The 56,219-nt window shown below is 70.8% G+C and carries 51 protein-coding genes, 2 pseudogenes and 1 riboswitch (1 of these 54 running past the window's edge); of the genes and pseudogenes, 20 read left to right on the top strand and 33 right to left on the bottom strand.

What is annotated here, in order from left to right; all coding sequences use genetic code 11:
* Positions 1-38 carry the 5' portion of a hypothetical protein gene (locus AB0J02_RS39140; RefSeq protein WP_363198664.1) on the bottom strand. It extends 1,105 nt beyond the left edge of the window, so the window shows 38 of its 1,143 coding nt (coding positions 1-38); the start codon lies at positions 36-38; its stop codon lies off the left edge, out of view.
* Positions 39-151: 113 nt separating this feature from the next.
* Positions 152-1,369, bottom strand: a complete 1,218-nt coding sequence (locus AB0J02_RS39135; RefSeq protein WP_363198663.1) for an MFS transporter — start codon at positions 1,367-1,369, stop codon at positions 152-154.
* 222 nt (positions 1,370-1,591) lie between these two features.
* On the opposite strand from AB0J02_RS39135, the gene AB0J02_RS39130 reads away from it, so the two are divergent.
* Positions 1,592-1,849 (top strand): DUF6479 family protein, encoded by a 258-nt coding sequence (locus AB0J02_RS39130; RefSeq protein ID WP_363198662.1) that lies wholly within the window; start codon positions 1,592-1,594, stop codon positions 1,847-1,849.
* A gap of 45 nt (positions 1,850-1,894) precedes the next feature.
* On the opposite strand, the gene AB0J02_RS39125 is transcribed toward AB0J02_RS39130, so the two are convergent.
* The 5 genes from AB0J02_RS39125 to AB0J02_RS39105 form a co-directional block, all read right to left on the bottom strand.
* Positions 1,895-2,521, bottom strand: coding sequence for an endonuclease (locus AB0J02_RS39125; RefSeq protein ID WP_363198682.1), 627 nt, complete (start codon positions 2,519-2,521; stop codon positions 1,895-1,897).
* A gap of 89 nt (positions 2,522-2,610) precedes the next feature.
* The gene (gene ligD, locus AB0J02_RS39120) at positions 2,611-3,630 is read right to left on the bottom strand and encodes a non-homologous end-joining DNA ligase (RefSeq protein ID WP_363198661.1); all 1,020 of its coding nucleotides are present in this window, start codon (positions 3,628-3,630) and stop codon (positions 2,611-2,613) included.
* Positions 3,627-4,316, bottom strand: a complete 690-nt coding sequence (locus AB0J02_RS39115; RefSeq protein ID WP_363198660.1) for a DNA polymerase ligase N-terminal domain-containing protein — start codon at positions 4,314-4,316, stop codon at positions 3,627-3,629. Before AB0J02_RS39115 ends, ligD begins: the two co-directional genes overlap by 4 nt.
* A 27-nt stretch (positions 4,317-4,343) precedes the next feature.
* Positions 4,344-5,129 carry a SigB/SigF/SigG family RNA polymerase sigma factor gene (locus AB0J02_RS39110; protein WP_363198659.1) on the bottom strand — a complete coding sequence of 262 codons (786 nt, stop codon included), beginning with the start codon at positions 5,127-5,129 and terminating at the stop codon, positions 4,344-4,346.
* A 233-nt stretch (positions 5,130-5,362) separates the two neighbouring features.
* Positions 5,363-5,569, bottom strand: coding sequence for a hypothetical protein (locus AB0J02_RS39105; RefSeq protein ID WP_363198658.1), 207 nt, complete (start codon positions 5,567-5,569; stop codon positions 5,363-5,365).
* 116 nt (positions 5,570-5,685) lie between these two features.
* Between AB0J02_RS39105 and AB0J02_RS39100 the strand changes: the two genes are divergently transcribed.
* From AB0J02_RS39100 to AB0J02_RS39090, 3 genes are all read left to right on the top strand, one after another.
* On the top strand, positions 5,686-7,479 hold the full coding sequence (locus tag AB0J02_RS39100) for a thiamine pyrophosphate-requiring protein (RefSeq protein ID WP_363198657.1): 1,794 nt from the start codon (positions 5,686-5,688) through the stop codon (positions 7,477-7,479).
* Between the two features lie 155 nt (positions 7,480-7,634).
* Positions 7,635-8,933 carry an ATP-grasp domain-containing protein gene (locus AB0J02_RS39095; RefSeq protein ID WP_363198656.1) on the top strand — a complete coding sequence of 433 codons (1,299 nt, stop codon included), beginning with the start codon at positions 7,635-7,637 and terminating at the stop codon, positions 8,931-8,933.
* Positions 8,934-8,940: 7 nt separating this feature from the next.
* Positions 8,941-10,968 (top strand): CocE/NonD family hydrolase, encoded by a 2,028-nt coding sequence (locus AB0J02_RS39090; protein WP_363198655.1) that lies wholly within the window; start codon positions 8,941-8,943, stop codon positions 10,966-10,968.
* An 85-nt stretch (positions 10,969-11,053) separates the two neighbouring features.
* Here AB0J02_RS39090 and AB0J02_RS39085 read toward each other — a convergent pair whose 3' ends face one another.
* From AB0J02_RS39085 to AB0J02_RS39040, 10 genes are all read right to left on the bottom strand, one after another.
* Positions 11,054-12,577, bottom strand: a complete 1,524-nt coding sequence (locus AB0J02_RS39085; RefSeq protein WP_363198654.1) for a catalase — start codon at positions 12,575-12,577, stop codon at positions 11,054-11,056.
* Between the two features lie 255 nt (positions 12,578-12,832).
* Positions 12,833-14,419 carry an FMN-binding glutamate synthase family protein gene (locus AB0J02_RS39080; RefSeq protein ID WP_363198653.1) on the bottom strand — a complete coding sequence of 529 codons (1,587 nt, stop codon included), beginning with the start codon at positions 14,417-14,419 and terminating at the stop codon, positions 12,833-12,835.
* A gap of 100 nt (positions 14,420-14,519) precedes the next feature.
* A complete protein-coding gene (locus tag AB0J02_RS39075) occupies positions 14,520-14,945 on the bottom strand; it encodes a PRC-barrel domain-containing protein (protein ID WP_363198652.1) in 426 nt (141 codons plus the stop codon).
* A gap of 169 nt (positions 14,946-15,114) precedes the next feature.
* Positions 15,115-16,350 (bottom strand): Gfo/Idh/MocA family oxidoreductase, encoded by a 1,236-nt coding sequence (locus AB0J02_RS39070; RefSeq protein WP_363198651.1) that lies wholly within the window; start codon positions 16,348-16,350, stop codon positions 15,115-15,117.
* Between the two features lie 6 nt (positions 16,351-16,356).
* Positions 16,357-17,214, bottom strand: a complete 858-nt coding sequence (locus AB0J02_RS39065; protein WP_363198650.1) for a carbohydrate ABC transporter permease — start codon at positions 17,212-17,214, stop codon at positions 16,357-16,359.
* On the bottom strand, positions 17,207-18,196 hold the full coding sequence (locus AB0J02_RS39060; protein WP_363198649.1) for a sugar ABC transporter permease: 990 nt from the start codon (positions 18,194-18,196) through the stop codon (positions 17,207-17,209). Before AB0J02_RS39060 ends, AB0J02_RS39065 begins: the two co-directional genes overlap by 8 nt.
* The gene (locus AB0J02_RS39055) at positions 18,196-19,479 is read right to left on the bottom strand and encodes a sugar ABC transporter substrate-binding protein (protein WP_363198648.1); all 1,284 of its coding nucleotides are present in this window, start codon (positions 19,477-19,479) and stop codon (positions 18,196-18,198) included. Before AB0J02_RS39055 ends, AB0J02_RS39060 begins: the two co-directional genes overlap by 1 nt.
* Positions 19,480-19,691: 212 nt before the next feature.
* On the bottom strand, positions 19,692-20,540 hold the full coding sequence (locus AB0J02_RS39050) for a carbohydrate ABC transporter permease (protein WP_363198647.1): 849 nt from the start codon (positions 20,538-20,540) through the stop codon (positions 19,692-19,694).
* Entirely contained in the window at positions 20,540-21,475 is a 936-nt protein-coding gene (locus AB0J02_RS39045; RefSeq protein ID WP_363198646.1) for a sugar ABC transporter permease, read from the bottom strand. The genes AB0J02_RS39050 and AB0J02_RS39045 overlap by 1 nt, the downstream gene beginning before the upstream one ends.
* Positions 21,472-22,725: a sugar ABC transporter substrate-binding protein gene (locus tag AB0J02_RS39040; protein ID WP_363198645.1), complete on the bottom strand. Its 1,254-nt coding sequence runs from the start codon at positions 22,723-22,725 to the stop codon at positions 21,472-21,474. The genes AB0J02_RS39045 and AB0J02_RS39040 overlap by 4 nt, the downstream gene beginning before the upstream one ends.
* Positions 22,726-23,038: 313 nt before the next feature.
* Here AB0J02_RS39040 and AB0J02_RS39035 point away from each other — a divergent pair, with 313 nt between their 5' ends.
* Positions 23,039-23,650 carry an SUKH-4 family immunity protein gene (locus AB0J02_RS39035; protein WP_363198644.1) on the top strand — a complete coding sequence of 204 codons (612 nt, stop codon included), beginning with the start codon at positions 23,039-23,041 and terminating at the stop codon, positions 23,648-23,650.
* Positions 23,651-23,688: 38 nt separating this feature from the next.
* Here AB0J02_RS39035 and AB0J02_RS39030 read toward each other — a convergent pair whose 3' ends face one another.
* Complete coding sequence (locus AB0J02_RS39030) at positions 23,689-24,051, bottom strand: hypothetical protein (protein ID WP_363198643.1); 363 nt, start codon at positions 24,049-24,051, stop codon at positions 23,689-23,691.
* Between the two features lie 76 nt (positions 24,052-24,127).
* Between AB0J02_RS39030 and AB0J02_RS39025 the strand changes: the two genes are divergently transcribed.
* From AB0J02_RS39025 to AB0J02_RS39010, 4 genes are all read left to right on the top strand, one after another.
* On the top strand, positions 24,128-24,679 hold the full coding sequence (locus AB0J02_RS39025) for a flavin reductase family protein (protein ID WP_363198642.1): 552 nt from the start codon (positions 24,128-24,130) through the stop codon (positions 24,677-24,679).
* Positions 24,680-24,790: 111 nt separating this feature from the next.
* A complete protein-coding gene (locus tag AB0J02_RS39020; protein WP_363198641.1) occupies positions 24,791-25,324 on the top strand; it encodes a 2Fe-2S iron-sulfur cluster-binding protein in 534 nt (177 codons plus the stop codon).
* Entirely contained in the window at positions 25,321-26,316 is a 996-nt protein-coding gene (locus AB0J02_RS39015) for a xanthine dehydrogenase family protein subunit M (protein WP_363198640.1), read from the top strand. The genes AB0J02_RS39020 and AB0J02_RS39015 overlap by 4 nt, the downstream gene beginning before the upstream one ends.
* Positions 26,317-26,347: 31 nt before the next feature.
* A complete protein-coding gene (locus AB0J02_RS39010) occupies positions 26,348-28,444 on the top strand; it encodes a xanthine dehydrogenase family protein molybdopterin-binding subunit (protein WP_363198639.1) in 2,097 nt (698 codons plus the stop codon).
* A gap of 15 nt (positions 28,445-28,459) precedes the next feature.
* Here AB0J02_RS39010 and AB0J02_RS39005 read toward each other — a convergent pair whose 3' ends face one another.
* Both AB0J02_RS39005 and proP read right to left on the bottom strand, forming a co-directional pair.
* Entirely contained in the window at positions 28,460-28,870 is a 411-nt protein-coding gene (locus AB0J02_RS39005) for an ATP-binding protein (RefSeq protein ID WP_363198638.1), read from the bottom strand.
* A gap of 96 nt (positions 28,871-28,966) precedes the next feature.
* On the bottom strand, positions 28,967-30,505 hold the full coding sequence (gene proP, locus AB0J02_RS39000) for a glycine betaine/L-proline transporter ProP (RefSeq protein ID WP_363198637.1): 1,539 nt from the start codon (positions 30,503-30,505) through the stop codon (positions 28,967-28,969).
* A gap of 225 nt (positions 30,506-30,730) precedes the next feature.
* Between proP and AB0J02_RS38995 the strand changes: the two genes are divergently transcribed.
* Both AB0J02_RS38995 and AB0J02_RS38990 read left to right on the top strand, forming a co-directional pair.
* Complete coding sequence (locus tag AB0J02_RS38995) at positions 30,731-30,994, top strand: GlsB/YeaQ/YmgE family stress response membrane protein (protein WP_363198636.1); 264 nt, start codon at positions 30,731-30,733, stop codon at positions 30,992-30,994.
* A gap of 209 nt (positions 30,995-31,203) precedes the next feature.
* Positions 31,204-34,329 (top strand): discoidin domain-containing protein, encoded by a 3,126-nt coding sequence (locus AB0J02_RS38990; RefSeq protein WP_363198635.1) that lies wholly within the window; start codon positions 31,204-31,206, stop codon positions 34,327-34,329.
* Between the two features lie 237 nt (positions 34,330-34,566).
* Here AB0J02_RS38990 and AB0J02_RS38985 read toward each other — a convergent pair.
* Positions 34,567-35,028 (bottom strand): annotated as a pseudogene (locus AB0J02_RS38985) (chlorophyllase); the annotation flags it as partial.
* 5 nt (positions 35,029-35,033) lie between these two features.
* Between AB0J02_RS38985 and AB0J02_RS38980 the strand changes: the two are divergent.
* Positions 35,034-35,198: pseudogene (locus AB0J02_RS38980) on the top strand (TetR family transcriptional regulator); the annotation flags it as partial.
* Between the two features lie 21 nt (positions 35,199-35,219).
* Here AB0J02_RS38980 and AB0J02_RS38975 read toward each other — a convergent pair.
* The 7 genes from AB0J02_RS38975 to AB0J02_RS38945 all read right to left on the bottom strand — a co-directional run bounded on the left by AB0J02_RS38975 (position 35,220) and on the right by AB0J02_RS38945 (position 42,435).
* Positions 35,220-35,822: a class F sortase gene (locus AB0J02_RS38975; protein ID WP_363198634.1), complete on the bottom strand. Its 603-nt coding sequence runs from the start codon at positions 35,820-35,822 to the stop codon at positions 35,220-35,222.
* A gap of 75 nt (positions 35,823-35,897) precedes the next feature.
* A complete protein-coding gene (locus tag AB0J02_RS38970) occupies positions 35,898-36,266 on the bottom strand; it encodes an LPXTG cell wall anchor domain-containing protein (RefSeq protein ID WP_363198633.1) in 369 nt (122 codons plus the stop codon).
* A gap of 135 nt (positions 36,267-36,401) precedes the next feature.
* Entirely contained in the window at positions 36,402-38,366 is a 1,965-nt protein-coding gene (locus AB0J02_RS38965) for a HAMP domain-containing sensor histidine kinase (RefSeq protein ID WP_363198632.1), read from the bottom strand.
* Positions 38,353-39,075, bottom strand: a complete 723-nt coding sequence (locus tag AB0J02_RS38960) for a response regulator transcription factor (RefSeq protein ID WP_363198631.1) — start codon at positions 39,073-39,075, stop codon at positions 38,353-38,355. The genes AB0J02_RS38965 and AB0J02_RS38960 overlap by 14 nt, the downstream gene beginning before the upstream one ends.
* A gap of 51 nt (positions 39,076-39,126) precedes the next feature.
* On the bottom strand, positions 39,127-40,035 hold the full coding sequence (locus AB0J02_RS38955; protein WP_363198630.1) for a class I SAM-dependent methyltransferase: 909 nt from the start codon (positions 40,033-40,035) through the stop codon (positions 39,127-39,129).
* Between the two features lie 96 nt (positions 40,036-40,131).
* The gene (locus AB0J02_RS38950) at positions 40,132-40,827 is read right to left on the bottom strand and encodes an alpha/beta hydrolase (RefSeq protein WP_363198629.1); all 696 of its coding nucleotides are present in this window, start codon (positions 40,825-40,827) and stop codon (positions 40,132-40,134) included.
* 159 nt (positions 40,828-40,986) lie between these two features.
* On the bottom strand, positions 40,987-42,435 hold the full coding sequence (locus AB0J02_RS38945; RefSeq protein WP_363198628.1) for a cytosine permease: 1,449 nt from the start codon (positions 42,433-42,435) through the stop codon (positions 40,987-40,989).
* Positions 42,427-42,525, bottom strand: a riboswitch (TPP riboswitch). (Overlaps the previous gene by 9 nt.)
* Before the next feature lie 103 nt (positions 42,526-42,628).
* Between AB0J02_RS38945 and AB0J02_RS38940 the strand changes: the two genes are divergently transcribed.
* Positions 42,629-43,330, top strand: a complete 702-nt coding sequence (locus tag AB0J02_RS38940; protein ID WP_363198627.1) for an aspartate/glutamate racemase family protein — start codon at positions 42,629-42,631, stop codon at positions 43,328-43,330.
* 54 nt (positions 43,331-43,384) lie between these two features.
* Here the strand turns inward: AB0J02_RS38940 and AB0J02_RS38935 are convergent, their stop codons facing one another.
* Positions 43,385-43,786 carry a hypothetical protein gene (locus AB0J02_RS38935; protein ID WP_363198626.1) on the bottom strand — a complete coding sequence of 134 codons (402 nt, stop codon included), beginning with the start codon at positions 43,784-43,786 and terminating at the stop codon, positions 43,385-43,387.
* A 465-nt stretch (positions 43,787-44,251) separates the two neighbouring features.
* Here AB0J02_RS38935 and AB0J02_RS38930 point away from each other — a divergent pair, with 465 nt between their 5' ends.
* Positions 44,252-44,896, top strand: a complete 645-nt coding sequence (locus tag AB0J02_RS38930; RefSeq protein ID WP_363198625.1) for a DUF4097 family beta strand repeat-containing protein — start codon at positions 44,252-44,254, stop codon at positions 44,894-44,896.
* On the opposite strand, the gene AB0J02_RS38925 is transcribed toward AB0J02_RS38930, so the two are convergent.
* The 3 genes from AB0J02_RS38925 to AB0J02_RS38915 all read right to left on the bottom strand — a co-directional run bounded on the left by AB0J02_RS38925 (position 44,893) and on the right by AB0J02_RS38915 (position 47,344).
* A complete protein-coding gene (locus AB0J02_RS38925) occupies positions 44,893-46,080 on the bottom strand; it encodes an alanine--tRNA ligase-related protein (RefSeq protein WP_363198624.1) in 1,188 nt (395 codons plus the stop codon). The two genes, AB0J02_RS38930 and AB0J02_RS38925, sit on opposite strands and share 4 nt — an antisense overlap.
* 320 nt (positions 46,081-46,400) lie before the next feature.
* The gene (locus tag AB0J02_RS38920; RefSeq protein ID WP_363198623.1) at positions 46,401-46,664 is read right to left on the bottom strand and encodes a GlsB/YeaQ/YmgE family stress response membrane protein; all 264 of its coding nucleotides are present in this window, start codon (positions 46,662-46,664) and stop codon (positions 46,401-46,403) included.
* Positions 46,665-46,768: 104 nt separating this feature from the next.
* The gene (locus AB0J02_RS38915; RefSeq protein ID WP_363198622.1) at positions 46,769-47,344 is read right to left on the bottom strand and encodes a TerD family protein; all 576 of its coding nucleotides are present in this window, start codon (positions 47,342-47,344) and stop codon (positions 46,769-46,771) included.
* 348 nt (positions 47,345-47,692) lie between these two features.
* Between AB0J02_RS38915 and AB0J02_RS38910 the strand changes: the two genes are divergently transcribed.
* From AB0J02_RS38910 to AB0J02_RS38895, 4 genes are all read left to right on the top strand, one after another.
* Positions 47,693-49,402 (top strand): MFS transporter, encoded by a 1,710-nt coding sequence (locus AB0J02_RS38910; RefSeq protein WP_363198621.1) that lies wholly within the window; start codon positions 47,693-47,695, stop codon positions 49,400-49,402.
* Positions 49,399-50,832, top strand: a complete 1,434-nt coding sequence (locus AB0J02_RS38905; protein WP_363198620.1) for an amidase — start codon at positions 49,399-49,401, stop codon at positions 50,830-50,832. Before AB0J02_RS38910 ends, AB0J02_RS38905 begins: the two co-directional genes overlap by 4 nt.
* A gap of 183 nt (positions 50,833-51,015) precedes the next feature.
* Complete coding sequence (locus AB0J02_RS38900) at positions 51,016-51,618, top strand: hypothetical protein (protein ID WP_363198619.1); 603 nt, start codon at positions 51,016-51,018, stop codon at positions 51,616-51,618.
* Between the two features lie 404 nt (positions 51,619-52,022).
* Positions 52,023-52,523, top strand: a complete 501-nt coding sequence (locus AB0J02_RS38895; protein ID WP_363198618.1) for a hypothetical protein — start codon at positions 52,023-52,025, stop codon at positions 52,521-52,523.
* Positions 52,524-52,553: 30 nt separating this feature from the next.
* On the opposite strand, the gene AB0J02_RS38890 is transcribed toward AB0J02_RS38895, so the two are convergent.
* Complete coding sequence (locus AB0J02_RS38890; protein ID WP_363198617.1) at positions 52,554-54,599, bottom strand: SpoIIE family protein phosphatase; 2,046 nt, start codon at positions 54,597-54,599, stop codon at positions 52,554-52,556.
* Between the two features lie 212 nt (positions 54,600-54,811).
* On the opposite strand from AB0J02_RS38890, the gene AB0J02_RS38885 reads away from it, so the two are divergent.
* On the top strand, positions 54,812-55,564 hold the full coding sequence (locus tag AB0J02_RS38885; protein ID WP_363198616.1) for a hypothetical protein: 753 nt from the start codon (positions 54,812-54,814) through the stop codon (positions 55,562-55,564).
* Between the two features lie 99 nt (positions 55,565-55,663).
* Positions 55,664-56,101 carry an SRPBCC family protein gene (locus tag AB0J02_RS38880; RefSeq protein ID WP_363198615.1) on the top strand — a complete coding sequence of 146 codons (438 nt, stop codon included), beginning with the start codon at positions 55,664-55,666 and terminating at the stop codon, positions 56,099-56,101.
* The last annotated feature ends 118 nt before the right edge of the window (positions 56,102-56,219 follow it).

The raw sequence follows: 56,219 nt of genomic DNA, 5'->3' as shown, positions 1-56,219 counted from the left end.
GCGGCGGCGACGGCGACTTGCGTTCTGAAGCGCCTCACGTACGACTCCTGAGCCTCGACGTCCCGTGCACCACACGCTCGGGCATGCCCACGCCAAGGTCAAGACTCGTGCGGCGGCGCCGCGATCCGGGGCCGGGTTCGGGCCGGGTCGCTCAGGAGGCCGAGCCGACCTGATCGGCTTCGGTCGAGTGGTCCGCGTGCGAGGAGGTGATCACCTCGGAGCGTCGCGTGCCCCGGTCCATGAGGCCTCCCGTGAAGGCGAGTCCGAGGCCCGCCACGGCGAGGGCCGCGCCGACGAGGTTCGGGGAGTTCCAGCCCCAGCCGGCCGAGATGGCCAGTCCGCCGAGCCAGGCGCCGCCCGCGTTGGCGAGGTTGAAGGCGGAGTGGTTGGAGGCGGCCGCCATGGTCGGGGCGTTCGACGCCTTGGCCATCAGCAGCATCTGGACCGGCGTGGTGATGAGGGATCCCATCGCCCCGATGAAGGTGATCGTGATGAGTGCGGGCACGGTGCTGTGGACGGTGAAGTAGAACGTCACCAGCGCCGCGGCCAGCAGGGCCATCCCCGCGTACAGCGTCGGTCGCAGGGCGCGGTCCGTGAGCGGGCCTGCGATCAGCGTGCCGAGGGTCATGCCGACGCCGTAGAGCGCGAGGACCAGCGTGGTCGAGGTGTCGGAGATGCCCGTCACGTTCGTCAGCATGGGCACCAGGTAGCTGTAGACGGCGAAGAACCCGCCGAATCCGACGACGGCCGTGGCCAGGCCGATCACCACCTGCTTGTTGCCCATCGCCCGTAGCTCGTGGCGGATTCCGGACTGCTTGCCGCGGGGCTGGTGAGGAACGAAGAAGGCCAGCGCGGCGAGGGCGACGACACCGATGACGGCGACGGCCCAGTAGGCGGAGCGCCAGCCCAGGTGCTGCCCGAGGGCGGTGCTCGCCGGTACACCGACGATGTTCGCGACGGTGAGCCCGAGGAACATCTTCGACACGGCGCGTGCGGCCCGTTCGGGGGCGACCAGCCGGGAGGCGACGACGGCGCCCACGCCGAACAGCGCTCCGTGCGGCAGGCCCGCCAGGAAGCGCGCGGCGAACAGGAGGCCGAAGTTGGGGGCGAGCGCGGAGGCGATGTTGCCGACCACGAAGAGGCCGGACAGAAGAAGCAGGAGTCGCTTGTGCGGGACACGCGCGCCGATGCCGGTCAGCACGGGAGCACCGACGACGACACCGAGGGCGTAGGCCGAGACGAGGTTGCCGGCGTGCGGCACGGAGACGTCGATGCCGTCGGCGATCTGGGGCAGCAGCCCCATCGTGGCGAATTCGGTCGTGCCGATGCCGAACGCGACAACAGCCAGGGCCAACAGGGCCAGCGGCATGGTGCGGGAGACCTTTCGAAGACAGCGCGTGGAATCGGGGTTCCGAGCCCCATTGCCCGGCGCCACCTCTTGGAGGGGCAGGCCCACAAGGATGCAGCAGCGCGGAGGGCACGCGCATTCCAAGATCGACCCTCGCGCAACAGTGACCTCGGTCACCCTTTCGCCGTCACTCTTGTCCCGCTGATCCGGGAGGTTTGCCGTCCAGGGGGTACACGACCGGACATGCACACTCACAGCCATTACGTACTGGCCGCCGCGGGCGGCTCCTCGCTGATCTTCGTCGTCGTCGGCATCGTCGTGGTCCTCGGCCTCATCGCCATGGTCGTCTTCGGGCGGCGTCGCACGGCCCGCCGTACCGAGACGACCGCTCCCGCCCCCGGTGAGCACCAGGTCCGCGCCGAGGCCCAGCGCGGTACCACCTGGCAGACCCCGGACGACGACCCCGACCAGGGCAACCCCCACCCTGAGCGCCGCCCCTGAGGGTGCGCTGCCACCGCGCGGGTCCGCCGTTCGAAAGCCCGGCTCTCAGGCGGCCCGCGTGAGGCAGTCCTCCACCACCTGCCTGTCCAGGGCGGCCCGGACCAGCGCCGCCGCCACTTCGGCGCGCGGGGCGTCACCCGCGAGGCGGGCCAGCGCGGCGGGGTCCTTCGGCAGTCCCAGGCGTTCGGCGCCCTGAATCGTCTTCGCGTCCAGGTACGGCGCGTACTCGGGCCAGACGTCCTGCACCTCGCGCAGGAAGATGTCCACTCCGGTCGGGCCGAGCCCCGGTGTCCTGCGCAGCAGGTCGCGCACCGTGTCCACGTCGCCGTCCGCCTGCTCGCGCACGGTCCGCAGGTCGCCGCCCCACTCGTCGAGCATCAGCCGGGCGCCGTCGCCGAGCTGCGTGGCGGTCCGCTCGTCGTAGCGCCGGTACCCGCCCTCCCCCAGCGCGTCGACGCGCCGCTGCCACGTGGCGTCGGCCATGCGCCGTGGATCGCGCAGGCCGGCGTCGTACAGCGCCCGCGTCGTCGACACCGCGACGGAGGCGCGGATCCGGGCGCTGAGCAGGCTGGCGAGGACCAGCGTCCGGTACAGCGGCTGAGGGGTGTCCTTGAGGTGGATGCCTGCCTCGGCAGCGTAGGTCTGCCCGTGTCCGCGCAGGAGTTCCCGCATCACGTTCCGGTTGTCGCTCGTGCCGCCGGACTTGTCGCCACTCTTGGTGTCGGACTTGTCATCGGTCTCTGGGTCGGACGTGTGGTCGGTCATGACTTCGCTTGCTCCCTGACGACGTCGGTCGGCTTCTTGTCGTCGCGTAGTCCCTGGTAGCGGGGGTGGCGCAGCATGCCGTCACGGGTCCACTCCGAGAAGTCGATCTGCACGACCAGCCGCGGCCGCGCCCAGTGCGCGCGGCTCTGCGTGACCCGGCCGGCGAACGGTGACGCGTCCACGTGGAGTTCGTCGAGCCGCTGCCGCAGGGCGAGCAGGGTACGCCGGTCGAACCCGGTACCGACCTTCCCCGCGTAGCGCAGCTGCCCGTCCTCGCCGTCCTCGTAGTACCCGATGAGGAGGGCGCCGAGGCCCTCGCGGCTGCCGGCGGGCTCGGTGAAGCCGCCCACCACGAACTCCTGGCCCTGGGCGCACTTCAGTTTGAGCCAGTCGTCCGAGCGGCGCGGCTGGTACGTGCTGTCGGCCCGTTTGGCGATGAGCCCCTCCCACCCGCGTCGGCACGCGTCGGCGAGGAGTTCGGGACCGCCCTCGTTGCGGTGCGCGGTGAACCGCAGCGGCGCCTGGAACGTCATCGCGCGTCGCAACAGGGACTTGCGGTTGCGCAACGGCAGCCGCCGCACGTCGACGCCGTCCAGCCGCAGCAGGTCGAAGACGTAGTACGTGACGGCGACCTTGCTCGCCTCGACATCGGCGCGCCGGGTCAGCCCCATGCGCTGCTGCAGCCGGCCGAAGTCCGTCCGCCCGTGCGCGTAGGCGACGATCTCGCCGTCGACGGTGAAGTCCGCGCAGTCCTGCGCGGCGAGCGCGTCGACGATCTCCGGGTAGGTGGCGTCGAGCCGGCGCCCCGACCGCGACCGGAGCGTGACCTCGCCGTTCTCCCGCACCGCGAGTACCCGGATGCCGTCCAGTTTCCGCTCGAAGACCCATCCCGCGGGGAAGTCACGGCGGTCGCTGAGGGGCGCCAGCATCGGGGACGCGGCGAGGTCGACGCCCGGCGCCGCCGTGCGCGTACGTCCGTCGAGCGCGGGCGGCAACGTGTCCAGCAGCCCGGTCATCCCTGTCCCCCGCCGTCCGGCTCCCAGGCCGGTGCGTCCGGTGCCTCGGAGACCTGGCGCAGCGTACGGCCGCTGCGTACCGAGCGGGCCCGGCGCGGGTCGGGGGTGCCACCGCCCGAGCCGCGCCCGGACGGGGCTCCGGATCCGGTCCGCACGAGGAGCCAGGTCGGCTTCTGGGCCGAGCCGCCGCTCTTCTCCTCCCGACCGTGGAACCGGGTGAGCGCGTACTGTCCGCGCAGTTTCTCTCCGTGGAGCTCGAACGTGACGTGTCCGTTCTCCAGAGCTTCCCCGAACGGCACCGGACGGTGCCGTTTGTCGTGACTGGTCGGCCGGTACGTGCCCCGGTCCCAGACGATCACCGTGCCACCGCCGTACTCGCCCCGCGGGATCACCCCCTCGAAATCCCGGTACGCCATAGGGTGGTCCTCGGTGGGGATGGCGAGCCGCTTGTCGTGCGGGTCGGTGGACGGGCCCTTGGGGACCGACCAGGACTTGAGTACGCCGTCGACCTCGAGGCGGAAGTCGAAGTGCATCGTGGTGGCATCGTGGATCTGCACCACGAACAGGGGTTCTCCGGACGCGGCCGGCACGGCTTCCTCTTGTGCCGCGTGCTCGCCGCTCGGCTCACCGGTCCTGTCGAAGTGCCGCTTCCCGCGGTAGGTCCGCAGTCCGTCCTTCTGGCTCACGACGCCTTCCTTTCATGATCAGGCGGCCTACCGCCCCGCGGCCTGGGTGGCGTGCTCACGGACCGAGGCGCAGCTGCGGGTGATGAGACGGGAGACGTGCATCTGGGAGATGCCGATCACCTCGGCGATGCGCGCCTGCGTCATGTCCTCGAAGTAGCGCAGGTAGAGGATGGTGCGTTCGCGTTCGGGCAGGTATTCGAGGCCGGCCTTGGCGGCTTCCCGGTCGGCGACGAGGTCGTAGCCGGGCTCGGCCGCGCCAAGAGTGTCGGCGAGGCTGAACCCGTCGTCCGCGGCGGCGGCCGTTTCGGCGTCCAGGGACAGCGCGCGGTAACTCTCCAGCGCCTCCAGGCCGTCGCGCACCTCGTCGCAGGTGAGCCCGGTGTGTTCGGCAAGGTCGGCGATGCCGGGTTCGCCGTCGCCGCCGGGACCGTTCATGAGGTCCCGGCGCGCGACGCGGACCTTGTTGCGCAGGTCCTGGACGCGGCGGGGCACCCGTACATCCCAGGTGTGGTCACGGAAGTACCGGCGCAGTTCCCCGGTGATCGTGGGGACCGCGTAGGGCTCGAAGGCGCCGCGCTCGGCGTCGTACCGGTCGACGGCCTTCACGAGTCCCATGGCCGCGACCTGCTCCAAGTCCTGCATGTTCTCGCCCTTGTTGCGGAACCGCCGGGCCAGTCGGTTGGCCATCGGCAGCCACGCCTCCACCAGCTCCTCGAAGAGCAGCTCGTGTTCCGGTCCTGCCGGGCTGTCGGCCATGCGCAGAAACGTCTGCTCGGTGTCGGGGGCGTCGTCGTGCGGGTGGTGAGTGACCATGGAGAACTCGCTCCTCAACGCTTGAAAACAAGACGCGAGGAGCAGCCAGACCTCATCCGGGTGCATCGCTCCCCGCGGACGCGCCTGTGATCCCAAGCACTCTCATCCGATTGCCCGTCGTACCAAGTGACAAACAACAGCTCACTGATCACGCTACGCGCGGCCGGTGCGCGGCGCACACGGAGGAAGTGCAGTCAGTGCAGTCAGTGCAGGCTGGGCTGTGAGGGCCCCGATCACGTGGCCGCCCGTTGGGCCTGACGCTGCGGGCCGCCGACGGCACCCTGCTCGTGTGCGACGCCGAACGCGGGCCGCCGCCGTTCGGCCTCCGCGCGGTGCACGTACTCCTTCTCGCCCGCACCCGCGGCCCACTGGTCGATCTGCTGCACCGGAGTCCGCCGGTACGCGCCCTCGCCCTCGGCCCGGCCCACCCTGCGGCCCACGAGGTGCGACGCCTTCCGCGGGCATGCGCGTCCGAATGCCGGTAACCCGGATCCCTGCGTCCCATCGGCACAACTCACCGGCGCACCTCACCGGCCCGGCACGAAAGGACTCCTCCATGACGAAGAAGGTCTCCGACCACATCCTCGAGCGCCTGCGCGAATGGGAGGTCGAGCATGTCTTCGCCTACGCGGGCGACGGCATCAACGGGCTTCTCGCCGCGTGGGGACGGGCCGACAACAAGCCCGAGTTCATCCAGTCCCGCCACGAGGAGATGTCCGCTTTCGAAGCGGTCGGCTACGCGAAGTTCTCCGGCAAGGTCGGCGTCTGCGCCGCCACCTCGGGACCGGGCGCCATCCATCTCCTGAACGGCCTGTACGACGCCAAGCTCGACCACGTGCCCGTGGTGGCGATCGTCGGGCAGACCAACCGCAGCGCCATGGGCGGCTCGTATCAGCAGGAGGTCGACCTGCTGAGCCTCTTCAAGGATGTGGCCTCCGACTTCTGCGAGATGGTCACCGTCCCCGAACAGCTCCCGGGCGTCATCGACCGCGCGTTCCGCACGGCGTACGCGCGCCGCACCGTCACGGCGATCATCGTCCCCGCCGACGTGCAGGAACTCGACTACACGCCGCCCACGCACGCCTTCAAGATGGTCCCCTCCAGCCTCGGCATGGCCTCCTACGCGCCCGTCCCCGCCGACGAGGACCTCCTCAAGGCCGCGGAGATCCTCAACGCGGGCGAGAAGGTCGCCGTACTCATCGGCCAGGGTGCCCGCGGCGCCCGCGCGGAGGTCGAACAGCTCGCCGATGTGCTGGGCGCGGGCGTCGCCAAGGCGCTCCTCGGCAAGGACGCGCTGCCCGACGACCTCCCCTACGTCACCGGGGCCATCGGTCTGCTCGGCACCCGTCCCTCGTACGAGCTGATGCAGGGCTGCGACACCCTCCTGGTCATCGGGTCCAGCTTCCCCTACGCCCAGTTCCTGCCCGAGTTCGGCCAGGCGCGCGCGGTCCAGATCGACATCGACCCGCACATGATCGGGCTGCGCTACCCCTTCGAACTCAACCTCGTCGGTGACGCCCGCGGCACCCTGACCCGGTTGCTGCCGCACTTGAAGAAGAAGCACGGGAAATGGCGCAAGAAGATCGAGAACGACACCGCCCGCTGGTGGGAGGTGATGGAGCGCCGCGCCGCCGTCGAGGCCGATCCCATCAACCCCGAGCACGTCGTGCACACCCTCGACGCCCTCCTCCCCGACGACGTGATCCTCGCCGCGGACTCCGGTTCCGCCGCCAACTGGTACGCCCGGCATCTGCGGTTGCGCGGCTCGATGCGCGGTTCGCTGTCGGGGACGCTCGCCACGATGGGCCCGGGTGTCCCGTACGTCATCGGGGCGAAGTTCGCGCACCCGGGGCGCCCCGCGATCGCGCTCGTCGGCGACGGGGCGATGCAGATGAACGGCATGGCCGAGCTGATCACCGCGGCCAAGTACTGGCAGGAATGGGAGAATCCGCAGCTCATCGTGGCCGTCCTGAACAACCAGGACCTCAACCAGGTCACCTGGGAGATGCGTGCCATGTCGGGGGCGCCGCAGTTCCTGCCCTCGCAGGCGCTGCCCGACGTGGCGTACGCGGACTTCGCCCGCTCGCTGGGGCTCGGCGGTGCGCGGGTGGAGAAGCCGGGTGACGTGGAGAGCGCCTGGCGTCAGGCGCTCGCTTCCGACCGGCCGTTCGTGCTCGACTTCCGCACGGACCCGGCGGTGCCGCCGATCCCGCCGCACGCCACTCCGGAGCAGATCGAGGCGGCGGCCACCGCGATCCTCAAGGGCGACAGCGACACGGCGGACGTGCTGAAGCAGGGGTTCAAGGCGAAGGTGCAGGAGATGCTGCCCGGCGGTCGACGGGACAAGTAGGGCTGGTGGTGCCCAGGCCGGCGGTGCCCGGCCCGGGCACCCGTCCGCCTGCGGGTGCCCGGTGTGTCGCCGCAGGTGACGGCGGGTGCGGCGCGGGTGTGCTCGGGCCGACGACGGGTACCCAGCCCCGCATCGCCAACTATGAGGAGCCGCTCGTGCCCCATCGCCCCCAGAACGTCTTCGTACTCGGTCTCGACGACGCCAATCTGCCCGCCCTGCAAACCGTCCCCAACGCTCACGACCTGCGCTTCCACCACCTCCTGTCCATCGAGGAGCTGCAGCAGGGCGAGGTCAGCGTTCCTGACCTGATCGACCGCGCCTGCAAGGTGCTCGATGGATTCGACGGCACGATCGACGCGATCGTCGGCTTCTGGGACTTCCCGGTCAGCACGCTGGTTGCCGTGCTCGGCGAGCGCTACGGCACCCGCGCCACGAGCCTGGAGTCGGTGGTCAAGTGCGAGCACAAGTACTGGAGCCGGCTGGTCCAGGCAGAGGTCGTCTCGGAGCATCCGAACTTCGGACGGGTCGACCTCGACGCGGACGATCCGCAGCCGCCGGAGGGCGTCTCCTTCCCGATGTGGCTCAAGCCCGCACTGGCGTACTCCTCCGAACTGGCCTACGGGGTCACGGACATGACCGAGTTCCGCGAGGCCGTCGAGAAGATACGCAACGGCATCCAGCGGGTCGGCCGGCCCTTCGAGTACATCCTGGACCAGCTCGAACTCCCGCCGGAGATGGCCGGTGTCGGCGCCCAGGTGTGCCTGGCCGAGGAGACGCTCGAAGGGCTCCAGGTCGCGGTCGAGGGGTATGTCCATGACGGTGAGGCCACCGTCTACGGCGTGCTCGACTCGATCAACTACCCGGATTCCACCAGCTTCCTGCGCCACCAGTACCCGTCGGCGCTGCCGGCGCCGGTGCAGCAGCGGCTGCGGGACGTCTCCGAGCGGGTGATGCGCCACATCGGCATGAACGAGGCGACCTTCAGCATCGAGTTCTTCTACAACCCGCGCACCGACTCGATCGCGATCCTGGAGATCAACCCGCGGCACTCCCAGTCGCACGCCGAGCTGTTCCAGTACGTCGACGGTGTGCCCAACCACCACTCCATGCTGGCGCTCGCCCTGGGCAACGACCCCGCGCTCCCGAACCGCGAGGGTCCCTACGCGCTGGCGGCCAAGTGGTACTTCCGCTGGTTCACCGACGGTGTGGTGCGCCAGATCCCGCCGGCCGACGAGGTGGCCAAGATCGCCGAGTCGGTCCCCGGCGTCCGGATCGACGTCGTGCCCGAGGAGGCGCAGCGCCTCTCCGACGTCGGCCAGCAGGACAGCTACAGCTATGAAGTGGCCCACATCTTCACCGGAGGTGACAGTGAGGAGGAGCTGCGCGAGAAGTACGACCACTGCGTGGCGGCCCTCCGCCTGAGCTTCGACAGCCCGACCGCCCACTCCGCCTGAGAGAGCCATGCGATACGTCGAGAACCTCCCGCACGCCACGACGGAAGAGGACAACGTCAGGATCCCGATGTCGGACGGCATCCACCTGTCGGCCCGCGTCTGGCGTCCCGTCTCCTCCGACGGCACCCCCGTTCCCGCCGTCCTGGAGTACATCCCCTACCGCAAGCGGGACCTGAGTTCGGTCCGCGACTCGATCCACCATCCGTACATCGCCGGCCACGGGTACGCGTGCGTCCGCGTCGACCTGCGGGGCACGGGCGACTCCGAGGGTGTGCTCACCGACGAGTACCTGGAGCGGGAGCAGGCCGACGCCGAGGAGGTGCTGGAGTGGCTTGCCGCGCAGCCCTGGTGCGACGGCAGCACCGGCATGATGGGCATCTCCTGGGGGGCGTTCGCCGCCCTCCAGGTGGCCGCCCGCCGGCCGCCGAGCCTGCGCGCCATCGTCATCTCCTCGTTCACGGACGACCGCTACTCCGACGACATGCACTACATGGGTGGTGCGCTGCTCTCCGACAATCTCGGGGAGGCGGGCACCATGTTCGCCTACTCCACCTGCCCGCCCGACCCCGCGACGGTCGGCGACCGGTGGCGGGAGATGTGGCACGAACGCATGGAGTCCGTCGAGCCGTGGGTGCTCAACTGGCTGCGTCACCAGCGGCGCGACGCCTACTGGCGGCACGCCTCGGTCTGTGAGGACTACTCGGCGGTCCGGACTCCCGTGCTCGCCTCCAGCGGCTGGGCGGACGGGTACTCCAACGCGGTGTCACGGTTGCTCGGCCGCCTGGACGTGCCCCGCAAGGGCCTGGTCGGCCCGTGGTCCCACAAGTACCCGCACCTGGGCGAGCCGGGGCCCGCGATCGGCTACCTCCAGGAGGTCGTGCGCTGGTGGGACCACTGGCTCAAGGGCGCGGACAACGGCGCCATGGACGGCCCGATGCTGCGCGCGTGGATGCAGGAGAGCGTCCCGCCGTCCACGTCGTACGAGGAACGCCCCGGCCGCTGGGTGGGCGAGACCTGGCCGTCCGAGCACATCGAGGAGACTCCCTACCAGCTCGGTTCGGGCCGGCTGTCGTCCCCGGCCGAGAAGGCCGGAACGCCGTCGAGCACGAGCATCCAATCCCCGCTGTCCGTCGGCCAGTTCGCCGGTAAGTGGGCCTCGTACAACGCGCCGCCGGACCTGCCCTACGACCAGCGCGAGGAGGACGGCGGCTCCCTGGTCTACGAGACGGAGCCGCTTCCGGAGCGTCTGGAGATCCTCGGGACTCCGCGCGTCGAACTGGAGGTGAGCGCGGACCAGCCCGTCACCATGGTCGCCGCCCGGCTCTCCGACGTGGCGCCCGACGGACGCGCCACCCGTGTCACGTACGGCATCCTCAACCTGACGCGCCGCGACAGCACCGACGAGCCCTCCCCGGTGGAGCCGGGACAGCGGTACCGGGCCGTGGTCGACCTCAACGGCGTGGCGCAGGCCTTCCCGCCCGGCCACCGCATCCGGCTCTCCCTGTCGACGTCCTACTGGCCGCTCGCCTGGCCTCCGCCGCGCCCCACGCTCCTGACGGTCCACGAGGCGACCTCCCAGGTGGTGCTGCCGGTCCGCCCCACGGAGAGCGACGACGACACGGCGCCGGCGCTTCCTTTCGAGGACCCGGAGGGTACGCGCCCCCTCACCACCCGGGCCGTCACTCCGCCCGAGGAACGCTGGGAGGTCACCCGTGACCTGGTGGACTACGGCTCCACCCTGGAGATCGTGAAGGACCGCGGCACCGTCCACTTCGACGCGATCGACCTCGACGTGGGCTGCCGTGCGGTGGAGCGGTACACCTCCACCGCCGACGACTTCACCTCTCCCGCGGGCGAGTCCACCTGGACCATGCGCTTCCAGCGCGACGACTGGGACGTAGAGATCCGCACCAGCACGACGCTGCGCTGCGACGCCACCTCGTTCCACGTGAACGCGACGCTGGACGCGTACGAGTCCGACCGCCGCGTCTTCTCCCGCACCTGGAACGAGACGCTCCCCCGGGACGCGCTGTAGGCAGCCCGCCCCGAGCCGGTCGGCTGCGCACGCACCTCTGCCGCTGTCCTGATCCAGGGCAGCGGCAGAGGCGTAGGTGTACGGGTCAGGCCTTGTGCTGCATGCTGCTGCGGGCCGGGTTGGCCTGCTCGGCGGCCTTCGGGTCCTTCTCGGCCGCCTTGGCGCGCACACCCTGCTGGATGCGCTCGCCGACGGACTTGTCGATGTTGGACCAGTACTCGAATGCGCGCAGGAGGACCGGTTCGCTCACGTCGTTGAGCAGGTGCCCGACGACGTTGTCCACGAGACGCTCGCGCGCGGCGTCGTCGAGGACCTCACGGACCATGGTGCCGGCCTGGCCCCAGTCGTCGTCCTCGGCGTGGTCGACGTAGGCGGCGCGGGTGATGTCACCGTCGGCGTACCAGCTGGGCGGGGTGCCGTGGCGGGCCGTGTCGGCCGCCGGACCGCCCTTGGAGTTCGGCGCGTACACCGGGTCCTCGGTCTTGCGGTACGCCATGGCCCCGTCTTTGGAGTAGGTGTGCACGGGCACGACGGGGGCGTTGACCGGCAGCTGCTGGTAGTTGGCTCCGATGCGGTACCGGTGCGCGTCGGCGTAGGAGAACAGCCTCGCGAGCAGCATCCGGTCGGGGCTCGGGCCGATGCCCGGGACCAGGTTGTTCGGCTGGAACGCCGCCTGCTCGATCTCGGCGTGGTTGTCCGTGGGGTTGCGGTCCAGGGTCATCGTGCCGACCTCGACCAGCGGGTAGTCCCCGTGCGGCCACACCTTGGTGAGGTCGAAGGGGTTGAAGCGGTAGGTGGCGGCGTCCTCGTACGGCATGATCTGCACGTACAGCGTCCAGCTGGGGTACTCGCCGTCACGGATGTGCTCGAAGAGATCCCGGGTGTGGTAGTCCGTGTCGGCCGCGGCCATCTGGTCACCCTCGTGCTGGGTGAAGTGCTCGACGCCCTGGTCGGTCTTGAAGTGGTACTTCACCCAGAACCGCTCGCCCTGGGCGTTGATCCACATGTACGTGTGCGACGTGTAGCCGTTCATGTGGCGCCAGGAACGCGGGATGCCCCGGTCCCCCATCAGCCAGGTGACCTGGTGTGCCGACTCGGGCGAGAGGGTCCAGAAGTCCCACTGCATGTCGTGGTCGCGGAGGTTGTTGTCCGCGCGGCGCTTCTGGGACCGGATGAAGTGCTGGAACTTCATCGGGTCCTTGACGAAGAAGACCGGGGTGTTGTTCCCGACCATGTCGTAGTTGCCCTCGGTGGTGTAGAACTTCACCGCGAAGCCGCGCGGGTCACGCCACGTGTCCGGGCTGCCGCGCTCGCCGGCGACGGTGGAGAACCGCGTCACCAGTTCCGTCCGGGTGCCCGGCTGGAACAGGGCGGCCTTCGTGTAGGCACTGACGTCCTGGGTGGCTTCGAAATGGCCGAAGGCACCACTGCCCTTCGCATGCGGCTGCCGCTCGGGAATCCGCTCCCGGTTGAACTGCGCCATCTGCTCGATCAGATACGAGTCCTGCAGCAGGATCGGGCCACCGGCGCCAACCGTGAGCGAGTGTTCATCGCTTTCGACCGGAGCACCGGAATCCGAGGTGGTCGCTTTACCTGTGACGTCACTCATGGGCTACGCATGCCTTTCGTTGCTGATGTTTCTCCACGCCTTGACGGGCCCTGTCTCCGGTTCGGCGCATACGGGGGCGCACCTACGTTGCGTCCATCCTGCGGCCTCTTCTGCGGTACGGCCATTTGTCGGTGTACGGGTCCATGCTCGACCTCCTCCGAGTCTTTCGTCGGGCAGCGTCCGAGTGCCCGGCTCCGCCCCGCGAATACGAGGAAACCGGTGACTTTTTCTTCACCGCGTACGCCGTCGCGTTTCTCATCGCATGGCGAAGCTGTCCGGGTTCGCCGCCGCCCAGTCGGCGGCCCAGCTCCCGGGCGGCTCGGCCAGCAGTTCGCCGGGGGCGAGCCACGCGTACAGCTCGGCGTAGGAGCGGAAAGTGCCGTGGTCCTCGCGGCGCCGCAGCAGGTGGGGGCCGAGCTCCCCGGTGTCGCGGACCCCCATCGCCGCCATGATCTGCAGCGCGCTGTGGACCGTGGCCTGCTGGTAGCGCGTGACCCGCGCGGACTTGTCGGCGACGTCGAGGGCACGGGCGCGCCGCGCGTCCTGGGTGGTGACGCCGGTCGGGCAGTGGTTGGTGTGGCAGCGCTGGGCCTGGATGCAGCCGACGGCGAACATCATGGCGCGGGCCGCGTTGGTGTAGTCGGCCCCCATGGCGAGGCGTTTGACGATGTCGGAGCCCGTGGCCACCTTGCCGCTGGCGCCGATCCGGATCCGGTCCCGCAGTCCCGCGCCGGTCAGGGCGCTGTGCACGGTGAAGAGGCCTTCGGTGAGCGGCATGCCGAGGTGGTCGGCGAATTCCAGCGGTGCCGCGCCCGTGCCGCCCTCCGCACCGTCGACCACGATGAAGTCCGGGGTGACCCCTTCCGCGGCCATGGCCTTGCACACGGCGAGGAACTGGGTCCGCGATCCGGGGCACAGCTTGAATCCCACAGGCTTGCCGTTGGCCAGCTCCCGCATCCGGGCGAGGAACCGGACGAGCTCGCGAGGGGTGGAGAAGACCCGGTGGTACGGCGGCGAGACGACGCTTTCGCCCTCGGGCACGCCGCGTACCGAGGCGATCTCCGCGTTGACCTTGCGGCCGGGCAGGACGCCTCCGATCCCGGGCTTGGCTCCCTGCGACAGTTTCAGCGATATGCAGCGCACGGAAGGGTGCGCGGCCTTCTCGGCGAACTGCCGCTCGTCGAAGTCCCCGTCTCGGGTGCGGCAGCCGAAGTAGCCGGTGCCGATCTCCCAGACGAGGTCGCCGCCGGGCCGTAGGTGATGGTCGGAGAGGCCGCCCTCACCGGTGTCGTGGGCGAAGCCGCCGCCCGCCGCACCCTTGTTCAGGGCCACGACGGCGTTGGAGGAGAGCGAGCCGAAACTCATCGCGGAGACGTTGAGGAGAGCCATGTCGTAGGGCTCGGTGCAGTCGGGGCCGCCGACGCGGACACGGGGTGGCGTGTCGGCCACGTCCACCGGCGCCATGGACGGCACGAGGAATTCGTAGCCGCGCTCCTGCATGTCACGCTCGCTGCCGAACGGTTCCTCGGCGTCGACACCCTTGGCCCGTTCGTAGACGATGCTGCGCGTGTCGCGGTCGTAGGGCCTGCCGTCGTAGTTGCGTTCCACGAAGTACTGCTGCAGCTCCGGGCGGACCGTTTCCATGAGGAAGCGCAGGTGGCCGAGGACGGGATAGTTCCGCAGCACGGAGTGCCGCCGCTGGGCGAGGTCGTGGGCGCCGGTCAGCGCCACCACCAGGCACGGGCCCGCGGCGATCCACCACCACGGGGAGGTCAGCAGGGCAAGGAGCACACTGCCCACTGCGCAGACCACCAGCAGACCCACTGTCGCGAAACGCTTCATGTTCCTCGTCTCACCTGAATCCGGCCGGACCTATGACGGAAAAGGGCCGGGCCGCACAGCGCGGCCCGGCCCTCTCCCCTGCCACACATGTGACCGTCCGTCAGATCATGGGACGGCCGGGCGTCGTCGGGCCCGTACCCGGCGTACCGGGCGTGCCATGCGTACCGGGTGCGCCCGAGGCGCCGGGCGTGCCGTAGTACGTGCCGAGCTGCTCGTGATAGCCGGCGTCGCCGAGGTGCTTCTCCTTGTCGAACTCCGGGGCGCTCTTGATCTCGTCCTTGGTGCGCGCCACCTGGATCGTCTTCGCCTCGGCGTCGATGCCCGTGATGGTTCCGGCGGGCAGCAGGACCTCCTTACCGAAGATCCACACCCCCGTGTCCACCACGATGTACTGCGAGCCGACATCGTTGGAGTGCTTGTCCACCTTGCCGATGCTGCCGTCGGTCGCTTCGACCTTGTAGCCCGTCAGATCGGCGTTCGGAGTGTGACCAGCACTGGCCGGGTAGTTCCAGATGTTCTCGGTCATGGTGGTGCCTCCGTACATCAGTCGCTGTCGGTCAGGCGATACAGGGATGCACCGTGCGTCCTGTCCGGCGACTCCACCCGACTATCCGAGCGACCCGGGTCTAAACGGGTCGGCTCGAACATGGCCGTAATGGCGAGAAACACAACAAAGTCGTGTTCTGGACCGTCGGCTACTTCTGGCCGTTCGCGAACCACTCCGCCAGGTCGGGGGCGACGCGCGGCACCGTGACGGGACGCCCGTCGGCCCGCAGCGACTCCGTCGCCGCGACGCCCGCGGCGACGGCCTCACGGGCCGCGACCGGACTGGTGTCCGTCGCCCCGCCACTGCGGACGAAGCGCAGGAACTCGGCGACCAGCATCGGGTCGGAGCCGCCGTGTCCGCCGTCGCCGGGCGGCGGCATCGGAACGACGAGGTCGGCGTCGGCCCGGTAGCCACTGCGCCGCTGCCAGACGCGGACCTCGGCGGTCTCCCCGTGGTCGCCGAAATTCTCGAGCCGGCCCTCGGTGCCGATGACCGTGTAATTGCGCCAGTAGTCGGGGGTGTAGTGGCACTGCTGGTAGCTGGCGTGCACGCCGCCTTCGAGGCGCATGACCATCATCGACAGGTCCTCGACGTCGACGACGGGGTTGAGCCCGGTCAGGGACAGCGGAGGCCAGTTGTTCTCCGGGTCGTACCAGTCGGGCATGACGGCTCCGGGCGCCTGTCCGGAGCGGTCGGTGATGTCGCCGTAGACGGTGAGCCCGCCGAGCGCGCTGACCCGCTCGGTGTAGGCGCCGGCCAGCCAGTGGATGACGTCCAGGTCGTGGGCGCCCTTCTGCAGGAGGAGGCCCGTGGTGTTGCGGCGGTCGGCGTGCCAGTCCTTGAAGTAGAAGTCGCCGCCGTGACCGACGAAGTGGCGGCACCACACGGCCTTCACCTCGCCGATCTCACCGCGCTTGATGAGGTCGCGCATCACGCGCACCACCGGCATGTGCCGCATGTTGTGGCCCACGTACAGGCGGGCACCGCCGGTGCGCGCGGCCTCCAGGACGCGGTCGCACCCCTCGGTGGTGATGGCCAGCGGCTTCTCCACGAAGACGGCGACCCCGGCCTCCAAGAGGTCGATCGCGAGGGCCTCGTGGGTGTGGTCGGGGGTGATGACGAAGACGGCGTCCAGCTCTTCGGCGGCCAGCATCTCCCGGTGCCCGGGGTAGGCGTGGACGTCGTCGCCGAACCATTGCCGGGCCCTGCCGAACATGTCGGGCGAGGTGTCGGCGACGGCCACCACCGCGGAACCCTCACCGGGGTGGTGGGCCTCCTGCGCGAGGGTGGCGCGCAGGCCGAGCCCGATGACGCCGAGGCGCAGGTCGCGCGTGGGCGTACTGCTGCCGGACGGTGTGGTGGAGACGGAGGAGGTGTCGGTCACGCGTGCTCAGCCCTTCATGCCGGAGAAAGCGATGCCCTGGATGAACTGGCGCTGCATGGCGACGAACACCACGATCACCGGGAGCGTCGCGAGGAGGGACCCGGCCATCAGCACCGGGTATTCGGTCAGGTGGGCGCCCTGGAGGGAGGCCAGACCGGCCGACAGCGGCATTTTCGCCGGGTCGGTGTTGACGATCAGTGGCCACATCAGGTCGTTCCACGACCACAGGAACGTGAGGATGCCGAGGGCGAGGAGCCCGGGGCGGGCCAGCGGCAGGGCGATCCGCCAGAAGACGGTGAAGGGGTTGGCGCCGTCGAGGCGCGCCGCCTCCTCCAGCTCCTCGGGCAGCCCCATGAAGAACTGCCGCAGCAGGAAGGTGCCGAAGGCGGAGAACATGCCGGGGACCACCAGAGCCTGCATGGAGTCCAGCCAGCCGAGGCTCTGCATGATCTGGTACTGCGGCAGCAGGAACAGCTGGCCGGGCACCATCAGTACGGCGAGGAAGCCGAGGAAGATCGCTCCGCGCCCGGGGAAGCGGATCCGGGCGAAGGCGTAGGCAGCCATCGAACAGAGCAGCAGCTGGGCGGCGGTGCGCAGCAGCGCCATCACGACGGTGTTGATGAACTGCTGTCCGAACGGAACGCCGTCGAAGACCTTCTTGTAGTTCGACCAGTCCCAGTGCGCGGGCAGGATCGTCGGCGGCACCTGGACGGACTCGCCGAAGCTCTTGAAAGAGGTGAGCAGCTCCCACACCAGAGGGAAGACGGTGATGACCGCGCCCAGGGCGAGCAGGACATGGGCGGGCCACATCCGGCCCTCGCGGCTCGCACGCCGCGTCGGCTTGCGCACAGTCGCCTCACGCATAGTGGACCCACCTCTTCTGCAACCGGAACTGAACGGCCGTCAGCGCCATGATCAGGACGAACAGCACACAGACGATCGCGGCGCCGTAGCCGCGCTGGTTGTCGAAGAACGCCTTCTGGAAGAAGAGCATCACGACGGTCTGGCCCTCGCCGTAGGCCGGGTTCTGGAGCGAGTTGTTGGTGTTGGCACCGATGATCAGATACACCAGGTCGAAGACCTGCAGCGACTGGATCACGGACAGCACGGTGGTGAAGAACAGGGTGGGGCTCAGCAGCGGCAGGGTGACGGAGAAGAACTGCCGTACCCGGCCCGCGCCGTCGAGCGCCGCCGCCTCGTAGTAGTCGCCGGGGATGCTCTGGAGTCCGGCGAGCAGCAGGATCATGTTGTAGCCGACGGTCATCCACACGCCGACGATCGCGACGGCGAAGCGGATGGTGTGCGGGTCGGAGACCCAGTAGGTGCCGTCGATGCCGATCGTGGACAGGGCGTGGTTGAGGATGCCGGCGTCGCCGTTGTAGAGCCAGCGCCAGACCACCGCGACGGCCGCGGGCATCGTGACCACGGGCAGGAAGTAGAACGTGCGGTACACGCCGGTGCCGCGCAGGCCCTTGATGTTGAGCAGCACGGCGAGCGCCATCGACAGCGGGATGCCGAGCAGTACGAGCCCGGTGTAGATGCCGGTGTTGCCCAGGGACTGCCAGAACTCCGGGTCGCCCACGAGGGTGCGGTAGTTGGACAGGCCGATCCAGGTGGTCCCGCCGAAGGCGCCCCACTCGGTGAAGCTGTAGTACAGCGTCTGCGCCACGGGCCACAGGTAGAACACGGCGAGGCCGAGTCCCGCCGGAGCGATCAGGGCGTAGCCCCACCACTTGTCCCGGTGGCGGAAGCGGCGCTCGCGCCGGCGCAGCTCGCGCTGGTCCAGCGTGGTGGGCCGGCTGCGCGGTGCCGGTACGGCGGTGTCCGTACGCACGTCGAGGCTCATCAGGACCGGTCCTTCCTCTCCTGCGCGAGCAGCAGGTCCATCGCGTCGGTCAGGGATCCGGTGGCACTCTTGACGCTCTCGTCGCCGCTCCACGCCTTGGCGAGCCACATCTGTTCCTTGTGCTGCCAGGCCGAGCTGTTGGCGGAGCCGGGGAACGGCACGGCGTAGTCGAGCGCGTCCAGGTGCACCTGGAGGTCGAAGCGCGGCATGCCGGCGGCCCAAGGCTGCGAGGTGCCGTTGCGGGCCGGGATGGCGGTGCCGTACTTGCCCTGGAGCAGCGAGGCGTGCTCGCCACCGAGGAATTGGACGAACTCGCGGGCCAGTTCGGGGTGGGGCGTGCGGGCGTAGACGACGTTGGCGAGGCCGTGCAGGACGGTGGCGCGCCGACGGCCCCTGGGCATCGGCGCGACGTCCACCTTGGCCCGCAGTTCGGGGTCGGCGTAGAACATCGCCGCGTTGTAGGACGCCTCGTAGGTCATGGCCAGCGTCCCGGACTGGAACATCTGGGTGGGGTCCGTGTCGGTCATCTGCTGCAGGGAGGGCGAGGCCCGGTAGCGGTGGATCAGGTCGATCCAGAACCGCAGCCCTTCGCGGGTGTGCTCGTCGGAGTACCCGGAGTGCCGCTTGTCCTCGGAGATGACCCAACCGCCCGCCTGCGGTATCGAGTTGTAGTAGTTCTCCTGCGCGCGGACCGGGGCTCCGACACCGTAGACGCCGCGTTTGCGGTCGGTGAGGCGCTGGGCGTTGGCGATCAGGTCCTGCCAGGTCCAGGTGGAGTCGGGGTAGTCGACCTTGGCCCGGTCGAAGAGTTCCTTGTTGAACCACAGGGCGACGGTGTCGAAGTCCTTCGGAACGCCGTACTGGACGCCGTTCCAGCGGTAGAGGGAGATCAGGTCCGCGGGGAAGTCGCCGGGCCGCAGCACGGCGTCGGCCCCTTCGGTCTCCAGGGGCAGGAGCTGTCCCGCGTCCGCGTAGAGGCCGAAGTTGGGGCCGTTCATCCAGAAGACGTCCGGTGCGGCGCCACCTGTGCACGCGGTGCGCAGTTTCGTCCAGTACGTCCCGTTGGGGGTGAGTTGGACGTCGACGCTCACCCCGGGCCGGGTGCGTTCGAACTCGCGGGCCGCCCTCTTCATGGCGGGCACTTGATAGACGTCCCAGACGCCGTACGTGAGGTGGCCGCGCCGGGCGTCGCCGCCGGACGAGGCCGAGGGAGACACGGAGGAGCTGCAGCCCGACGCGAGCGTCGTGGCGGCAGCCGCCGTGAGGAGGGAACGTCTGCGCACGCGGGGCCTTCCTGGGTCGGACCGGGAGCCACGGGCCCCGCCCGTGCGGGAGGGGCCGCGGAGCCACCGGTGGTCGATCCGGGGGGCGCCGCCCCACACCGGAATACCCAGACGCTATTTGCTCGAAGTTGACGCGTCAATGGCTGTTTGAATCAACTTTACGCATTCGATGTCCAGGTCACGGCGCGACATCCGCCCAGCCGAACAGCCGCTCAGTCGATTCCCGAGCGCTCCACCCCCGCCACGATCCACCGCTGGAACAGCAGGAACACCACCAGCAGCGGCACGATCGACACCGCGGCCGCGATGAACAGCTCGTGCAGGCGCACCACTTGAGACGTACTGAACGCGGACAGGGCCACCTGCACCGTCCACGCGTCGCGGTCCTGCCCGATGACCAGCGGCCACAGGAACGCGTTCCACGCCCCGATGAAGACGATGGTGCCGACCGCCGCGAAGACGGGCCGGGCGTTCGGCACGACCACGAGCCAGTACGTGCGCCAGTAGCCGAGCCCGTCGACCCGGGCCGCGTCCTCCAGTTCCCCGGGGAAGCCGAGGAAGTACTGCCGGAAGACGAAGCAGGCGAACGCGGAGAACAGCGTCGGGACGATGAGCCCGCGCAGGGTGGAGACCCAGCCCAGCGACGACACCAGGACGAACGTGGGAACGAACGTCACCGCCGCCGGAACCATGAGCGTGCCCAGGATTGCGTAGAAGACCTTGTTCGCGTGGCGGTACGGGATGCGGGCGAGGCCGTACCCGGCGAGCGAGGCGAGGAGCAGGGTGCCCAGCGTCGTCGCGACGGCGATGAGCGCCGAGTTGAGGAGGGAACGCGCGAAGGGAACGGAGGTGTCCCCGAACAGTTCGCGCAGATTGCCCCACTGCACGCGCGACGGGAAGAACGTCCAGTCGGGCGAGGTGATGTCCTGCTCGGTGGCGAGTCCATTGCGGACGAGCAGGTAGAACGGAATGAGGAACAGCGCCGCCAGGGCGATCAGCAGCACGAGTCGCAGGGCTCGCCCGGCGCGGACGAGGGCGTCGCCTTCTTGGACGGGCGGCATCAGTCCGCCTCCTTCCTGCCGAGTCCGAACCACCGCGCCTGCCCGGCCGTCACCACCGCGATGATCAGGGCGAGCAGCACCGCTCCGGCACTGCCGAGGCCGAGGTTCTGACCCTGGCCGAGGGCCGTGTAGTAGAGGTAGACGAGCGGCGGGCGCGCGTAGGGCGGGTAACCGCGGGCGTCGGACAGCAGGTTGTAGAACTCGTCGAAGGCCTGGAAGGCGTTGATGACGAGCAGCAGCACGACGGCCACGGAGGTGGCGCGCAGCTGGGGGAACGTGATGTGCCGGAACACCTGCCAGCCGGGCCGGGCCCCGTCGACGGCCGCCGCCTCGTAGAGGGTCGGGCTGATCCGCTGCAGGCCCGCCAGGAGGAGGATCATGTAGAAGCCCGCCTGGAGCCACAGCCGTACCGTGACGATGACCAGCCAGTACCAGGGCGGGTCCGTGGTGGACAGCCAGGCGACCGGGTCGGAACCGGCGTAGCCGAGCAGGGTGTTGGCGAGGCCGAACCGTACCCCGTTGAAGAGGGACATCTTCCAGATCAGCGCGGCGACCACGTAACTGCAGGCCGCGGGGAGGAAGAACACCGAGCGGAAGAACGCCTGGGCGCGCCGCAGCCGGTTGACCATCAGGGCGAGCGCGAGCGAGGCGGCGTAGGTCGTCGGGACGATGAACAGGGTGAAGACGCAGAAGGTCATGAGGCTGCTGCGGAACGCGTCGTCCCGCAGCAGCGCGAGGTAGTTGTCGAGGCCGACGAAACGGTCGGGAGTGACGGTGTTGTGGGCGTCGAAGAAGCTCAGCCAGACACTCCAGGCGAGCGGGACGTAGGTGAACAGGCCGAGGCCGAGGACGAAGGGGCCGACGAAGACCCAGAACCACCACGCGCGGTTGCGTTCGGCCCGCCGTCCCGGCGCGTGCGGCTGTGGGCCGCTCACTTGGACGTCACGCGGGCCAGCTCCGCCGACACCTTCCGTACGACGCTCTTCAGCTCGCTCTCCGGGTTCGCGCCGTCCTTGATGACACGGTTGAGCGCGTCCTGGTACGCGGTCTGGGCCGCCGGGGTCCACAGCAGCGGCTGCGCGAACCCGTGTTCGGTGGTGAAGCGGACGGCGTCCGCCGCCGCGCCGTCCTTGAGCTTGTCCGCCTTCTTCGCGAGCGAGATACGGGCCGGGATGTGGAAGCCGTACCCGAGCGCGAAGTCCTCCTGGTAATCGGTACGGTCGATCCACAGCCACTTCAGGAAGTCCTTGCCCGCCCGCTGGTGCGCGCTGCGTGTGGAGACCGCCGCGGCGTACGCGCCGACCGGCACGGACGGAGCGCCGTGCGTGCCGTCCTCGGGGAACGGCAGCACGCCGAAGTCGTCGCCGAGCGCCTTCTCGATCGCGGGCAGCGCCCACAGCCCCGACCACTGCATGGCCGTGAGTCCCTGGGTGAACGCCGACGGGTCCGACCAGTCGGTGGGCGCCCCGAGCAGCAGTGACTTGTCCGCGTACAGCTGGTGCAGCTTGGCGAGGGCGCGGGCGGCCGCCGGATCGTCGAACCCGACCTTGCCGTCGTCGGTGACGAGCGAGAGACCGGCGGCGTAGAGCGGGGTGCCGCCGAGGACGCCGGCGCCGGCGTCGTTGCCGAGGAAGAGCCCCTTGACCTTCTTGTCCGTCAACTCGGCCGCGGCTGCGACGAGTTCGTCCAGGGTCCGGGGCGGCCGCACCCCGGCATCGTCGAGCAGGCTCTTGCGGTAGAAGAGCATCTGCATGTCGATGACCTGTGGGATGCCCCAGATCTTGCCCTCGTGCGTCTTCGGGGCAAGCACCGCCGGATTGAAGTCGTCCTTGACGCCTTCGAAGAGGTCGGTGAGGTCCGCCACCTGCTTGCCCCGGATCTGGTCCAGGGTCGGGCCGTTGACCTCGAACACGTCGGGCCCCGACTTCGTCAGCAGGGCGGCCGCCGTCTGCTGATCGTAGTTGCCAGGCCGCCACTGGACGTCGACCCGCGCCTTCTTATAAGCGGCGGCGTACTTCTTCACGGCCTGCTCGGTGCCCTGCTCGCCGTACTGGTGGTACCACTGCGACAGTTCCGGTCCGCTGCCGGACCCACCCGCACCTTCACGGCCCGTGTTGGACCCGCAGGCGGTGAGCAGTCCGAAGGCGGCGCCGGTGGCGAGCAGTCCCCTGCGGCTGATGGTCATGTCGGTTGTCCCCAGTCTCCATCGGCCGGGCGCTCTTGATGTCGACCCGGCGGTCTCGGTGCGGTGCGAACCTCGTGTGTCTGTCCCGAGGGCCCAACGATCAACCCTGCACGTGGTTTTCGACAGGGGTGCTACGGGCGTGTGGCGGCGTCTTCCGGGGTATCGCCGCTCCGGCACGGAATACCCCGCCCTCGGACAACAAGTTCGTTCCGTAAAGCGTTCGTTCCGTAAAGTGGGCCGCGACAACGCTGTTGTCGCGGCCCATTCCCTGCACCAACGGCGCCCGTGCGCCGCCGAGTTCGGAGTCCCGGCAGTGCTTTTCGACGTCACCCGCGGTGAACTCGCCGACCTCTTCGGCGAGGACCGGCTCGCGACCCTGCCCGCCACCGCTTTCCCGCCCGCCACCGCGGACACCGAGGGCGCCCGCCTCCTGCGGACCGTCGGCGCCCCCACCGGGACGCTCTGGCTGCGTGGCGGCGACGAGGACTCCGGCCGGCTGCCCCTCGTCCGGGACGTCGTCGACGCCGAGGACTTCGAGGACGCCCCGCGGGACGCGGGCGACTGGCCCGTCATCGGCTGGCTGCTCAACGCCCATCTCGCCCTCGCCCCCGGTTCCGGCAAGGTGCATGCCTTCGACGCCGACGAGGAGACCGTGCGGGAACTCCACACGGACGTCTCCTCACTCGTCCAGGTCACCCTCCGCTTCCAGCGCCTGCTCGAGGAGTTCACCTTCAGCGGCGACGACCGCGACGAGGAAGCCGATTTCGAGCGCCTGGAGCGCGAGGTGGAGCGTGTCGTTCAGGAGACGAGCAGCATCGACCCGCTCCCCTTCCAGGACGACGAGACCGTCTGGTCGGTGGTCGGCGAGGAGATCGCCGCGGGCCAGCGCTTCCAGGGCGACAGCCCGGCGGCCCGCTCGCTCTGACCGACCGGTCCCGCCGCCCCGCCGGCAGAAACGAGGTCTCAGCCTCTCCCGCCGGGGAACCCGGAATCCTGTGGCCGCCCGAGCAGCACCTCCACCTCGTCCGCGACAGGACGGACCTCGCGCACGCCCCACACCCGTTCGGCCATCGGGGTGCCCGCGGCCGTGGTGTACGCCTCGACGGCCAGGGCGAGATCGCCCCGTTCCGACAGCAGGAGTTCTGCCCGCGCGGTGACGTCGTCGGAGAAGCGCAGCGTGACACCGACCGGTGCGGGAGCGGCGGCGAAGCCCACAGGATCGGGCAGCTCCCCGATCCGGCAGCGGGCTCCGGCGAAGAGGTGGGTGTGGGCGCACTCGGCCGGGAAGGAGCCGTCGGGTGCGGAGCCGGGGTGCGGAGCGGGCATGAGGGTCTCCGAGATGCGCCGGGGTAGGTGGCCACGGGCCCGGCGGACGTCCCACCAGCGCGGAAGGAGCAGGCACATGGCTGCGCGTCGCATCACGGCAATCGCATCACAGGACGGAGGACCCCGCCCGGGGCGGGAGGAGACCGTGGCCGGGTTCGGCGCCTTCACCGCTTTGGCCGACGCCCCCGTCCACGTGGTCACCATGGCCGCCCACGGTGAACGCGCGGGCTGCCTGGTCGGCTTCGCCGGGCAGTGCTCCATCGAACCGGTCCGGTTCGTCGTATGGCTGTCCAAGGTGAACCACACCTACCGTCTCGCCCGGACGGCGCAGACTCTGGTGGTCCACCTTCTCGACCGCCGGCAGCACCGTCTCGCCGAGCGGTTCGGGGCTCTCTGCGGCGCCCGGCACGACAAGTTCGCGGACCTGGACTGGTCCGAGGGCCCCGACGGGGCGCCGGTCCTGACGGACGCGCTCGCGTCGTTCGCGGGCCGCGTCCACGACCGGTTCGACGGCGGCGACCACGTCGCGTTCGTCCTGGACCCGGACCGCGTCCGGATCTCTCCGAAGGACCGGGGACCCGCGCTCTCGCTGCGGGACACGCTCGACATCGACGCCGGACACCCGTAGGGCACGAGCGCGAAGCGGCCCTCTCGGGGTGCCGCACCGTGCTGCCTGGCACAGGCTTGGTACGCGCCACGTCCATCGCAGCCGACGCGTCACCCGAGGGAGCAGTACACGATGCCCACCGATGCCTTCCATTCGGAAGTGTCTCTGACGGTCAATGGCAGCCCGTACTGCCTCCCTCTCAACCACCGCACGACGGTGCTGGACGTCCTGCGCGAACAGCTCGGTCTCATCGGCGCAAAGAAGGGCTGTGACCACGGCCAGTGCGGCGCCTGCACGGTGCTCGTCGACGGCCGGCGCGCGAACAGCTGCCTCATGCTGGCCGTCGCCCACGAAGGTGCCGACATCACCACGGTCGAGGGTCTGCGCGGTGCGGACGACGACTCCCTGCACCCTCTCCAGCAGGCCTTTCTGGAGCGCGACGCCTTTCAGTGCGGGTACTGCACGCCGGGGCAGCTCTGTTCGGCCGTCGGCGCCATCGCCGAGGCCGCCGCGGGAGACGCCTCCCATGTCACGCTCCCCGGCGCGGCCAACGGCGCGCCCGTGACGCTGACCAGGGACGAGATCCGTGAACGGCTCAGCGGCAATCTGTGCCGCTGCGGCGCCTACCCGCACATCGTCGAAGCCGTGGAGGACGTGGTCCGATGAAGCCCTTCACCTATGTCCGCGCCCGCACGGTCGACGAAGCGACCGCGGCCCACGCGGGCCAGGCAGATTCCCGATATTTGGGCGGCGGCACCAACCTCGTCGACCTGATGAAGCTCGGCGTGGAACAGCCGCGGACCCTCATCTCCGTCGATGATCTGCCCCTGAACTCCGTGGACGAACTTCCCGACGGCTCCCTTCGCGTGGGTGCCACGGTGAGCAACAGCGGCCTCGCCGCCCATCCCCTGGTCCGGGACCGCTACCCCGTACTGGCGCAGGCGCTGCTCGCCGGCGCGTCGGGCCAGTTGCGGAACATGGCCACGACCGGCGGCAACCTGCTCCAACGCACCCGCTGCCCCTACTTCCAGGACACGGCGAAGCCGTGCAACAAGCGGGAGCCCGGGTCCGGGTGCGGCGCGCGGGACGGCGTCCACCGTGATCACGCCGTCCTCGGCCACTCGGCGCAGTGCATCGCGACGCACCCCTCCGACCTCGCGGTCGCGCTCGCCGCGCTCGACGCCCAGGTCGAACTGCGCGGCGCCGCTGGCCCTCGCACCCTCCCCCTGACGGAGTTCCACCGGCTGCCCGGCGACCGGCCGGACCGCGACACCGAGATCGAGCACGGTGAGCTCATCACCGGTGTGCTCCTGCCGCCCGCGGCCGCCGGACTCCCCTCGGCGTACCGCAAGGCCCGCGACCGGGCGTCGTACGCCTTCGCGCTGGCCTCCGTGGCCGTGATCCTCGACGTGCGGGACGCCGCCGTCCACGATGTCCGTATCGCGTTCGGCGGCCTTGCGCACCGGCCCTGGCGGGCGCACCGTGCCGAGCGGGAACTGGTGGGCGGGCCCGCGACCGACGACGCGTTCGGGCGGGCCGTCGACGCCGAGCTCTCCGCCGCCGTGCCCCTGCGGGACAACGCCTTCAAGGTTCCTCTCGCCCGCAACCTCGCCTGCGACGTGCTGAGGCGCCTGGCCGGCGCCCCCGCCGCTTCCTGACTCGCCGCCTCCGCCCACAGGGAGAGACAACATGCCGGACACGGTCAGCGCACTCGGTTCGCCCGCGGGGCGCAGGGAAGGCCCCGCCAAGGTGACCGGGACCGCCCGCTACGCGGCGGAACACACGCCCCCAGGATGCGCCTACGCCTGGCCGGTCCCGGCCACTGTGGCGCGCGGCACGGTGACCGGCATCGCCGACGAGGAAGCCCTGGCGCTGCCCGGTGTCGTCGCCGTGCTCACCCACCAGAACGCGCCGCGCCTGACCGAGCCGGACGACGCGACCCTGGGCGTGCTGCAGGACGCGCGGGTCCCGCACCGGGGGTGGTACGTCGCTCTCGTCGTCGCCGACACCCTGGAAACGGCTCGTGAGGCGGCTGCCGCCGTGCGCATCGCCTACGCCGAGGAGCCTTTCGAGGTGACCCTGCGCGCCGACGACCCCGCCGCCTACGTGCCGGAGGACTCGGACGGCACCTCCGGTGAACACGTACGCGGCGACGCAGACGCCGCGTTCACCTCCGCTGCCGTCCATGTCGACGTCCAGTACCGGGTGCCGCCCTTGCACAACCACCCCATGGAGCCGCACGCGGCCACCGCCACCTGGCAGGACGGACGGCTGACCGTCCACGACTCCAGCCAGGGCAGCACCACGGTGCGCGACACCCTCGCCGACCTGTTCGCCCTGCCGAGGGAACAGATCACTGTCGTCTCCGAGCACGTCGGCGGCGGCTTCGGCTCCAAGGGAACGCCCCGCCCCCACGTGGTACTCGCCGCCATGGCGGCCAAGGTGACCGGACGGCCGGTCAAACTCGTCCTTCCGCGGGGGCAGTTGCCCGCTGTGGTCGGCCATCGCGCCCCCACCCTGCACCGCGTGCGGCTCGCCGCCGAGGCGGACGGCACGCTGACCTCCGTGGTGCACGAGGTCACCGCCCACACCTCACGCATCAAGGAGTTCATGGAGACGGGCGCCGCCGCCACGCGCGTCATGTACCCCTCCCCGCACGCCAGGACCACCCACCGCGTGGTGCCCCTCGACGTGCCCACCCCGTCCTGGATGCGGGCCCCCGGCGAGGCACCGGGCATGTACGCGCTGGAGTCCGCGATGGACGAACTCGCCGTCGCCCTGGACATCGACCCCGTCGAACTGCGCCTGCGCAACGACACCGACACCGAACCGGACAGCTCCCTGCCCTTCAGCAGCAGGCACCTCGCCGAGTGCCTGCGCGAGGGCGCCCGGCGCTTCGGCTGGTCCCGGCGCGACCCGCGCCCCCTCTCGCGCGCCGAAGGAACCGTGCTGATCGGCACCGGGATGGCCGCGGCGACCTACCCGACGCTCGTCTCCCCGAGCCGGGCGAGCGCCCACGCCCACCCGGACGGCAGCTTCGAGATCCGGGTCAACGCCACCGACATCGGCACGGGCGCCCGTACGGTGCTCGCCCAGGTCGCCGCCGACGCGCTCGGTGTGCCGCTGGACCGGGTGCGTACCGAGATCGGCGACAGCGACCTGCCGGCGGCGCCGCTCGCGGGCGGCTCGTCCGGTACGGCTTCCTGGGGGTGGGCCGTCCACGCGGCCAGTACGCGACTTGCCGAGAGCCTGGCAGAGCGGCAGGGGCAGCCGCTGCCGCCCGAGGGCCTGCACGCGAAGGCCGACACCAAGGGCACCGCCGACGCGGACAGCGACTATGCCCGTCATGCGTTCGGCGCACACTTCGCGGAGGTCGGCGTCGACAGCGTGTCCGGCGAGGTCCGGGTGCGCCGGCTCCTCGGTGTGTACGCGGCCGGGCGCATCCTCAACCCCCGTACCGCGCGCTCGCAGTTCATCGGCGCGATGACGATGGGGCTGGGGATGGCGCTGACGGAGGGCAGCACGATGGACGCCGCCTTCGGCGACTTCACCGAACGCGACCTCGCCGCGTACCACGTGCCCGCCCACGCGGACGTGCCCGACATCGAGGCGTACTGGGTCGACGAGGACGATCCCCATCTCAACCCCATGGGCAGCAAGGGGATCGGGGAGATCGGCATCGTCGGCACGGCCGCCGCCATCGGCAACGCCGTTCACCACGCCACCGGGGTCCGGCTGCGCGAACTGCCCCTCACACCCGACCGGATCCTGAACGGCGAGGCGTGAAGAACCCGGGCGACGTCAGGTGACGTAGTCCGGGCGGAAGCATGCGGTGACGTCCTTGCCGCGCGGGCACGGGTAGGCCCGCCAGGTCTCCGCCAGCGCGTCGATGAGGAGCATGCCGCGGCCGCCGAGCGCCTCGTCGTCCGGTTGCCGCGGTTCGGGCGGGCTCGGCGAGGAGTCGTGCACGGTGACGTGCAGGCAGTCGCCGTCCCAGGTCAGCACGAGCTGGGCGGCGCTGCGCGCGTGCACGTGCGCGTTGGTGACCAGCTCCGACACGGCCAGCAGCACCGAGTCCACCGTGTCCGGCGCGCTGCTCAGCCACCCGAGCGACGCAAGGTGGTCACGGGTCCAGTCCCGGGCCGCCTTCACCCCACTGCTCACCGGCAGCGAACGGGCCCACCCCACCGCGCGCAGCGAGGAATCGTCCATCGTCGTGGCTCCTAGTCCGTCGAGGGTTGTCCTACGTGTGCCCTCGAACCGCACGATGAGACGACCCTTTCGGGGGCCGTGGCGTCCCGCGCCGCGTCACTCCTTCCGCTCGGGCTTCTCCGAACGGTCGCGGCCGCCGAGGGGATGCCACAGCCGCAGCCACACATCGCGGGCGTGCCGCCCGGCCTCCGTACGACTGCGCGCCACGAGCTCGCGGGCCTCGTCGGGCGTCTCGACCATCGGCCCGGACCCGCGCAGCGGACGGCCCGCCGTCTCGTGCAGGAAGAACGTCGAAACGAGCCCGATCACTCCGGCCACCATCAGATAGAACGCCGGCACCAGCGTGTTGCCGGTCGCGTCGACCAGGAACGAGGCGACCAGCGGAGTGGTGCCGCCGAAGAGGGAGACCGAGATGTTGAAGGCGATCGACAGGGCGCCGTAGCGCAGCCGGGTCGGGAACAGGGCCGGAAGGGTGGCCGCCGCCGTCCCGGCGAAGCAGACCAGGAGCAGGCCGAGGATCACGCAGCCGAACGCGGGCAGCAGAATGCCGCCTTCTCTGATCAGCAGGAACGCGGGTACGGCCAGGGCGATCATCGCGATGCTGCCGCCCATGAACATGGGGCGTCTGCCCCACCGGTCCGAGCTGCGGCCGACGACGGTGATCGTGAGCACCACCAGCAACATCGTCCCGAGGACCAGGAGTTGCGCGGTGGTGTCGCTCTCCCCCAACGTCACGGTCATGTAGGTCGGCAGATAGGACGTCACCATGTAGTTCGTGACGTTGTAGAGCAGCACGAGCCCCATGCAGATCAGCACGGCCTGCCAGTGACGGGTGAAGATCTCCTTGAGCCGGCCCTTCCCGGACTGCCGTGCTTCCTCGACGGGGTCGCTGTCCTCGCCCTCCCCCGTGTCCCGCTCGGCCGCCTCGTTGGCCGCCTCCTTCTGGAACGCGGGGGTCTCCTCCAGCTTCAGACGCATGTACAGGCCGATGAGTCCGAGCGGTCCGGCGACGAAGAAGGGAATGCGCCAGCCCCAGCTCTCCAGTCCGTCGGAGCCCAGCGTCAGCGTCAGTACGGTGACCAGTCCGGAGCCGAGGGAGTAGCCGACGAAGGTGCCGAAGTCGAGCCAGCTGCCGAGGAATCCACGCCGCTGGTCGGGCGCGTACTCGGCGATGTAGGTCGTGGCGCCCGCGTATTCGCCGCCGGTGGAGAAGCCCTGGACCAGCCGGCACAGGAGCAGCAGCAGCGGCGCGGCGAACCCGATCGAGGCGTACGACGGCAGGAAGCCGACCGCGAAGGTGCTGGCCGCCATCATGATCATGGTCGTGGCCAGGACCTTCTGCCGGCCGATACGGTCGCCGAGCGGTCCGAAGACCAGGCCGCCCAGCGGACGGACGAGAAACGCCGCGGCGAACGTGGCGAACGTGGAGACCACCTGGGCGCCGGGCGAACTGGACGGAAAGAAAACTTTTCCGATGGTGCCCGCCAAATAGGCGTAGACGCCGAAATCGAACCACTCCATGGTGTTGCCGAGTGCGGCGGCCGTCACCGCGCGCCGGACCGTCGGCCGGTCCGACACCGTCACGTCCTCGGGGCTCAGGGATTTCTTGCGCTGCCGCAAAAGGGTGCGCGCCATACGATCCGTCGCCGACCGGGACCTGCGTGTCGCCCCTTTCACCATCAGGCTTTTCTCTCCCTGTGTCGGCGCCGTTCGTCTCGGCGTCAAATTAAGCCGGTCCCATGAGACCGGCAACTTCGTCGGCGCGGGTGAAGAGGACCTTCGTCCCGGTGTACGACGCCGAGACCGGGAAAGAGGGAACGCACAGATACGGAAACTGAGAAGTAGGGAAGGGACGAACTCGTGGGCATCATCGCCTGGATCCTGATCGGACTCATCGCGGGAGCGATCGCCAAGGCACTCACTCCGGGCAAGGACCCCGGCGGCTGCCTCATCACGATGCTCATCGGCATCGTCGGAGGTCTCCTCGGCGGCTGGCTCGGCAAGGTGATCTTCGGCGTCCACTCCATCAACGGCTTCTTCAGCCTGTCCACGTGGATCGCCGCGATCGTCGGCTCGGTGATCGTGCTGCTGCTCTACCGTCTGGTGACGGGACGCTCTCGCTGACGCACGTACCCACTCGTCGGCAGGCCGCGCAGAACCGCTCACGAAGCGGCTTGGCGCGGCCTGCCGACGTGTGCGGTGGCCTGCCGGCCAGGACGACGCCGCGTGGATCAACCACCCCTGTCACACCCGTTGACGTTCCTTCGAAGGTCATCGAAGAATGGGCGGCGCTCCCTTGTGACAACGTTGTCCACAGCGAAAGGCCACGCCCCGTGCCGCTCATACCCCACCCGGTCGACCGCCGACGGTTCCTTCAACTCCTCGGCGTCACCGGCACCGTGGCCGCTCTCCCGGCGGCCCTCGGCACCTCCGCGGCACGGGCGGACGGCGGCGCCGGCACCCCTCCCGACGCCGTCGCCGCCACGTACCACCGCGTCCTGCTCCACCACACGCGCTGGTCCGAGACGCAGTGGGACGACGCCAAGGGCTACTACACGGACAAGGACTTCGGCTTCGCCGTGGTCCTCGGCAACGCCGTGCTGCTGACGCACGGCACCTACGACGCCGGCAAGGCCGGCATCGACCGGGACACGCTCAAGCGGCGGACCCTCGCCACCCTCCGCCACTTCGCCGCCTCGAACCGGCTGACCGGCGGAACCCAGTGGGGCCGCAAGCTCTTCTTCGACACCACGTTCCAGTCGTACTTCATCCTCGCCGCGCGCCTGCTGTGGGACGACCTCGACACCGCGACGCGCACCGCCGTCGACACCATCACCCGTGAACAGGCCGCCTACACAACGGGGCTGGGCACCGGCGACGACCCCGACTCCGGGGACTGGACGCCGAACGGACTCAACGGCGGATACGTCGGGGACACCAAGCTGGAGGAGATGGGCCTGTACGCGCAGACGCTCGCGCCCGCCCTGGCCTGGGCCCCGGACGACCGGCGCCGCTCCGCCTGGGCCACCGCCTACGGCACCTGGTCCCGCAACGAGGCCGGGCTGCCGCCGGCCGACCTCGCCAATCCCGCGCGCGTGGACGGCGTCCCGGTCTCCCGCAACACCGCCCGCAACCTGTACGACACGTTCATCGTCGAGAACCACGGCTCCTTCGGCCCGCACTACCAGGAGGAGTTGTGGCGCACCTCGGGCCGCAACGCGGCGCACTTCCTCGCGGCCGGACAGCCCCTGCCCGAGGTCCTGACCGCGCAGCCGAACGCGCAACCGCTCTGGCGCACTCTCCTCGGTGTCATGAGCGACGCCGGCGAGCCGCTGATGCCGATGGTGAACGACCGCGAGCACCTGTACGGCAGAGACGTCATCCCGCTGGCCTTCCTCGCCCAGGTGACGGGCGACCGGGCCGCGGCCCGCGCGGAGGAAGAACTCGCCGCGCGCCTGGAGGCGTACCAGGCCTACCCGCCCGAGTACCGTCTGGCGAAGTTCTCGGGCGAGCCCAAGTACGAGCCGGAGGCCCGCGCCGAAGTCGCCATCAGCTACCTGCTGCACGTGTGGGCGGCCGCCGCCGGGCGCCGGGTGCGGCCGCTGTCCCGGACCGAACTGTTCACCCGGGCCGCGGGCGTCACCGACTTCGGCACGGGTCCCGGTCTCGTCTCCCACCAGACGACCGCGGCGTGGGCCGGTGTCGTCACCAAGCCCGGCTTCGTGAAGTTCGCGTGGCAACCCGCCCACGACGACTGGCTGTTCCGGCTCAGCGGCGGCACCCCGATGTTCCTGCCCGCGACCACGGCGAAGGTCACCGGCCGGACGGTACGGCTGTACGAGTCCGTCCGCGACGGGTTCGACGGCAGCGCGACGGTGCTGCGCCTTGACACCGGCTACGCCGGATACACGACGCTCCCGACGGGCGCGGTCGTCTACGCGACCACCGGAACTGCCGCCTCCGAAGGGCACCTCGAGGTCCACAACCTGACCATGCCGGGTGTGGCGGGCCTCGACGGCGCCCGCTCCTACCGCTACGAGGAAGGACAGACCTCGGTCCGGGCCAAGGACACCACGACCGCTCCCACCACCGGCCGCGTCGACGAACTCACCTTCGCCGCCGCCGAGGTACGACACGTCCGCATGCTCGGCGTGCGGCCCGACCCGACGTACGGCTACTCCCTGTACGCGTTCGAGGTCCGCCGCGGAGCCGACGGAACCGACGTGGCCCGCGGGCGTACCGCGACGGCGTCCTCCGCCGATACCGGGAAGGGACCGGCTCTGGCCGTGGACGGCGACGCGGTGAGCCGCTGGGCCGTGTCCGAGGCCGATCGCGGCCGCGCCGACAGCTGGTGGGCGGTGGACCTCGGCTCCGTCCAGGAGATCGACGCCGTCACCCTGCGCTGGGAGGCAGCCGCCGGGCGCGCCTACCGCGTCCAGGGCTCGGCCGACAGCGAGCACTGGGACGACCTCGCGCGCTGGCCGGCCCCGGCCGTGAGCAGCCGCGGCGGCTGGCTCGACATCGACGGCCGGGCCGGGCTCGTCGTCCGTGGCGGCGAGCACCCGATCGCGGTCTACGACGACACGGTCGTGCTGGCGGACGGCCCCGCGGCGCCGTTCGTGGCCGAGGGAGTTCCCGGTGCCTCGGCCACGACGCTGCGTGCCCTCGCGCGGACGGCGGCTCCCACGGCGGAGGACGACGCCGTGCGCGCCGCTCTCACCGACGATCACCTGAGCCTGTTCAACCTGTCGGACCGTTCGGTGACCACGCGGGTCGCCGTACCGCGGACGGGCGCGCGCAGGACGGTCTTCGAGGGCGTGCAGACCGTGACCCGGGACGGCATTTCCTACGAGGCCGTACTCGATGCCGCCGCGGCTCGTCTGCTCGCTCCCCGGTTCACCCTCACCGCCCTTTCGGGGCGAACGGTGCCCGCGTGGCTGCGTGTTCAGGTCGTCGACGGCGCGACGCTGCGTCTCTCCGGTGCGGCCTGCCGCCTGCGCGTCGAGGCCCAAGGACACAGCGCCGTCGCGACGGTACGGAACGGACGGACGACGACGGTCACCCTGCACGGCGCCGCCCCCTACCCGCACGACGATCTGGCGCTCGGGAAGAACGTCTTCCCGACCAGTCCCCTCCCCGCGGGCATGTCCGACCCGGTGGCCGTGACCGACGGCGATCCGGACACGGCGTGGACCCCGGGCCCCGACGGCCGTCTCGTCGTCGACCTCGGCGCGGAGCGAGAACTGCGTACGGTGGAGGCCGAGTGGAACAACGGCAACGCACCCGCGGGGCGGGTCGAGTTGAGCCGGGACGGCGTCACGTATCAGAGCGCGGGCACCGTCGGCGGTCACGGTCCGGTGCGCCGCCTCACCACCACCGGCACCGCCCGCTACGTCTCCTTCAAGGTCGCCGGGGCGCCCCGGCCCGGCACCAAGCTGGTCCGGCTGTCCGTGCAGTGACCCGACCCGCTTCTGTCCGACCGGTTCCGCTGCTGTCGATCCGCGCGCTGCGGCGTGCGGATCCCGGCCGGTGCCCGGCTCCCCCGGGTTGGCATGCGCCCCATGTCGGACGTCGCACCTCACCCCGAGCCGTTCACCCCGCGGACCGAGCCCGCCGCGATCGAGGATCTCCGCGCACGGCTGCGCGCCACGAACTGGCCGGACGCCGAGAGCGGCGCCGCTGCGCGACAGCTCCGTACGCACGGCCGACCAGTCGGCGTCCTCGATGCCGCGGGCGTGGCGCAGGTAGGCCCACGTGGCCCGCTGGAGCAGGGCGACGCGTGCGGGGTTCTCGTCCGTCGTCTCCCTGACCTCGTACCCCGCGATCCCGCCGAGCGAGTGCTCCGCGCCGAACAGGGTCAGCAGGCTCTTGTCACCCGGGCTCAGGACGTACGGGTCGGCCATCCACTCCGACCCCCTGACCGTCAGCGGCGAGTCGTCCTTGTCCCCTGTCACTACGAGCGTCGGCGTGGACATGTGCGTGAAGCCCGGGTTCATGAAGGGGAAGTGTTCGGCGGCGAACGGGCTGAGGTCGGCGCCTCCCGTACCGGCCGTGGCGAGCGGCACGCCGGCCTTGATCCGCGGGTCGGACAGATCGTCGCCCGTCCCGCTCACCGGGTCGAGGACGCGCAGGCCCAGCAGGTTCCCCGTCGTCTGGCCGCGGATTGCTCGACGCCGCGGCCGAGGCGGGCGAGATCCGCCCCGACATGGATGCCTACGAGCTGATGCGCGGCGTCGGCGGCCTCTGCGCGGGCGCCGGTGCCGCATCCCGGTACGACGCCCGCCGCATGATCGGGATTCTCGTCGCGGGCCTGCGGCTGACCCACTGATGATCCGGGGCCCGGCACCGCTCAGGGCTGCGCGAGTTCGGCGTACACGATGAGGTTGTCCACGGGGTGGCCCTGCGTGTCGAACGCTCCGTCGCAGGTGATCAGGCGCAGGGCGCGATCGTTCGTGGACCCGTAGACCTTCTTCGTCGGGAAGGCCCTCTTGCTGACCGTCTCGGTCGCCGTGACGGTGAAGTGGGCCGTCTTTCCAACGGAGTTGCGTACGGCGACGTCCGCGCCTTCGCGGAGATCGCGCAGGTCGTGGAAGACGGCCTTGCCGAACCTCGTGTCGTTGTGCCCGATGATCACTGCCGCTCCGCGCTCGCCCGGCACCGCTCCGCCCGTGTACCAGCCGGCGGTCATGCCCTGCCGTGCGGGCGGGACCTCGACGGTGCCGTCCTGGTTCAGGCCGAGCGGGAGGAGCGCGCTGTCCACGCCGATGGAGGCGATGGTCACCCGGTCGGGCTCGGCGGACGCGGTGCGCTCGGGCGCGGGGGTGCGGACGGCGGCCGGGGTGTCGTCGGCGTCGCCGCTGATACGGGCGCCCGCGCCCGACGAGCACGCGGTGAGCGAGGCGAGGAGGACGAGCACGGGCAGAGCGACCGCACGCCACGTCGGCTGGTGCACAAAAGACTCCTGGGGCGGGAAGGAAGGGGCGCCGCCCGGGGAACGGGCGACGCCAGGAAGAAGCGAGCAGGTCGCTCAGCGCTGCGACGCGCGGCGGCGCAGCACGACCGTGCCCGCGCCCGCGAGGAGTGCGGCCGCGGACAGCGAACCGATGAGCGCGGTGGAGGTGTCGGCGGAGCCGTCGCCGGTCGCCGGACGTTCGCCCGCGGCCACTCCGCCGCGCGGCGCCTGTGCGGCGGCGGCCCGCTTGCGCGCCTCGTCGGTGTCCCGCGCCGGGGCGGGACTCTTGTCGGCCTTCTCGGCGGCCGCGCGGTCGCTCGCCACCGGCTTGGGCGTGGTGTCGGAGGCGAGTGCGGTACCGGCCGGGACGAGCACCCCGGCGGCCACGGCGGCGGCGACGGCGGCGGACCGCAAGGACAGGTGGCGGGACGGTCGGTGGGACATGGTGGTGACTCCAATGCCTGGTCGCTCACGGCCGGCCGGCCGTGAGATGCCGATCGCCGGGCGGCAGCCCTTGATCGACGGACTCAGACTTGCGCGGAGTTGTGAGGAAACTGTCAGACGGCTGTGGTCATCCCATCAGGGCCGGTCCGTGGCGGCCGGGCCCGCGAGCGGAAGCCGCAGCGCGAAGACCGATCCCTCACCCTCCGTGCTGGCCGCCGTCGCCGAACCGCCGTGCGCCTGCGCGAGTTTGCGCACGATCGACAGGCCGAGGCCGCTGCCTCCGGTGCGCCGGCTGCGGGACTTCTCCGCGCGCCAGAAGCGGTCGAAGACGTGGGGCAGGTCCGCCGCGGAGATGCCGCTGCCGGTGTCGGCGACCTCCACCACGACCGACCCGCCCGACTCGCCCGTGCCGGTCGGGTCGGTCGCGTAGGCCCGCAGGGTGACCGTGCCGCCATGGCCCGTGTGACGTATCGCGTTCGACACGAGGTTGGCGACCGCCTGCCGCAGCCGTACGGGGTCGGCCGTCAACTGCGGTACGGGCAGCCCCGACCGGGCCACGGACAAGGTCACGCCCGCCGTCTCCGCGCGCACGTGGTGGGCCGCGGCGACCTGACCGAGCAGTTCCTCCACGTCCACCGGGCGCGGGTGCAGGCGCAGCGCGTCCGCGTCCGCCGCCGCCAGGTCCTGGAGGTCGTCGATGAGGTGCTGCAGTTGCACGGCCTCTTCGAGGAGCGAGGCGATGAACGCCGGATCGGGGTCGGCGACTCCGTCCTGCGCGGCCTCCAGCCAGCCGCGAATGGTGCTCAGCGGGGTGCGCAGTTCGTGCGCGACGTCGCTCACCATCGCCTTGCGCTGTTCCTCCAGACGCGTACGGTGCGCCGACATGTCGTTGAACGCCGCCGCGAGTCTGCCGATCTCGTTGTCCGCCGTCACCGGTACCGGCTCTGTCTCGCGGCCGTCCTTCAACCGCTGGGCCGCGCCGGTCAGGGCGTACAGCGGTCGTACCAGGCGGGTGCCGGCGAGCACGGACGCCCCCACGGTCAGGGCGAGGACGAGAGCGGCGACGCCGGCGATCTTCGCCGTGTTCAGGGGGGACAGATCGAAGCCGGGGACCGTGGTCCCGCCCTGGTCGCCGATGAACAGGAGCACGGGCGCCGCGACGTACGAGGTGAGCTGTTCGCGACGGGCCGTACTCACGCAGGAGGCGACCGTGCGGTCGTCCTCGGTCCCGGTCACGCCCGGGACCGGGGACGGAACCGGGGCCGGAACCGTGCCGCGGGCCTTCGCCGCCTCCTGGTCCGCCACCGGGCGCGGTCCTTGCTGCCAGGTGAGGTCGAGTGCGAGATCGACGCGGTGGTGGTCCTGCCGCTCGAGACAGGAGTTGGTGAGGCGGGTCAGGGAGGTGAGTGCCTTGCTCTCGGTCGCCGTCGGCTCGTCGAGCGCGTCCGTCGCGCACTTGAGGGCTCCCTGGTCGGCGCCGCCGGAGCCGACGGCCTCCACCCGGGGGCGCCCGCTCGGAGCGACCACGATGTCGGCGCCGACTCCGAGCGCGCGCAGGCAGGACGTGTTCCGCTCGGCGAGGCCGTGCAGCGTCGACCGCTCGGTGGCGGGCAGCCGGAACGGGCCGACCGCTCGCGCGTCGATCCGGTCCGTCGTCGCGGTCGGCGCCGTCGCGGTCGGCGCGCCCGTCCGGCCGGCGGCGAGCGCCGTGTCCACGGTCAGCGGGTCGACGGTGGCGGAGGCCTGAGCGGGCAGTGTGCCCGCTGTCGTGTGCCCCGCCGAGTCGGCGAGCGGAGCGCGCGTCTGGGTCGTCACGGTGATGTGGCGTCCGGTGGAGCGGGCCAGTTCGCGCACGGTCGCGTCGACGCCGTCCCACCGGGGGTGCGTGGCGGCGTACCCGAGAAGGGTGTCGTAGATCCTCGTGTCGTCGGCGAGGTTCTGGCCCTGCTCCTGCTTGATGGCGCCGGATGTGGTCTGCACGGCGAGCCAGGCCGTCGCCGCCACGGAACAGGTGGCGACCAGGACGGAGACGCCCAGCAGCCTTCCGCGCAGGCTCTTGCGCAACGGCGGCCGATCGGTGGCGGCCCTACGCCGAAGCATCGCGGGCGCCCTTCGCCGGGTCCGTCAGCTTGTAGCCGACACCGAACACGGTGAGCAGACGGACCGGGCGACGCGGTTCGGGTTCGATCTTCTTGCGGAGGTTCATGACGTGCACGTCGACCGTGCGATCGCCTATGTACCGGTCGAATCCGTGCAGTTCGGCGAGGAGCAGCTGCCTGCTGAAGACCCGGCCGGGTTCGGCCGCCATCGCGGCGAGCAGCCGGAACTCGCCCGGTGTGCACTCCACGGGCGCGCCGTCGACCGACACCTCGTGCCGGCCGGGATCGACGACCAGCGAGCCGACCCTGAACTCCGCGGGGCCGGGCGAGGCGGGGCCGCCGCGGTGGGTGCGGCGCAGCAGCGTACGGACCCGGGCCATCAACTCCCGCGGGCTGTACGGCTTCGTCATGTAGTCGTCGGCGCCCAGGTCGAGGCCGAGCAGCAGATCGTCCTCGGTGCTGCGGGCCGTCAGCATCAGTACCGGAATCTCGCGCGCCTCGGCCCGCAGCACCCGCACCACGTCCAGGCCGTCGGCCCGGGGCATCATCACATCGAGGACGAGCAGGTCGGGTTCCTTGTGCCGGATCTCCTCGATGGCCTGCCGCCCGTCCCGTACGACGGTGACGGCGTGGCCTTCCCGCTCCAGGTAGCGGCGGACCAACTCGGCCTGCTTCTCGTCGTCTTCGGCGACCATGACGTTTGCGCACACCCCGCAGAGCGTAAGCGAGGCGCGCTGCGGTCAGGAACGGGCTACAGGCGGTCAGGAACCGGTCACGGCCGGTCGGCGGGCGATCCACAGTTGTCGCTTGGTGCGCACCACGAGGTCGTCCCGGTGGCGCACGTCCCGCGCGCCGCCGTCCAGGAGCGTGTCGAGCGCCGCGAGGTCGGCGGCGTCGACGAGGCCGTCGACAGCCCCGCGGATGCGGCGCAGGACGAGGTACGCGTACTGCCCGGCGCTCTCGGGCAGCGCGCTGTCGGCGTCCAGCCGCAGCTGCTCGGTCTGCTCGTACTCGATGCCGAAACCGGCCGCCGCCAGGACGGGGCCCCAGTCGGATCCCAGGTGAGGTACCTGTTCGGCGTGGAGGGCCGTCAGCGCGGTGCGGCACCGGGCTTCCAGGCCCGGGCGGTCGGGCACGGCGTCCTCGGGCAGGAAGTAGGGCTGACCGTCCAGTTCGGCGACGGCCAGGAGCCCGCCGGGGCGCAGCGCGGCGAAGATGACGTCCATGGCCGCGGCGGGATCGTCCAGGTGGTGCAGGGACGCCGAGGCCCAGACGAGGTCCGCGTCGCTGACGCCCGGGAGGCTCTCCCCGGCGTCGGCCAGTACCGGGCGCACGCGCGCGGCGAGGTTCCTGGCGGCAGCGGTCCGGGTCAGCTGTTCCAGCATGTCGGCGGAGCTGTCGACGGCGGTGACCCGGGCGTCGGGAAACTGTCGCAGCAGCCCGAAGGTGCCCGTGCCGCTGCCGGCGCCGAGGTCCACGATGTGCCGGACGCCGCCTTCCGACAGTTCCGCGATCTTGCGGTGCACGGAGTCGAGGTAGGCGGCGAACAACTCGGCATCGAGATCGAGGATCTGCGCGAGGTCGTCCCGAGGCTGCTCGGTGTCGTGCGCGTGCGCGTGGGAGTCCTGGTGCCCATGAGGGCCGTGACCTGCGGATACGTGGTGCGTCATGGGATCAACGGTACGCATGTACGCCCGTAACGCATAAGGACTTGCCCAGGACGCAAGAAGGTTCCGCTCCCCGAGGCTCGGCGCGCAAGGTCCGGATCACGTCTGCCCGGCGAGGTCGATGAGGTGCCCGGCCGTTCCGGCAGGGTCGACGAGCTGGTGGAGGTGGGCGCCCGGCAGGCAGGCCACACGCCAGCCGCGGTCGCGCGCCTCGGCGGCAAGGTCTTCGTACGGCGGGCCGAAGAGGAGGTAGGAGCACGGATGGTCGTCCCAGCCGTCGGGGACCGGGATGCGCTGCTCGTAGTAGGACAGCGGCAGCGTGGGCTGCTCCTCGACGACCGTCCGCCGCACCGTCGCGTCGGCGAACATGGGAGCGATGTCCGCCTCGTCCCACCAGTCGGTCCAGCGGGGCAGCCTGCCGTCCACCGCCATCGGGCGGAGGAACTCCAGCAGTTCGGGTGGGGCGACCGGTGTCGGCCCGATCCGGTCCGGCAGCGCGGCGTCGACGAACACCGAGCCGGCCACCGGGTGGTCGAGGCCCGCGCGGATCGCCGGGAGGAACAGGCCCGCGTTGCTGTGCGCCACCAGCACGACGGGGTCGGCGGCGGGGAGCTGCCGGAGATCGTCGCGGACGGCATCGACGATGCCGGGCCAGAACGGCGGAGCCCCGGCGCCGATGTGCAGCAGGGACGGCACCCGGACCCGGTGACCCGCCGCGGTCAGCCGCTCGGCCACGGGGTGCCAGGTCGAGGGGCCCACCGACGGACTGTGCACGAGGACGAAGACCGGCTGCATGGGACGATCCTGACGGCCGGGCCGTCGAAGCCGCGACCGTCTTGGCCGACAGCAGAACCGGGACGGTGTCCCGCTGCGCCGTATCGGGCACGCATCGGGCCGGTGATCCCGGGTTCTGCAGCCGTCAGCGGCACCCGACGCCCAGGCCTCGCGACGAAGCTAGCGGTCCGCCGCAGCCCCGCCCAACGCTTTTTCGCCCGACCCCCTTTTTCGCAGCCTGATCGGCGCGTAGACGGCGAGCGCGGTGACGAAGGCGACGTAGTAGCCGAGGTCCGCGCCGTGCAGCGCCTCGGCCACGGGGCCGACGAAGAGGCTCGTGTTCATGAACGGGACAGTGGCGGCGAACGCGGCGAGGAACGCCAACAGTGCGGGCAGGAGCGGCTGTTGACGCGTCTGCTCCTCGGCGAGGTCGAGGCGGGCGCCACCTCGCGCGCGGGCCCGGGCCAGCCAGTCGACGATGACGACGGCGACGAAGCCGGGGATCCAGTACCCCACGAACAGGAGCACGTTCTGAAAACGGGCGGCGGTGTCGGCGGCATGCATCCACAGCACCAGCGGGTACCCGAGGAGCGCGGCGAGTGCGGCGGCGAGCGGGCGCGGCAGGCGGGCTCCGATCACCTGCAGGGCGAGAGAGCCGCTGTAGTCGTTCATCGCGTTGCTGCACAGCGCGGCCAGCGCCACGGCGAGGAGCCCGAGCGAGCCGATCACCCCGCCGCCCAGCAGCGTGTCGACGCCCTGCGCGGTCTGGTCGGTGAAGACGGAGGCGCCCCAGAGTCCGAGCGCCTGCACGGCGGTGAAGGACACGACGACGCCCGCCAGCGTGCACCAGAACATGCGGGCCGGTGAGGTGGCGCGGGGCAGGTAGCGGCTGAAGTCGCTGGCGTACGGCGCCCAGGAGACGGCCAGGCTCAGCGCGATGGTGGTGGTCAGGGCGAACGCGCCGACGCGGTCGGCGCCGTGTGCGCCACCGTGGCCCGCGGGCGTGACGCCTGCGTGCGCCAGCCGCAGCGCCAGGGCGCAGAAGGCGACCGCGAGGACGGCCGTCATCCACTTCTGCAGCCGGTGGATCGCCTCGTAGCCCAGCGCGCCGAACGCCCCCTGCGCCGCCATCATCACCAGCGCCCCCAGCCAGAACGGCCAGCCGCAGAGCCGGGCGAGCGCGTCTCCGCCGAACAGGCCGATGAGCGCGTCCCAGGCGATGGACGAGAGCCATTGCAGGGCGCCGGGTACGACGACCGCCCGGCCGAACGCCAGCCGGGCGAGCGGGAGTTGACCCGCGCCGGTGCGGCTGCCCCACGTACCGAGGTACGCGGTGGGCACCGCGCCGAGCACAGTGCCCAGGACCACGGCGGCCAGCGCGGTGGCGAAGTCCAGGCCGAGGGCGATGCCGACCGTGCCGGTGAAGACGCCGCTCATCGTCAGGTTCGGCGCGAACCACACGGTGAACAGCCTTCCGGCGCCGCCGTACCGGTGGTCCTCGGGGACGGGGGCGATGCCCCGCGCCTCGGGGCGCCAGTCCCCCGGCGCGGTGGGCATGCGCCCGTCGAAAGCGCCCGCGCCCTGCCGCTCGGCGGCGCGCGGGTCCGTGGAAGCGTGCGACATCGACATCGCTGACATCCCTCCGCCAGTGCTAACTGGTTCAGGTTCTACGGGTGTGATCTCAGCCCTCGCTGTCGCGGGGCACCCCGTGTCGGGCAGTACCGGTGCGAACAGTAGCCGCTGCGTCGGCATGGGGTGGCGGCGCCCCCTCGCGCGGGGGCTCCCCCGCAACGCGAACCGGTCCTGCGATTAGAGTCGCGTGATGAGAACCATCGGGTTGATCGGCGGGATGAGCTGGGAGTCGACCGCGGAGTACTACCGGCTGCTGAACGAGCTGACCCGGGAGCGGCTCGGCGGACTGCACTCGGCACGGTGCGTGGTGTACTCCGTGGACTTCGCCGAGATCGAACGGTTGCAGGTCCAGGGCCGCTGGACGGAGGCCGGAGAGATTCTCGCCGCGGCCGCCAGGTCTCTGGAGGCGGCCGGCGCCGACATGCTGCTCATCTGCACCAACACGATGCACAAGGTGGCCGACCAGGTGCGGGCGGCCACCGCCGTCCCCCTGATCCACCTGGCGGACGCGACGGCCGACGCCGTACGCGCGGCCGGCCTGAAGCGGGTCGGCCTGCTGGGCACCGCGTTCACGATGGAGCAGGACTTCTACCGCGGCCGCCTCGAACAGTGCGGGCTCGACGTGCTCGTCCCCGACGCCGCCGGGCGTGCGCTCGTCCACCGGGTGATCTACGAGGAGTTGTGCCTCGGCGAGGTCCGCGACGCGTCGCGCGCCGCGTATCAGGACGTCATCGCCCGGCTCGTCGGCGCCGGCGCCGAAGGAGTCGTCCTGGGCTGCACCGAGATCGAGTTGCTGATCGGCGCCGAGGACAGCCCGGTCCCCGTCTTCCCCACGGCACGGCTGCACGCCGAGGCGGCGGTGCGGATCGCGTTGGGCGACGTCACGCCCTGAACGACCCCGGCAACCCGGGATCAGGACCGTCGCCGTATCGCTGACGAGTGACCCTCAGTTCAGGACGCCGGCTCCGCCCAACTCCTCCGGGGCCGAGGCCCAGCAGGCCTCGACGGCGTCCGTGACGGTGTCGTGGATGCCGCCCGCGAGTCGGCCCGCGCCCTCGGTGTGCAGCGCGGGACGCGTGGCGGGGCTCGCGACGACGGCCAGGAAGCTGTCGCCCGGGCCCGCCTTTGTCTCCAAGGTCGCCCGGACGAACTGCCGGATCACGCCGGGCTCGCAGCGCCCGGCCTTCCCGAAGTCCACCACGAAGAGCCGCTGCCCGGTCCCTGTCATGCGTGCCAGCAGGCCGCACAGCTCCGTCGCGGCAGCGCCGTCGAACTCGCCGACGACATCGACGACCAGGACGCCCCCGTCTTCCCAACGCGCCGGGAAACTCGCCCGCGCTCGCTCCATCCTCGACCCCTCAGCCCTGCGGGCCGCGCACGTGTCGCAGCCCGTGTGCGGTGCGCCTACCCACGACCCGGCAACGCACGCCCCCCTTCTTTCGTGCCGCGTATCGGCTGTATGTCGGCGAGCTGCCGACGAACGACGGCGCCGCGGGAGCCACGAATGCGGCTGCTTACGTTTCATCCGCGCTGTTCAGGGGAGTTCGTGCGGCGGCGGTCCGCCCCGAGTCCCTCCCGGGAGGGTTCGGAAGTGAGCTCGCCACCCGCTCTCCGCCGACCGGGCGGAGAGCGGGGACCCTCACTTCACCGCGCGGGCGTGCTTGCCGGGCACGGCGCGGGGCAGTCGAGCGGCATGAAGGCAGCGACGAAGGCATCTGCCCGGTACGTGATCGTCGGGCTGGCGGCGATTCCTCTCCTGACGGCGTGCGCAGGGGGTGACGGAAACGGTCGGACTCCCGCAGGAGACGCCGAGTTGGCGGCCTCCGACCCGCGGCTGACGATCACCACGGACAACGGAGTGCGCCTGCGGCCCGCGGACGGTGACCGGGTGGGCGTCGACCCGGCCGTCGCCCACCACTGGTCCCGGCACGGCAGCACCCAGGTCCTGGACCTCTCGTGCCGCGACGACGACCGGCCCGACCGGCCGTGTCCACGTATGCCGGAGATCGACGTGCCCGCCGGCACCTCCGTGACGGTCACCGCCCGCAACGCCGGCATCGACGTCGCCGGGGTGACGGGCCCGCTCGACCTGACCACCGTCAACGGCGATGTGACGCTGACCGGTTCGGGACGGGCCGACGCCGCCGTACGGCTCACGACCCGGAACGGGTCGGTCCGCACGGAAGCGGTGCGCGCTTCGGCGCTGCGGGCCCGTACCGTCAACGGCGACGTCACGCTCGGCTCCGCCACCGCCCCGCGCCAGGTCTCCGCGCGGACCGTCAACGGCTCGGTGGACGTCTCCGTCCCCCACGACTCCCCCGCCTACCGGGTGACCGCGACCACGGACAACGGACACCCCGTGATCACGGTTCCCGAGGGCGGCGACAGCACCGGCCGGACCGGCCGCACCATGGAACTCGGCACGGTCAACGGCGACGTGCGCGCCGCCCGCGACTAGGGGCCTTCCGAGCTCTGCGGCTGGGGCCGCAGGCTCAGCACCAGGTCCCGGGGCAGACCGTGCGTGTCGTGCAGGTAGTGCAGGTCCTCCTCGTCCAGCGGGCCCTGGAAGCGGGGCCGGGCCAGTACCTGCCGGCCGCGGTGGAGCAGGCCGCCGAACCGGCGTTCCTCGTCGACGAGCACCCGGCGCACTTCGTCCGGGTCGATCGTCTGGCGGAAGTGGTCCAGCGTGTGTGACACCAACTCCTCCGGGAGATCGCCCAGTTGACGTGAGGGGTCGTCACGCCACAGGACGGTCAGGGCGCGGCGCACCAGACGCCGCAGCACATAGTCGCGGCCGGTGTTTCCCGGCCGCACGCCGTCGCCGATCACCACGACGGCCGAGCGCACGTGGTCGCAGACGAGGCGCAATGAGGATTCGTCGAGGTTCCAAAGGCCCGGCACCCGGCGGCGCCACGGGTCGAAGACGTCGCAGTCGAACACCGAGTCCTTGCCCTGGAGCAGTGCGGCCAGCCGCTCCAGGCCGAGCCCGGTGTCGACGTTGCGCTGTGGCAGGGGCACGAGCGATCCGTCGGGAAGACGGCGGTGCCGCATCATCACGTGGTTCCACACCTCGACCCAGCGTTCGTCGCGGGTGGGCGTCGATTGTGGTGGCGTGTCACCGGTCCAGACGAAGATCTCGGAGTCGGGGCCGCACGGCCCGGTCGGCCCGTTGGACCACCAGTTGTCCTCGACGGTGCGTTCCACCGGAACCCCGCACTTCTGCCACATCTCCTCGGAGTTCGTGTCCGGGCCGACCCGGTCGTCGCCGCCGAAGACCGTGGCGTGGATCATGCCGGGATCGATGCCGAGCCCTTCGGTGAGCAGCCCGTATCCCCATTCGAGGCTCTGGGGCCCTTCGTAGTCGCCGAGCGACCAGGTGCCGAGCATCTCGAAGACCGTCAGATGGGTGGGGTCGCCGACCTCCTCCAGGTCCGTGGTCCGCAGACAGCGCTGGACGTTGACCAGCCGCCGCCCCAGCTCGTGCGGCCGCCCCTCCAGGTAGGGCGTGAGGGGATGCATGCCGGACGTGGTGAAGAGGACGGGGTCGCCGGGCGGCGGGAGCAGTGTGGACCCGTTGATGCGGTGGTGGCCGCGTTCCTCGTAGTACTCGACGAACGTACGGATGATGTCTTCGGTGTTCATGGGGGTGGCTCCTTCGCGACTGAGCGGGGAGGCACCGGAGACGGGTCCGCACGATCACCGGAAACCGTAGTGAAGGCTGAGGAACTGCCACGGAACCATCGGCGGGCCGTTTCCGGTCGCCGAGGGAAAAGGAAAGACGTCAGGCGGCGGCAACCGGCGAGCTGGTCGCTCGCGCGGTTGCGGTGTCGTACGGGCCGATGACGTTCATAGGGACCACGGTAACGCGGCCCTCGCGGTAACTCACCTGCTTTATGGAGCGCCTGCGCCGGTGGCGGTTGCCGGGTGCCCGGACGGGCACCACGGCACGGTCGCGCACGGGGTCAGCGGCGGCCCTTGAGCCGTTCCAGGCCCACCACGCCCAGAGCGGCGAGGCCCACCTGGATGGCCAGTTCGATCCAGTCGATGCCTTTGGTCTCGGCGACGCCGAATCCGGCGGCGATGGCCGTGCCGATGAGTGCGGCGGCGACGCCGACCAGGATCGTCCACAGCACTCCGATGTGCTGCCGGCCGGGGATGGCCAGGCGCCCGAGGATGCCGATCACGATGCCGATCACGATCGCGGTGAAGATGCCTGAGATCTCCATGTCTGCACGCCTTCCGTTGGCGAGGCAACTCCTCTGCGGAGTCGGGTGGTTGACGGGTTCCCCGGCCCGGGGCCGCTACGCGGGACCTCGGGCCGGGGGCGTCGTCAGACGTTGACGCCGTAGTCCTGGGCGATTCCGCGCAGCCCCGACGCGTAGCCCTGGCCGACGGCACGGAACTTCCACTCGTCATTGTTCCGGTACAGCTCGCCGAAGACCATGGCGGTCTCGGTCGACGCGTCCTCCGAGAGGTCGTAGCGGGCGATCTCCTGGTTGTCGGCCTGGTTCACCACGCGGATGAAGGCGTTGCGGACCTGGCCGAAGCTCTGGCCGCGGCTCTCCGCGTCGTGGATGGAGACCGGGAAGACGACCTTGTCGACGTGCGCGGGCACGGCCGCCAGGTTCACCTTGACCGACTCGTCGTCCCCTTCGCCCTCGCCGGTGAGGTTGTCGCCGGTGTGCTCGACGGAGCCGTCGGCGCTGGTGAGGTTGTTGTAGAAGACGAAGTCGCGGTCGGACAGGACCTTGCCGTCCGCGCCGCACAGCAGGGCGGAGGCGTCGAGGTCGTAATCCGCACCGGTGGTGGTGCGTACGTCCCAGCCCAGGCCGATCAGGACCGCGGTCAGGCCGGGCGCCTGCTTGCTGAGAGAGACATTGCCACCCTTGGCCAGGGAAACACCCACGGAAACTTCCTCCACACGTTCGAGCCGGTCGGGTCGTCCCCATTGTTCCATTACTTGCGCAATAACTAAAGCTTGATCGTCGCGCCGCGGCCACGTCACGCGGGAGTTCGGCCGGTCCCTGACCGCCATCGGGCCGCTCATGCTTCTACGCACCCGTAGAACGAAGGGGGCGGCAGCCGCGTTCCCGACACCCGTGCCGACCCCCGGAACTCTCGTCCCGCTCCCCATGATTCCTTGGCCACTGCACAAAGTTCGGTCCGACCCCTTCACCGTACCGACTGGTCGGTACTAGCCTCGCGCCGGCGAGCACGCGCTGTGGCGTGCGGCTGACCAGCACTGGGAGGCAAGGTGTCGATTTCGCCACCGGCGACGACAGGGCCCCGCACGACAAGGACGGCACCGGCGGCGCTGCGGGGCCTGGGCGGCAGACGGCTCGACCGCTACCCCGAACGCGGCGCGCGGTACTGGTACTTGGGGATCGTCGTGCTCGTCACGATCGTTCTCTACTACCAGCTGTACATCCAGTACGCGGTGTCGACGGCCATCATCGGCCAGTACGACATGACCTTCCTGTACTTCGTTTACATCTCGGTGGCCGCCAACGCGGTGGGCGCGTTCTCCTCGCTGGTGGCCGGTCTCGCCGACCGCTGGGGCCGGGCCAACATCGTGGTCTACGGTCTCCTGGCGGTCGGCCTGCTCACCACATTCGCACTGCCGAACGCGCCGGGCAAGGTGAGCTATCTGCTCGTCTACTCCGCTGTCGCGCTGGTCGAGGGCATGATCCTGGTGGCCACCCCGGCGCTCATCCGCGACTTCTCGCCGCAGCTCGGCCGCGCCTCCGCCATGGGCTACTGGACCATGGGGCCGATCATCGGCAGCCTCGTGGTCACCGCCGTCACCTCGCGCACCTACGGCGGCGGCACCACCTGGCAGGACGAGATCCGCTTCGCCGGCATCAGCGGCCTGGTCCTGTTCGTGGTCGCCCTGTTCGGGCTGCGGGAGCTCGCCCCGGCGCTGCGCGACCAGATCATGGTGAGTCTGCGCGACCGTGCGCTGGTCGAGGCCCGCGCCAGGGGCATCGACACGGACTCGGCGCTGCGCGGCCAGTGGCGTCAGATGCTGCGCCTCGACGTCATCGGCTCCGCCGTCGCGATCAGCCTCTACCTGCTCCTCTACTACGCCGCGGTCGGCAACTTCGTGCTCTACTTCGCGACGACCTTCGGCTACTCGGCGCAGCGCGCGAACGCCCTCCTGAACTGGTACTGGGGAGCGAACGCGATCAGCCTCGTCGTCGCGGGCCTGCTCTCCGACCGGCTGCGCGTCCGCAAGCCGTTCATGCTGCTCGGCGGGCTCGGATCCATCGGCTTCACCTTGTGGTTCACCCTGCGCGCCACCGAAGCGCACACCGGCTACTACACGTTCGCCATGATCGTCGCGGGCATCGGCGTGACCAGCGGCATCGCCTACTCCCCCTGGATGGCGAGCTTCACCGAGACCGTGGAACGGCACAACCCGGCCGCCACCGCGACGGGCCTCGCCATCTGGGGGTGGACCGTCCGCGTCACGGTGGCCCTGTCCGCGGCCTTCATCCCCCTCGTGGTGAACACCGTGACCCCGCTGATCGAACACGGTCCCGCGGTCGAACGCGCCTCCGTCCAGGCCGCCCCGGCACTGGCGGTGACGAAGGCGCACCCTGGGCTCTTCGAGGAACTCGGCGCCTACGCACCGGACAAGGTGCCCGCCTCCCTGCTCGCCCGCGCCGAGCAGGAGGTCGGCGCCGAGCAGCTGCGTACGGTGCAGAAGGCGGCCCCGCAGCTGAAGATCCTGCGGGAGCACGGGGCGGAGGTGCGGCAGGCCAGTGCCGACAACCCCGGTAAGTGGCGGATCTGGTGGTGGGTTTGTCTGGGCGGGCAGGTGCTGTTCCTGCCGTTCGTCTTCGTCATGACCGGACGCTGGCGGCCACGCGACGCCCGCCGCGATCTCCGCGCCCACGAGGAGACCGTGGCCCGGCAGGTCGCCGAAATGCGGGACGGCGCGCAGGAAGGAGGCACCGCATGAGCGGCCCCACCGAGCTGCACGAGCTCACCGCGCTCGAACAGGCCGCCGCCGTCCGCAAGGGCGAGGTGGGTCCCGTGGATCTCGTACGCCATCACCTCGCCCGCGTGGAACGGTTCGACGAGCGCTACGGCGCCTTCGTGACGCGGACGCCCGAGGCGGCTCTGTCCGAGGCGGCCGCCCTCCAGGAGAGCCGGCACCCTGGGAAAGGGGCGGCGCTGTTCGGCGTGCCGACCGCGGTCAAGGACCTCGTCGACACGGCCGGCCTCCGGACCACGTACGGATCGAAGGCCTTCGCCGACCACGTGCCCACCGCCGACGCCCACAGCGTGACCCGGCTGCGCGCGGCCGGCACGATCAGCCTCGGCAAGACCAACACCCCCGAATTCGGCTGCTGTTGCTACACCGACAACGATCTCGTGGGTCCGGCCCGCAACCCCTGGGACCCGGAGCTCTCCGCCGGGGGTTCCAGCGGCGGTGCCGCGGTCGCGGTGGCGCTCGGCCTGGTCCCCGTCGCCCATGCCGGCGACGGCGGTGGCTCCATCCGGATCCCGGCGAGCGTCTGCGGACTCTTCGGCATCAAACCCTCCCGCGGGCGCGTCAGTTCGGGCCCGGCCGGTGCCGAGGTCACCGGGCTGTCCGTGCAGGGACCGCTGGCGCGCTCGGTACGTGACGCGGCGGCCCTGCTCGACGTACTGGCCGGGCCCGAGCCGGGCGACCCCCACTGGGCACCGCCGCTGCCGGACGGCGAGACGTTCCTCGGCCACGCCGACCGCTCCCCCGGGCGGCTGCGCATCGGCCGGTACGCGGCACCGGCCGCCGAAGGTCTCACGGTGGACCCGGAGTGCCTCGCGGCCTACGAGCACGCGTCGCGGCTGCTGGAGGGGCTCGGGCACGTCGTGGAGGACATGCCGACGCCCTTCGGTCCCGAGATCACCGAGTACTTCGTGACGGCGTGGAGCGTGCAGTCGCTCGGGCATCCCCTGGACGCCGGTCGGGAGGCGCTGCTGCGGCCGGTGACCCGGGCCTGGCGGGAGTACGGGCGCGGGGTGTCGGGCGAGCGGTTCGCGGCGGCGGTCGCCGGGATGCAGCGCGCGGCGCGCCGCGCGATCGGGGCGACGCGTCGGTACGACGCCGTGCTCACTCCCACGCTGGCGACGCTTCCCCGGGCCGTCGAGTACTTCGACGAGTCGGGCGACCCCCTGGTGAACCTGCACCGACAGAGCGCGTTCAGCGCCTTCACCAGCCCGTACAACATGACGGGGCAGCCGGCCGTCAGCCTCCCTCTCCACTGGACCGAGGACGGCCACCTCCCCGTCGGCGTCTCGCTCGCCGGCCGCCCCGCCGACGAGGCCACCCTGATCGCGCTCGGCGCTCAGTTGGAGGAAGCCGCTCCGTGGCGCGACCGCTACGCGCGACTGCCTGTGTCGTGAGAACGGCCGGCGTACGCGGACGTCGACATTCCGTGACACACCGAACGGGTCTGTGACGCGCCGGGGGACAACGGTGCGCGGGCCCCGCAGGTCGTATGTGATGTGGACGGCGCCTCACCCGGCGCCGCTCCGCCAGGGTTCGAACAAGCGGACCCACGCGACGACTTGGGGGACATCATGGCGATGAGCCGACGAACGAGGGTACGAGGAGCGGCGGTTGCCGTGGCGGCGGCGGGTGCGGCCGTCGCCGCGCAGCCCGCCACGGCCGCCACGGACGGCCCCCGCTTCCTGGCACCGGCCGACCTGCCTCCCCACCCCTCCTCGGAGTGGTTCGCGGGCCCGGTGACGTCCGGGCAGCCGGACCCGCTGCCGCTGTGCGTGGGAGAGGCGCTGCCGTCCACGTCGGCGCACCGTGTCTTCCGTACGGACTACGACACGGGCGCGCTGCAGGTGACGGTGGTCGAGCGCAGCACGCAGCGGGCGAAGGCCTTTGCCGCCCTGGTGCGCGAGAAGCTCGACGCCTGCAGCGAGACGGTGATGGAGGAGCAGCCCGACATCACCGCGACCCAGAAGTACTACGGCCGGGTGGCTGTCGAGGACGGCGCGTACGTCTACGGGGTCCACACCGAGTCCACGTGGGGTGCATCGGACATCAACCTCTTCTCGGTGGGACGGGACGGCACCGCGGTGACGGTCGTCCAGTGGGGTCAGATGGGCGGCTACGACGGTGCGCCCGTCGCCGGCTTCAAGAAGACGACCGCGACGGCGGTGCGGAAACTGAAGTGACGTGGGTCACGCCATGAGATGTGTGTGACCGGGTAGGCGGGAGCGTGCTCGCCTGGACAGGTCCAGGGAGAACCACAAGAAGCACCGACCCTGGGAGGTAGCGATGTCCTCGAAGCGACGCCGCAAGAAGAAGGCCCGCCGCAAGAACGGCGCCAACCACGGCAGCCGCCCCCAGTCCTGAGGGGACGCGCGGTCGAGGCGGGGCGGCACATTACGTGCCGCCCCGCCTCTCTTTTTTTGCTCCCAGATTTTTCTTTTGCGCGCACAACCATTTCGCTCCCCCGCTCGCACCCATCCGGCGACAACAGAAACAAAGTTTCTCCGCATTTACTGGAACTGGCCCGGCGAATTGGCCATCTTAAGCTGTGTCCACGCAAGCACGCAGTACGGGAAAGGCACTTCAGATGCGCAAGACCATTCGCACCCGTTTCATCGCCGCCGGGGGCGTCGCCGCCGCTCTGACGCTCGCGGCCGTCACCCCGGCGCTGGCCGGGCCGGTCGGCACCGGGACGCACAGCGTCGCATCGGCCGCCGCGACGCAAGGCGATCCGCGGAACACCACGAATCGGGTCGCCAATTTCTATGGCGCCTACATCGACGCCATGTGGGACAACGAGGACGCGGGATCCGCCGCCGACGCCAAGGCGCTTCGTGCTTTCTATCTGTCCACTGCGGCGCAGAAGAAGGTTGCGGCTTTTGAGGCTCGGGAACACGCGGACGGAATCCTCTTCGCGCAGAACGTTCCGGTGAAGTGGGCGGTGACGTACACGGGGTCCGGGGCCGGGCATTCCACGGCTCTGGTGACGCTCACCTGGAGCGACGGGAAGAACGCGGAAATCAGCAAGATCAAGGTCCAGTCCGATCTGGCCACCCGGAAGATCACCGACCTGGCGCCGGCCGACTGACCGCCCCGGCCCCGAGCGGGGGGACGGCCGTCAATCGTCCGGCACGACGAAGTCGCACCAGACGGCCTTGCCCTCGCCCCGCGGCTCGACTCCCCAGCGAGACGCGATCGCCTCCACCATGAGCAGTCCACGGCCGGAGGTCGCGGTCTCGCCCGGGGATTTCCTACGAGGACGGGTGCTGGAGCGGTCCTTCACCCACAGGCGGACCCGGCACGGCGGGCCGGAGAGCACCTCAAGGGTGAGAATGGCGCCCCCTTCGGTGTGGAGGAGGGCGTTGACGAGGAGTTCACCGGCCGCCACCTCGACATCGTCGGCCACCGCGCCCAGCCCCCACAGCGCGAGGTGTTCCCGCAGCGCGGCCCGCGTGTCCGCGAGCCCTTCCGGGTCGGCCTGGTGGACGTACCGGTGGATGCGCGGTTCCTGCGGTGTTCCGGGATCGGGGAGCCGGCGCAGCACCAGGAGTGCCACGTCGTCGCTGCTGCCCCAGCGCTCCCACAGCGCACGCGAGAGGTGGTCCGCCAGCTCCTCGGCGGGCTCGGGGCCTTCGCGCAGCACCTCGGCGAGATTCCGGAGGCCGGTGTCGAGATCGAGACCGGAGTCCTCCACCAGCCCGTCCGTGCACAGCACGAGCGTCTCGCCCGGCACGAGGTCGAGCCGCACCTCGGGGTAGTCCTCCATGCCGAAGTCGGTGGCCAGTCCCAGCGGGAGTCCGCCACGGACCCGGGGCACGCCCACCTGACCGTCGACGTGCCGTACGAGGGGCGGCAGATGTCCGGCCCGCACGGCGCGCACGATGCCGGTGGCGGGGTCGAACTGGGCGTAGGTACAGGTGGCGAACCGTTCGGTGTCCAGCTCGGCCAGGAACCGGGAGGCGCGGGAGAGCACCGTCGCGGGCGCGTGCCCCTCGCCGGCGAAGGCCCGCAGGGCGATGCGCAGCTGGCCCATGATGGCCGCCGCATGGGTGTCGTGTCCCTGTACGTCGCCCACGACCACGCCGATGCGTCCGCGGGGCAGGGCGATGACGTCGTAGAAGTCCCCGCCGACGTCACGCCCGCCCCAGGCGGCGTGGTAGCGCACGGCGACCTCGGAGTCCGCGACCTCGGGAATGCCGCGCGGCAACATCGTGGCCTGCAGGCTCTTGGCCAGATCCCGTTCCTCGTCGAACAGCATGGCGCGCTGCAGCGACTGGGCGACGATGCCGGAGAGGCCGATGCAGAGGTTGCGGTCCGCGTCGGTGAACTCCTTGCGGCCTCGGTAGAAGAGCGCGAGCCCGCCGATGGCACGGTCCTGCGCGACCAGGGGCAGGAACGCCGCCGAGTCCAGCTTCATCCGCTCCATATAGGGCCCGAGACGGGTGTAGTGCCGGGCGAGCGTGGGCAGCGAGCCCACGAAGCGGGGCTTGCGGGTCATGACGGCTTCGGCCAGCGGCAGAGTGGAGTCCACTTTGTGGAGCTTGAGTTCGTCGAGGGCCTGCATCGTCTGTCCCACGAGAGCGATCAGCTTCAGGTGATCCCCCTCCACGAGCCCCAGCACGAGGCCGTCGGCGGCGAACCGGTCGAGACCGCTGGCCCCGGAGAGCACGGCCACCACGTCGTCGACGGTGACGGCGCGGGAGAGGGCGTCCGTGGTGCCCTGCACCATGAGGGCGATGCCCTGGCGGCGCTCGTCCCTGGGCTCGATGGCCGCGAGCTCCGCTCCGTCGTCCGACGCCGTCCGGAGCACGCCGACGGCGCGTACGGGCCGGCCGTCCGTGGCGCGCAGGATGTGCCCACGGACGTGGTGGAGGTGCAGTGTGCCGTCGCGGTGGCGGAGCCGGAAGTAGACGCCGTAGGAGTCGGTGCCGGAGGTGATCGCCTCCGTGACGGCGAAGGTGATCCGCACCAGTTCCTCGGAGGGCAGGCGCTCGTGCAGTGAGGACACCGTGCCGCCGAACTCGCCGGGCAGCAGGTCGAACAGGCCCAGAGCACTCGCGTCGAGGCTGACCTCTCCGCTCTCCAGATCCCAGTCGAAACTGCCCGTGCCGGTCAGGAACATGCGCTGTTCCGGACCGATGGGTGACTTCCTGGCTGACGTCATGGCTGTCTCCCGTACCCCGTTCGGCCACCATAAGCGCCGGGTGCGCGAAGCGCATGGCCACCTTTCTCCCCACCCGCCCCGTCCGGCACGGAAAGTGGACAACGCCCTTCCGGTGATGCGCCGGACACATCGGGTAATCGGGTCGTTCCGCAGCCCCGACGGCTGCGGAACGACCGGAGGACACCCCGTGTCCCCAGGAAGGAGCAGACCTCATGAGGGGCGGTAGAGGGATGACGGCCGTGGTCGCCGGGGCGGCCCTGGTGGCTCTCGCCGGATGCGGCAGCGGCGGCTCGGACGATGACAAGCCGTTCGCGGGCAAGAGCGCCGACGAGATCGCCGCCGACGCGGTCAAGGCCACCCAGCGGGCCGACTCGATGCACATGAAGGGGACCGTGCGGCAGACGGGGTCCTCGGGGGCCACGGTCTCCGTCGACCTGTCGGTGGACCAGCGCAAGAACTGTGACGGCACCATCCGGACGGCCGGCGCCTCGGCGGACATACGCCACACGAACGGAACGCTGTACCTGCGGGGCGACAAGAAGTACTGGCAGAACACTCTCAAGGGCAGGCCCGGCGGCGACAAGGTCGTACCGAAGGTCACGGACAAGTGGGTGAAAGCGCCCGCCGACGACTCGATGACGCAGGGCCTGTGCGACAAGCAGGGGCTCACCTCGTCCATGGACGAGGACAAGTCGGAGCGCAAGGGGATGAAGAAGGGCTCGACGACCACCGTCGACGGCACCGAGGCGATCCGGCTGACGAAGAAGACCTCCGGCGGCGAGACGCTCACTCTGTACGTGGCCACCAAGGGCAAGCCCTACATCCTGCGGACGACGTCCAGCGGCGGCAAGGACCCCAACACCGCGACCTTCAGCGACTACGGGAAGCCCGTCCAGCCGCAGGAGCCCGCGCCGGGCGAGACCGTCGACCTCAAGGAACTCGCCGCGTCCGCGCAGAAGGCCTGACGCCCTTCGGCGTGCTCCGGCCCCGAAGGGGTAACGGAGCCCCGTGCCGCACGGGCCCGAGGAGCCCGTGGCCACCCCCGTCCCAGGAAAGAGGTGCGCATGTCCGCGTCCCTGCTCGAATCCGTCGATCTCCAGGCCCCGGTCTCCGTCGCCTGGGAGCTGTGGAGTGATGTGTCCCGGTGGCCTTCCTTCCTCAGCCACGTCCGCCTGGTGGAGCCGATGGATGAGCGACGTTTCGCGTGGCAGCTGGAGCTGCCCGGCGCGGAGAAGAACTTCGTCGCCGAACTCACGGAGGTGGTTCCCGAGAACCGCATCGCCTGGCACACCGTCGAGGGGGTGGAGCACGCCGGAGTGGTGACGTTCCACCGCCTCGGCGCCACCACGAGCCGGGTGACGCTGCAGATCGAGTACGACCCGAAGGGCTTCGTCGAACATGTCGGGGCCCTCACCAATCTCGACTCCACCCTGGCCAACTACGACCTCGGCGAATTCCAGAAGCTCGCTGAGGCGACAGCCGCCCGACGGCCGCAGGTCTGAGACGACGGCGCGGCGCCCGCCCCCGGCCGGGGGGGGGGGGCCGGGGGGGGGGGGCGGGGGGGGGGGGCGGGAGCCGGCCCGGGTGGGGCTGGGGGGAAGGGAAGAAGGGGGGTAGGGG

Source organism: Streptomyces sp. NPDC050264 (genome assembly GCF_040655895.1).
In the GTDB taxonomy this organism is placed as follows: Bacteria; Actinomycetota; Actinomycetes; order Streptomycetales; family Streptomycetaceae; genus Streptomyces.
This window is presented reverse-complemented; position numbering and strand designations above follow the sequence as displayed.

Coding starts and splice junctions, on each gene's coding strand:
- AB0J02_RS39135 (WP_363198663.1), bottom strand. CDS start 1,369: ATGCCGCTGGCCCTGTTGGCCCTGGCTGTTGTCGCGTTCGGCATCGGC.
- AB0J02_RS39130 (WP_363198662.1), top strand. CDS start 1,592: ATGCACACTCACAGCCATTACGTACTGGCCGCCGCGGGCGGCTCCTCG.
- AB0J02_RS39125 (WP_363198682.1), bottom strand. CDS start 2,521: ATGCGGGAACTCCTGCGCGGACACGGGCAGACCTACGCTGCCGAGGCA.
- ligD (WP_363198661.1), bottom strand. CDS start 3,630: ATGACCGGGCTGCTGGACACGTTGCCGCCCGCGCTCGACGGACGTACG.
- AB0J02_RS39110 (WP_363198659.1), bottom strand. CDS start 5,129: ATGGTCACTCACCACCCGCACGACGACGCCCCCGACACCGAGCAGACG.
- AB0J02_RS39100 (WP_363198657.1), top strand. CDS start 5,686: ATGACGAAGAAGGTCTCCGACCACATCCTCGAGCGCCTGCGCGAATGG.
- AB0J02_RS39090 (WP_363198655.1), top strand. CDS start 8,941: ATGCGATACGTCGAGAACCTCCCGCACGCCACGACGGAAGAGGACAAC.
- AB0J02_RS39085 (WP_363198654.1), bottom strand. CDS start 12,577: ATGAGTGACGTCACAGGTAAAGCGACCACCTCGGATTCCGGTGCTCCG.
- AB0J02_RS39080 (WP_363198653.1), bottom strand. CDS start 14,419: ATGAAGCGTTTCGCGACAGTGGGTCTGCTGGTGGTCTGCGCAGTGGGC.
- AB0J02_RS39075 (WP_363198652.1), bottom strand. CDS start 14,945: ATGACCGAGAACATCTGGAACTACCCGGCCAGTGCTGGTCACACTCCG.
- AB0J02_RS39065 (WP_363198650.1), bottom strand. CDS start 17,214: ATGCGTGAGGCGACTGTGCGCAAGCCGACGCGGCGTGCGAGCCGCGAG.
- AB0J02_RS39060 (WP_363198649.1), bottom strand. CDS start 18,196: ATGAGCCTCGACGTGCGTACGGACACCGCCGTACCGGCACCGCGCAGC.
- AB0J02_RS39050 (WP_363198647.1), bottom strand. CDS start 20,540: ATGCCGCCCGTCCAAGAAGGCGACGCCCTCGTCCGCGCCGGGCGAGCC.
- AB0J02_RS39040 (WP_363198645.1), bottom strand. CDS start 22,725: ATGACCATCAGCCGCAGGGGACTGCTCGCCACCGGCGCCGCCTTCGGA.
- AB0J02_RS39030 (WP_363198643.1), bottom strand. CDS start 24,051: ATGCCCGCTCCGCACCCCGGCTCCGCACCCGACGGCTCCTTCCCGGCC.
- AB0J02_RS39025 (WP_363198642.1), top strand. CDS start 24,128: ATGGCTGCGCGTCGCATCACGGCAATCGCATCACAGGACGGAGGACCC.
- AB0J02_RS39020 (WP_363198641.1), top strand. CDS start 24,791: ATGCCCACCGATGCCTTCCATTCGGAAGTGTCTCTGACGGTCAATGGC.
- AB0J02_RS39015 (WP_363198640.1), top strand. CDS start 25,321: ATGAAGCCCTTCACCTATGTCCGCGCCCGCACGGTCGACGAAGCGACC.
- AB0J02_RS39010 (WP_363198639.1), top strand. CDS start 26,348: ATGCCGGACACGGTCAGCGCACTCGGTTCGCCCGCGGGGCGCAGGGAA.
- AB0J02_RS39005 (WP_363198638.1), bottom strand. CDS start 28,870: ATGGACGATTCCTCGCTGCGCGCGGTGGGGTGGGCCCGTTCGCTGCCG.
- proP (WP_363198637.1), bottom strand. CDS start 30,505: ATGGCGCGCACCCTTTTGCGGCAGCGCAAGAAATCCCTGAGCCCCGAG.
- AB0J02_RS38970 (WP_363198633.1), bottom strand. CDS start 36,266: ATGTCCCACCGACCGTCCCGCCACCTGTCCTTGCGGTCCGCCGCCGTC.
- AB0J02_RS38965 (WP_363198632.1), bottom strand. CDS start 38,366: ATGCTTCGGCGTAGGGCCGCCACCGATCGGCCGCCGTTGCGCAAGAGC.
- AB0J02_RS38955 (WP_363198630.1), bottom strand. CDS start 40,035: ATGACGCACCACGTATCCGCAGGTCACGGCCCTCATGGGCACCAGGAC.
- AB0J02_RS38950 (WP_363198629.1), bottom strand. CDS start 40,827: ATGCAGCCGGTCTTCGTCCTCGTGCACAGTCCGTCGGTGGGCCCCTCG.
- AB0J02_RS38945 (WP_363198628.1), bottom strand. CDS start 42,435: ATGTCGATGTCGCACGCTTCCACGGACCCGCGCGCCGCCGAGCGGCAG.
- AB0J02_RS38940 (WP_363198627.1), top strand. CDS start 42,629: ATGAGAACCATCGGGTTGATCGGCGGGATGAGCTGGGAGTCGACCGCG.
- AB0J02_RS38935 (WP_363198626.1), bottom strand. CDS start 43,786: ATGGAGCGAGCGCGGGCGAGTTTCCCGGCGCGTTGGGAAGACGGGGGC.
- AB0J02_RS38925 (WP_363198624.1), bottom strand. CDS start 46,080: ATGAACACCGAAGACATCATCCGTACGTTCGTCGAGTACTACGAGGAA.
- AB0J02_RS38920 (WP_363198623.1), bottom strand. CDS start 46,664: ATGGAGATCTCAGGCATCTTCACCGCGATCGTGATCGGCATCGTGATC.
- AB0J02_RS38905 (WP_363198620.1), top strand. CDS start 49,399: ATGAGCGGCCCCACCGAGCTGCACGAGCTCACCGCGCTCGAACAGGCC.
- AB0J02_RS38900 (WP_363198619.1), top strand. CDS start 51,016: ATGAGCCGACGAACGAGGGTACGAGGAGCGGCGGTTGCCGTGGCGGCG.
- AB0J02_RS38895 (WP_363198618.1), top strand. CDS start 52,023: ATGCGCAAGACCATTCGCACCCGTTTCATCGCCGCCGGGGGCGTCGCC.
- AB0J02_RS38890 (WP_363198617.1), bottom strand. CDS start 54,599: ATGACGTCAGCCAGGAAGTCACCCATCGGTCCGGAACAGCGCATGTTC.
- AB0J02_RS38885 (WP_363198616.1), top strand. CDS start 54,812: ATGAGGGGCGGTAGAGGGATGACGGCCGTGGTCGCCGGGGCGGCCCTG.
- AB0J02_RS38880 (WP_363198615.1), top strand. CDS start 55,664: ATGTCCGCGTCCCTGCTCGAATCCGTCGATCTCCAGGCCCCGGTCTCC.